The following is a 57,671-nucleotide window of genomic DNA, read 5'->3' as shown; positions in this document are numbered from 1 at the left end:
ACAACGAGTGTGGCCGATGCAACCGCACCTGGTGGCACTGGATATCGTTCACAACTAGGTAATATCCCAGAAATCACAGCTACAGGTATCGAAGTTGAAGGCGGCTACCTATACTCTGATCGATTGAGCTTTACCTTTGGTGGTGCATATAATCGTGCGAAATACAGTGATTGGGATACTGCCACTTGCCCGGCGGAGATCCCCACCAGCGTTTCCCCATTTTGCGACAATACGGGCAAGCAGATTGTTGGCGCTCCAAAACTCACCGGTATTATTGGTGCCCACTATATACAACCGATCTGGGGTGGGCTGAAAGCACAAGCTTTCTTCAGCACCGTAATCCGCTCCAAACAAAACGTAGAAAATCTACTTTCTGAGTTTGGTGAACAGTCTGGCTACTCTGTAACCGATGCTGGCTTCGGCATCATCGGCGGCAAGAAAGACAGCTGGGAATTTAACGTTGTTGGTAAAAACATCTTTGACAAGATCTACACTACCAGCGTTAACACATACTCAAGCACTGCCCCTGTAGGCTACGATGGTCTTGGTCAGCGTCGCTACGTAGGTGTTGTGCTGCGTACCAAGTTCTAAAAAAATATCGTTGTAAACGATTAAAAATGCCGGCTCATGCCGGCATTTTTAATGCTGCTATCTCATCACACGAATAGTAAAACATCGCCAACTGTACGAATACAAACAATCAACAACACACTATCTGTTTCATTCTAAACATCATCACTGTGTCCACAGCCCCTTCCTGCTTAGAACGTTATGTATAAACACCATAATTTTCAATACCTTATTCTTTTATTAAGCTTCAAAGTATATCTGTAAATGCTTGGCATGATAGATGCTCACTTGTAGCTCGACATTTGGAGTACGCGTTCGGCATATATCAATATCTCTGACCAAAGCTGTACTCCATTAATTATTTAGTTTCAAAGGAGTTTGCAGTGCAAATATTAAATGCGAAGTTGTTGGGGCCTTTAGCCCTGACACTGGTTGCTGCGGTTTTCGCTTCTGCGCCAGCCAATGCCCACCATGCTTTCTCAGCTGAGTTCGATAGCAACCAGCCTATCCAAATCAAAGGCAAGGTCACCAAGCTGGAGCTGGTTAATCCGCACAGCTGGATTTACGTGGATGTACAAGGCTCTGCTGGCGATGTTACCAACTGGGGCTTTGAATTTGGCACGCCTTTCAGCCTCAAGCAGAAAGGCCTGGCCAAGTCCACCCTGCCTATAGGGACTGAAGTCACGATCAAGGGTTATCGCGCAAAAAGCGGCAAATCTTTCGGCTATGCCGTCATCACCACTTTAGCTGATGGCCGCTCGTTCGAAACCGGTGGCGCCCAAGATGCACCCACCGCAAAAGACGTTTCTCAATAACACGCTGCCTCATCATCGAATAGCAACAGGAGAAATTTCTTGAGCGTTTTTTCAGCACCCCACCTTTATCCCATAGGTAATTTCAGGCAACTGGTTTCCCTCGCAACCTTTCTATCTCTGGTAATGATTGCTGGTACCTCATCAGCCAAGGATGACATTCCCCGTATTAAGGGTAAACCGGATTTTTCCGGCATCTGGCAAACTACAAGTTCCGCCGATTATGGCTTGGAACCACATTCCAACCGTGCCGATGCCCCTCCTGGCCCAGGCATCGTAGAAGGCCATGTCATCCCATACCTTCCAAAAGCGCTAGAACAAAAGAAAAAGAATTTCGAAAAACGGGCTAGTGCCGACCCTGCCAAAAAAGGCTGGACGCTGGGTACGCCCCGAGGCATCTATTATCCGGAGCCATTCCAGATATTTCAGCGGCCCCAGGATGTCACCATTCTTTTCCAGTTTGGTCACTCAGTACGCACCATATATACCAATGGTACCGAACACCCTGACGACCCGAATGACTGGTGGCTGGGTGATTCACGAGGCCGCTGGGAGGGAGATACGCTCGTGGTGGACGTCAAACACTTTAATGATAAAACCTGGCTGGATGCAGCAGGCAACTTTCACAGCGACGCGCTGCATGTAGTAGAGCGGTGGAAATTCCTCGACAAGAACACCATTGAGTACAAAGCCACACTAGAAGATCCACAGGTATTCAGTCGTCCTTTTGATATCAGTGTCATCCTGCATCGTCACCGCGAAAAGAACTTCCAGCTGATTGAGGATTATCGTTTCACCCTGGATTATGACCAATACTATCCACCCAAGCCGGATAGCCAATAAACCAGGACAGCCAGCACTATAACGGACAACAGGTATCACACAATGACTCAACGAAAACCCAGCCTTAAACCTGCTGCGTATATTCTTCTCGGCAGCTTGTCACTGCTTGCGCTGAACAGCATTGCAGAAGAAAAGAAAGCAGCGACCCCACCACCACAGACCAATGGTGGCATAGATCAGGAATCCAGCTTTCCCAAGATTGCCTCTGGTAAATGGAGCGGGCCTGTCCTGCCTGACGGACAGCCTGATGTACAGGGTTTCTGGTCCAACACAATTGCCAACCACAACAATTTTACTGATCCCCAGGGCGGCATTCCTGGTTCCGGCAGACCGCCAAAAACTACCCGCGACCAGCGTGCGCCTAGTCGCGTGAGTGACCCGGCCAGCGGTGAAGTACCATTCCAGCCTTGGGCGCTGGCAAAGGTCAAGGAATTCCAGGCCCATTTCCATGATCCGGTAGAGCAGCAATGGGTAGAGCCTCTTGCCAGATGCGCCCCAGGCGGCATCCCGAAATCATTCTATTGGCATGGTTATGAAATCCGCCAATACCCCAACTATGTGTTGTTTTACTTCAACTCAGGTACACGCCTGATCCATCTGGATAAGAAGCCACACTTGCCTGACAACATCAAGTTATGGAACGGTGATTCACGCGGACACTGGGAAGGCAATACGTTAGTAGTCGACGTGGGCAACCATAATGGCAAGGCCTTGTTTGGTCGCACCGGTGAGTTCATCAGTGAAAACGGCCACATCCAGGAACGCTTCATTTTCAGTCCTGATGGCAAGCGCTACAACTATGAGGCTGTCCTCACTGACCCTACGGTATACACGCGTCCTTTTACCGTCACTATTCCGGCACGCAGATGGACAGAAAAAGACCAGCCCAATGGATGGCATTTTGAAGTGGGCCTGGCCAAACATGCAGGCAAACAAGCAATCCTGGAAAGCGAAGAACGTATTTGTGCAGAAAACAATGCCGCATTTGGCATGGGCGCCGCAACAGAATAGTCAATTGCGCTACGCACACCCATGAAGTGCTTGTTCAACCGCGGTGCCCATCTGTAAGGATGGCGCCGCAAGTTAAGTATCAAAGGCAATAATGTCAGTCTTAACATTTGCAGAACTGCTCTACGATTCCGAAATCGGGACTGCCCTGCGTGAATCGCTTTTTGCCTTTCCTATTGTGGAGGGCACACATCTCATTGGCCTTGCACTGTCGGTAGGACTGCTTTTTTTCATAGACCTGCGTCTGGTCGGGATCTTGTTTCGGAATGTGCCTATTCCGCAAATACTCCAGCAACTGCGACCATGGCTACTTGGCGGCTTTGCCGTCACCATGACCACTGGTGCCCTGCTGTTCGCAGCAGCAGCACCAAAATTGATTGTGCTGCCGGTCTTCCTGTGGAAACTGGCATTCATTGTCCTGGCCGGGCTTAATGCTGCCTGGTTTGAATTCAAATGGGGCAGGGATGTACAACATTGGAGCCATGCATCCGCTGTCCCTGCGGGCGTCAAGTTCGGTGCCTGGTCATCACTTATCCTGTGGAGCCTGGTAGTCATTACTGGTCGCCTGATTCCTTATCTCAGCTACAACTGACCTCATCCAACGACAACCATCATGACCAGTCTAGAACTTTTCAGCGCCATCCAGAACAGCGGCCTGGGTGTTTTCATCGGCAAGCAGGACCGCATGCTATGGGCCGTTGCCCAGATCATCCATATCATTGGCATTATTCTCGTGTTGGCGCCCATCGTCCTCATCAGCTTACGCCTGTTCGGTGCTGGCCTTTATCAGCAAGAACTTCCAAGACTGGCGTATGAAAGCTCAAGGTTGATATGGCTGGGGTTCGCCCTGCTGGCATTTTCCGGCTTGCTGATCTTTATTCCCGCGGCGCTGCACTATCATGACAACCCGGTTTTCTGGATCAAGCTTTACCTGATTGCAGCGGCCTTATTCATTCAGCTCACCCTTTATCGTGTAATTACAAAGCTGGAAAAACCTAATCCATGGCTGGCAAGATTGACTGCGGTTTTTACGCTTAGCTTATGGTTTGGCGTGGCATTTGCTGGCCGTTTCATAGGGTTTGTCTGAAGAATGAAGAGGCCGCATGGCATTATCCTGCTAAGCATCCTGGTGTTCTCAATGCTGACCACATTATCTGGCTGCAAGCAGCAGGACGAAGAAAAAGACCCGCCATTCAAGCCTGCAGCTTCGGTGCAGGAAATCATGCTTTCCATCATAGATCCCAATGCTGACTATGTTTGGAACGCTGTTTCCACTGTGATCACAAGTGCCGGGGTGGAAGAACATAGTCCGCAGACAGATGAAGAATGGGCTACTGTTCGCCAACACGCACTTACCCTGGCAGAAGCCAGTAATCTGCTACTGATCACTGGCCGCAAAGTAGCGCATGATGGAGCTGAAACCTCATCTCATCCTGTGGAATTAGGTGCTGAGCATATAGAAAAAGCTATTGCCAGGGATCGCCGGGCTTTTATCGCGAGTGCAAATTTGCTGCATGACACGGCATATGAAGCCATCACCGCAATAGACCAGAAAAATCCGGAAGAACTCATGCGTGCAGGAGAGCGTATACAGCAAGCCTGTGAAGCTTGCCATGCAAAATTCTGGTATCCGGATGAAAAAACACCTACTTTTCCACATTTATCTGGGAGCTGATATTGATTTAAACACCAATAAAAATTACCATTTTTTATCTTACGGTTTTCCCCGGTTTTCAACCGGGGAAATAATAGGGAATCCGGTGAAGACATAAAGATCCTAATCCGGGACTGCCCCCGCAACTGTAATCGGCGAGTCTGTTGGCATTCATTAGCCACTGAATTTTTAATTCGGGAAGGCGCAAACAAGATGATGACCCGAAAGTCAGGAGACCTGCCGTAAGTTGCTGTGTTGTTCGAACAAGGACGGGGTGTCCTGAAATCGGCGAGTTCTCATCGCTTTCTTCACTATTCATTGCAGACATTGGGCAAGAAGTCATTTTCTGCCCAGAACAAATTGCACGATGCAATTTCAGCATGAATCTCCCTCCCTGCCTTCCAACATCATAGCGTCATCCACATGACATCCAGTCATTGTGAATTGAACGACTATTTGGGAGCACTCTAATGAAAATAAATTATGTACTAGCGACTTCCATGCTGGCCATTTTCTCCAGCGGGGCGCTGGCGGAAGATGCCACATTGGAAGAGGTTCAGGTTCAAGCCGCTCAGGAAAAACCGGGATTAAACCTTAAAAAGAAAAACTCCACTGCGAGCCGCTTGGGGTTAACAGCTCAGGAAACGCCAGCTAGTGTTGAGATATTGGATGCACAAACGATCAGACAGCGTGGGGATATTTCGATTCGCGAAGCTGCGACGCGTACCACTGGCATTACTGATATCAGCAATCCTGGCAGTGGTCAGGCATTTTCATCTCGTGGCTTTACCGGCAATAATGCAGTAGCGCAGGCAGAAGATGGCATCAGGTTAGCCACTGGGGCTAGCACACAAACTTATCCGTCAGATGCCTGGGGCTATGAGCGCATAGAGGTATTGCGTGGCCCTGCCTCCGTATTATTCGGTGATGGCGCTGCAGGCGGCATTATTAATAGCATTCGCAAGCAAGCGAATAGAGAATCATCTTTTGAAGCTTTACTAGGTGCTGGAACACGCGGAGCATACCGTGCCGGCGTCGGTGGAACAGGTGCAATCGGTGAGATCGGTGCATTCCGTATTGATGCGTCAGCACTCGGTGGCAATGGATTTATAGACAGAGGAGATTACGATAGTCAGAAAATCATGACCTCACTGCTCTTTACACCAACGGATCATCTCCGCATAGGGTTTACCTTAGACCATGCCAACGAATCACCGACAGCCAATTACGGATCCCCTTTGGTAGATGGAAAGATTCGCCATTATCTACGCAAAGCCAATTACAACATTGATAACAACAAAATGGAATTCACCGATACCCGTGCTCGGGCAAAGGTGGAATGGGATATCTCTCCCACGGCCCAAATCCGAAATGAATTTTATTTTTTCAAATCTTATCGTGAGTGGCGCAATCTAGAGGTCTATGACTATAACGAAACGACTCGGCTAGTAGATCGTACGGATTATCTCAATCTCAGACATGACATGAAGCAATATGGCAACCGTGTAGATTTCATTCTTTCTGAAGATATCTTTGGCCACCAAAATCGCTTCTTGATTGGCTGGGATTCAACCCATACGGATTTCCGTCATAGTGGAAGTCGCAATTTTAGTGCGGTTGACTCCAGCCTGCCTTTAGCCAACTTTGATCCTGGTACAGGTTTTGATCCGTTGCAACGCAACTACGACGCTCAAATCACCCAAAACGCGTTTTACCTAGAAAATGCATGGAATGCCACCCAGGATTTAAAACTCATCATCGGTCTACGCAAGGACTATATTGATACGGAGAATAAAAGCTTAAGAGCCGACCGTCCAAGTTCAGTACAAGAGTTCACCCCGCTGACATGGAGAGTGGGAGCCGTATTTAATCTGACTCCGGACACTGTTCTTTACGGGCAATCTAGTCGCGGTACAGATCCAATTGCCAACCTTCTTGGCCTGAGCCTGGTTAACAGTACATATGACCTCACCCGTTCACGCCAAGCAGAAATTGGCATTAAGCAATCCCTAGGAAACCACAAGGGGGAATGGACATTGGCTGCTTATCATATCGCCAAGGATGACATCATTACACGCGACCCATCGAGGCCACTCAACTCTATCCAAGGTGGCTCACAATCGTCACGTGGGATCGAGTTTGCCACGACGTTATACCCTGTAGATCATTGGCGATTAGATTTTAATGCCACGCTCCTTAATGCCCGTTTTGATGAGCTAAGTGAAGGAAACTCTGGCATCTCACGCGCTGGCAACACACCAGAAAACGTACCAGAAAAAGTAGCCAATGCTTGGGTTTATTATCAGCAAACTCAGTGGGAAGCAGGGATAGGTGCACGTTATATTGGTAAGCGGTATGGCAATAATGCTAATGAGGTCAGCATGGCTGGATATACCGTCTACGATGCCAGCGTAGCATGGCATATCAGTAAACAACTCTCTCTACGTGCCAATGTCCGCAACCTGACCGACAAGTTCTATTCTGCTTATGCCTATAGTGATACCCAACAAACCATAGGTACTCCACGCCAGCTTGAGCTCACTGCCGAGTTCCGCTACTAAGCCATGACTATTTATCTTGGGAAGAGCACATCTTCCCAAGACTTTGTATTGCCTGAAAGAAACACATGAAATTAAATTATCTGATCCAGATTGCAGCAATAAGTACCATCTCAACAGCTGTGTATGCGGCAGACACAAACACACTAGAAGAAATTACTGTCTCTAGCCAAGCAGAAAAACCTGGAATAAAGCTTAATAAAGTCAACGCCACCAGTAGCCGGCTTGGACTCACTGCCAAGGAAACACCGGCCAGCGTTGAAACATTGGATATTGAAACAAGTAACAAGAGGGGCGATATCTATGTTCGGGATGCTGTTACAAGAACGACTGGGATGACCAGTATCAGTAGCCCTGGCAATGGGCAAGCCTTTTCGTCACGTGGCTTTACAGGCAACAACTCAGTAGCTCAGGCAGAAGATGGCGTGCGGTTATTAACAACAGGTACGCTGAATTATCCTTCAGACACATGGGGCTACGAGCGCATTGAGGTATTACGCGGCCCGGCTTCTGTATTGTTCGGTGATGGTTCTGCGGGAGGCATCATTAATAGTGTGCGTAAACAAGCGAGTCGTGAAACTTCTTTTGAGGCAATCATCGGTGCGGGATCATATGGGGCATATCGTGCAGGAGTAGGCGCTACCGGTGCAATTGGTCATATTGGTGCATTCCGTATCGATGCCTCTGCGCTTGGAGGCAATGGCTATATCAGCCGCGGAGACTACGACAGCCAAAAATTGATGACCTCATTGCTGTTTGAGCCGACTGACAATCTTCGCATTGGGTTTTCGCTAGATCATGCAGTTGACTCTCCCATGGTCAATTACGGCATTCCTTTGATTGATGGAAAAATCCAGCACTCTTTACGTAAATCAAACTACAACATTGACAATAATAAATTGCAGTTTACGGATACACGTGCTCGCGCCCGGGTTGAATGGGCGATATCACCCACAGTGCAATTAAAAAATGAAACTTACTTTTTTAAATCATCGCGCGAATGGCGAAATCTTGAAAAATTCACCTATAACGCATCTACAACCTTAGTAGATCGCTCAAGCTTTTTCAATTTTAAATATGACACCAAGCAATACGGCAATCGTATTGAGCTTGTTGTGACAGAAAATATTGCAGAGCACCAGAATCGTTTTCTGATTGGCTGGGATTCCATGCATCTTGATTTCACAAATAACGGGAATGCAAATTCCAATGCTGCCAATTCAAGTGTTAGCTTGACTGGTTTTGATCCAGGCTATGGATATGATCCATTAAGGAGAAATTTCGAATCCCAGATCACGCAAAACTCATTCTTCATGGAAGATGCTCTGAATATCACCAATGCGCTTAAAGTACTGGTGGGCTTGCGCAAGGATTATATTGATACCGAGAAAACTGGAGAAATTCGTCCAGGACAAACCAATTCTGCTAAAGAATTTACACCTCTCACCTGGAGGGCTGGTGTGGTGTTTGATGTCACTCCCGCTACCTCCCTATACGGGCAACTGAGTCGTGGCACAGACCCTGTCAACAACTTGATTGGGCTGAATCTGGTAAATGCTACTTACGACCTGACAAAAGTGCGCCAGGAAGAAGTGGGTATCAAACACTTGCTACCCAGTCACAAAGGGGAAATGACATTAGCGATATTCCATATCACCAAAGAAAACATTCTGACTCAAAACCCTAACAATGCCTCACTATCAATGCAGGGCGGCAGACAGTCTTCACGTGGGATCGAGCTCTCAACTACCCTGCTTCCAGTAGATCATTGGCGTGTTGACCTCAATGCTACATTGTTAAATGCTTGCTTTGATGAGTTAGTTCAATCAGGAGTATCCCGAGCTGGTAATACCCCGCTCAACGTCCCCGAGAAAGTCGCCAATGCCTGGCTATACTATGAAACACCGGTCTGGGAGGCGGGTATTGGAGCTCGTTATGTGGGAAAACGCTATAGCGACAATGCCAACACGGGCACGCTAAATAGCTATACCGTATATGATGCCAGCGCTGCCTGGAACATCAACAAGCAAGTATCTTTGCGAGCCAATATACGTAATATGACAGATAAATTCTATGCAACCACAGCTTATAACACGCAACAAATTATAGGGAGTCCCCGGCTGTTTGAGCTCACTGCGGAATTCCGCTATTAATTGAAAAAGTGCCATGAAACTCTTCTCTATACGCAACCTTCATCTATGGCATCGCTGGCTGGGGATAGGGTTGGGGTTCATGGTGCTGTTATGGTTTATTTCTGGGGTGGTCATGCTGTTCGTGACTTATCCCAGGCTGACGCAGGAAGAACGTATTCCTCATTTGCAGTCGGTGAATCCTGGGCTAGTCAAGGTAAATCCGGCCGAGGCATTGGCTACATTTGGTGGAAAACCTGACAAAATCAGGCTCAATATGCTGTCAGCACGACCCGTATATCACCTAATGATGCCAGACGGCTGGCATTCCATTTGGGCGGATAGCGGCCAGGTATTATCTGTAAACCTGGAATTGATTCGACACTCAGCCCACGCCTTTTTACCCGGACAATCCATTAGCACCATTCACTTACTGGATCGCGATTTGTGGTCTATTTCATCCAGCCTCAATCCTCACCGCCCCCTCTACCAAGTGTCATTCGACAATGGAGACATATTGTATCTCTCCAGTCATACCAGCGAAGTCGTGCTTGATACTACACGTAGCGAGCGTGCCTGGAACTGGTTGGGGTCTGTGATCCACTGGGTTTACATCACCCCGCTGCGGTTTGATCACCCTGAAGCCTGGCGCCAGGTCATTATGTGGTTGTCTTTGCCTGCCACCGTCATGGGGCTGATCGGCATCTGGCTGGGAATTGACCGCATACGTATTCGCCGCCGCTACAAAGGCGGCAGGATAACTCCATACCGCGGCTGGGCAAAATGGCATCATGTATCCGGCCTGTTTGCTGGCGTACTCTGCTTCACCTGGCTATTCAGCGGATGGTTGTCAGTCAAGCCTTTCGACTTGTTTTCCGGAAGGAGGCTGAGTCCTGCCGAATCACAGGTATGGGCTGCCAAGCCAAGCGGCGCCATCCCACCGGCATTACCCATTCATATTGAAAACACTGAGAAAATCGGCGAGGTTGAATGGCTATATTTTGCTGGAAAGCCTTATCTTCTGGGCCTGGCAAAGCAGCGCACCGTGTTATTTGATGCCGATAGTGGAAAACCGCTCCCGGGCTTCAGTAGCGCAAGCCTAAGCGCTCAAGCGGCGCAATTGCTGCCTGGGAGCAAGGTAAAGCAGGCCGCGCTGCTGCAACATGGGGACCGCTATTATTACGGCAAACATCTGGAAACACTTTCACCGGTAATACGCATTGATCTGGATGATGCGGTGGAGACCACCTATTACATTGACCCCGCCACCAGCCGCATTGTGGCATCCCACGACAGCGACAGCCGCATCTATCGCTGGCTGTTCGCTGCGCTGCACCGGTTGGACTTTGCCCCCTTCGACAACGCCGAGGTTCCTCGCTGGGTGATCGTAATCGTGTTTTCACTCGGCGGCACCATCCTCAGCGTCGCCGGACTCGTGATGGGTTGGCGTCGACTTACTCGCGCCTAGCGGCAGTGTTGTTGCAACTACCCACGATCATCGGCGCATTCCCTGACCCTGGCGTCACGATGGCGCCACTTCCTACCCCATTGGAAGCCACGCAAGCCTGAAAACCCACGCGCATACTACGCGGTTTTGCCGTATTCACCAGCACCTCCCGCTGCTCCTCGGATAAACCCAGCGGGCCGCGCTCAGACAGCAGTTGACCATAAGAAGGATAAGTCCCGTGCTCCTGATGGTACATTTCGATCTTGGCCTGCAGCTCTTCGGCAATACGGTCAGTATCAACATTGCCGGCTGCGCGCTCGGCTTTTTCTTGTAGCTGCGTTAACGTCTCAAGGACATCCTCCTGCTTGCGCTGCTCCAGGGCAGTCTTGGACACATAGATGATGCCGCTCAGGAACAGTAGCAGCAAAATCGTATAAATCAGGTTGATGACGATTGCAAGAATTGCAAACAGGTTGCTGTGTCCGGCGGTACGTGACTTGAAAAAGGCATACAGGCCAACGATAGTGCCAATCAAGGGCACACCGAATACCGAGAGCAACAAGGCAATGATGCCTGGCTTCTTGCCTGGGTCCTGGGCTTCCGGTGGGGTGTTGATGTGACTTGCCATATGCTCTCCTGCCTTGGAATGTACCCCGAGAAGTAAGTATCAAGATTGATCCTGTCTGCGCAGGATGCTGTTGCCTGCCAGCATTATAGTCTTCCCTGCCTGACGCGGCTGAAGTACATAAACAAACAGCATTTCGCCCAGAAACGCTGTTAATGATCAGGGTAGTCTGCCTGCGCCTAGCGACATCACGGTCCAAAAAATGCACCGCGAAACAGCCTAGCCTTCCCTATGGTATGTCCCCCAGATAATGCGTTATTTTTTTATGAATAGGAGCTGATGGCAGATAAAGAGACAATCTGTCCCAGTCCATATGCCGCTCCACTTCATCAGCCAAACGTTCCAGGCTGGCTTCGCGCAACGCGACATAGTCATAACGTGCCATTTCTGCTTCCGCAGCTGCCACTTGGCGATAACCTGCCCATGCCAGCCAGGCCTCTGTAGCTTCAGCGTGATCAAACAATCCATGCAGGTAAGTGCCCGCTATCTGGTTATCTCCTGACAAGGCCCCTTCTGCCTGTGTGCCGATATAGAGCAGAGGGTGTTTCAAGGCAGGGCCGCTGCTCACGCCCATATGGATCTCATAGCCAGTCACGGTGGCATCGGCAAAGGTCAGCTTGCCTTCAACTTCTTTCAGGTGCTTTTTCCTGGTCAAAGTAGTTTCCATCTCCAGCCAGCCAAAACCATCGCTGGAGCCGGCATCCCCTTCTATGCCATGGGGGTCATGGACCTTCTGCCCCAGCATCTGGAAACCGCCGCAGATCCCAAGCACCTTGCCGCCATAGCGCAAATGACGCGCGATCTTTTCCTGCCAGCCATGTGAGCGCAATGTGGCAAGATCGCCACGTACATTCTTGCTTCCTGGCAGGATAATCAGGTCAGCAGGCGGCAGGGGCTCGTTGAGCTCTATGAATTGGAAATCCACATGCGGATGCAGGCGCAGGGCATCCATATCGGTGTGGTTGCTGACGTGCGGCAATACTGGGGCAACCACGCGCAGCCAAGTTTGCGGTTTTTCCAGTATTTCACGCGCAACGGCATCCTCGGCCTCTATATGCAGGTTGTGCAGATACGGCAGCACTCCCAGTACCGGCTTGCCGGTTTCCTTTTCCAGCCAATCCAGCCCGGGCTGCAACAAGGCAACGTCACCACGGAAACGATTGATGACAAAACCAATAATGCGTGCTCTTTCTGACTCAGAAAGCAAGGCCAGAGTGCCTACAAGGTGGGCAAACACGCCGCCGCGATTAATGTCGGCAATCAGGATCACCGGGCAATCCGCCGCTTCGGCAAATCCCATGTTGGCAATATCGTTCTCGCGCAGGTTAATTTCCGCCGGGCTGCCAGCGCCCTCCACCACCACGCATTGGTATTGCTCACTCAATCGCTGCCAGGAAGCCAGCACCGCTTTCATGGCGGTGGGCTTATAGGCATGGTAGGCGTTGGCCTCCAGGTTACAGGCCACCTTGCCGTGTATGATCACCTGACAACCGGTATCGCTATTGGGCTTCAGCAGCACCGGGTTCATATCGGTGTGTGGTGCCAGGCCACATGCTTGCGCCTGCACGGCTTGTGCCCGTCCGATCTCGCCGCCATCCGTGGTGACGGCTGAATTTAGCGCCATGTTCTGCGGCTTGAATGGCACCACATGCACCCCCCTGCGGTACAATACCCGGCATATCGCAGCCACCAGTGTGCTCTTGCCCGCATCAGAGGTGGTCCCCTGAACCATCAATGTTTTGGCGTATGTCATTGACCCATTATCCCACTACTTTCCTTGCAACCCCAGCCCTGTTGATCGCGGCATTATTGCTGGACTGCCTGCTGGGTGAACCAAGAAAATGGCATCCGCTGGCAGGTTTTGGCAATCTGGCTCATTGGCTGGAAAAATACATGAACCGGCAGCAAACTTCCTTGCTTTCCCGGGCCAGCGGGCTGGTGGCTTGGCTTGCGCTGTTATTGCCGCCAATGGCTATGGCCTACTGGTTTACGCATTTAGTTTACGGATGGATACTCGATATCCTGCTGCTTTACTTTGCCATAGGGGCGCGCAGCCTCAAGGAACACGCCATGCGGATTTACCAGGCGCTGCAAGAAGGCAATATCCCTCAAGCCCGCCAGGCGGTCAGCATGATCGTGAGCCGCGATACGCAGGACCTGAACCAGGCCGAGATAGCCACCGCCACCGTGGAATCCGTACTGGAAAACGGCAATGATGCCATCTTTGGCGCGATTTTCTGGTTTGTATTATTCGGTGGCACCGGCGCCCTCATGTTCCGGCTGGCCAACACGCTGGATGCGATGTGGGGCTACCGCACGCCCAGGTTCCTCTATTTTGGCTGGGCCGCTGCCCGTCTGGACGACATTTTCAACCTCATCCCCGCTCGCCTCACTGCCTTGAGCTACGCAATATGCGGCCATACCCGCACTGCGCTGCAAAGCTGGAAGAAACAGGCGCCAAGCTGGTATAGCCCCAACGCTGGACCGGTGATGGCATCAGGGGCTGGCGCATTGCAGGTCACACTTGGCGGCGTAGCTCCCTACCACGGACAAATGAAATTCAGACCCAACCTGGGAACCGGGCCCAGTGCCAATACGCCACATATACAAGCAGCCGTGGCACTGGTTCAGCGCAGTATAGGCTTGTGGGTGGGTGTGCTTATTCTGTTCAGTATCATGGCTGGATTCATGCATGCTTGAACACGGCGGCAACCTGCGTACCGCAGCCAGGCATTATGGCATTGCATTGGAGGACTGGATTGACCTCTCCACCGGCATCAATCCACAAGGGTATCCCGTACCGGATATCCCTGCGGTTACATGGCAACGCCTACCGGAAATCGACCTGGCACTTGAGCAGGCAGCACGCGCTTATTACAACACCCCGAATTTATTGCCGACTTCTGGCTCCCAGGCCGCGATACAGGCACTGCCACGCTTGCGCCCGGAAAGCCGTGTCACCGTGCTGGGGCCCATGTATACAGAGCATGCATGGGCCTGGCAACGACAGGGACATCATGTCAGGCAACTTGAGGCCCTGCCCGGCCCTTCCATATTAGATAACACGGATGTATTGCTTGTTTGTAACCCCAACAACCCCAGCGGCAGGGTCATTCCGGCAGATACACTGCTTGCCTGGCATCAGCAATTGGCTAAACATGATGGCTGGCTGATCGTAGATGAGGCGTTCATGGACTGTACCCCACGCTTTAGTATCGCCAAAGAAGTCGGCAAACCCGGGTTGATTGTCCTGCGCTCACTGGGCAAGTTTTTTGGCCTGGCCGGTGCGCGCGTAGGCTTTATGCTGGCTGAACCCGCCCTGCTGGCAGCATGCGAGGAAATATTGGGACCATGGTCGGTCAGTGGCCCGGCACGCTTTGTCGCAGAAGCAGCATTGAGCGACACACCATGGCAAGAAGAAACCCGCACGCGCCTGCTTGATGACAGTGACCGGCTGGGCAAGTTATTGACTCACTATGACATGCCCCCATCCGGATCCACTCCCTTGTTCCACTGGGTGCCAACAGAAAACGCCTGTTGCATCCACCAGCAACTGGCAAAGCTGGGGATATGGACCCGGCTGTTCAGCGATCAATCAGCCCTGCGTTTCGGGCTGCCAGCCGGTCAGGACTGGCAAAGGGTAGAAACAGCGTTTCAACACCTTTAAGCACGGCAACTAGGTTTTCAACAGGTAGTTGAGAGCTGTCCCAAGCTCCGCCATGACACTTTGCCAATCCCCCGGCACTGGTTGGCGGAACAAGCGGCCAGTTGGATACCATGGCGTGTCTGTCCTATCGAGCAACCAGCGATAATCCGGCACAAACGGTAACAATATCCAGACCTGCTTACCCAATGCTCCTGCCAGATGGGCCACAGAAGTGTCGACACTGATCACCAGATCCATGGCGTCCACTAGAGCGGCTGTATCCTTGAAGTCCTTCAGCTGTGCAGTATGGTTTGCTATCGATGGCAATTCTGCCAGCAAGGCTTGATCCCGCGGTTGGATTTCTTTCTGCAAACAATGAAAGCTGACAGGCAATTTAAGCATATCAGCCAGTGTGGCCAGCGGAATACTGCGCCGGTGGTCATTCTTGTGAGTGGTGGAACCGCTCCAGACCAGGCCTACACGCGGTTTGTCCGTGACTGGCAGGGAAAATGCCGCCTGCCGGCCCTTATCGGCAAATAGATAAGGCACCTCGGCCGGCACCGTTTCTACCGTGGTACCAAATACCATGGGCAGACTCATGATGGGGCAATGATAGTCAAAGTCGGTATAGCCACTTCCTTGCGCCACCACAATGAACTGGTCGCTCATGCTTTTCAGCAGCTCCACCAGCGGCGGCTGTACCTCAAGAATGACGTGTGCGCCAAGCGCAGCTACCTTGTGCGCATAACGGCAAAATTGCATGGTGTCACCATAGCCTTGCTCTGCATACAGCAACACGCGCTTGCCCTTGACGTCAAACTGTCCCTGCCACTGGGGTTGTGGGCAGCGCTTGCGTTCGCCACGCGCAAATCCCGCAGTATCAAAACCCGCCTCGTATAACTTCCACCCCTCCTGATATTGTCCCAGGAGTATCAGCATCAGCGCCTGGTTCCAGCGGAACTTGTTCTGGCCTGGGTCCAGCTTGGCAGCCTTGGCATAATCCACCAGGGCTTCTTCTATCATCCGGTTATCCAGGAACAGGTTGCCGCGGTTGTTATAGGCAATCGCATAGTTTGGTGACATTTCTATCACACCGTTATAGAACTCCAGTGCCTCCTGGGCACGGTCAAGCTCGGACAGTGTATTGGCAAGGTTAAGAAAGGTGGCGATTTCGCCGGGATTCAGCTCCAGTGCTTTCTGGTGGTCGAGCAGGGCCTCATCGAAATGTTTGGCACCGTGGTAGGCCAGGGCACGGTAGTGATAACAGATGGCTGCATCCGGCTTGATAGTAAGGGCAAAGTTGAAATGTGCCAGGGCAAAATCGTACTGGCGCAATGCAGTGAGCGCACGGCCACACCCCACCAGCGCATCAAAATTGGAGGCATCCTGTGCCAGCACCTGATTATAGGTTTCAAGTGCCTCGTTGTGCTTTTCCTGCGCGAGCAAAGCATCCGCCTTAGCCAATAACGGCTTAACCGACACGCTGCCTCCTTGCTAACGATGGATGTGAATGCATGGCTTATCTATTGACGTAAGCTACTCGCGTCACCTTATCTTCAATCACGATTTTCGTCACACTAGCATAGTCAATTTGCAGCTTAAACGTATGTATAAGCGGTAAATCCAGTGCATATCCGGTAATTGCCCGTATCACTCCGGCATGGGTAAACACCAATGCCGGACGATCCCGATGGTCAAGCTCCCGCACAAATTCGCCTGCACGCAGCGACAATTGGTGAAAAGACTCGCCATTGGGAGGCACCTGCTGCACATGATCCTCCGCCCAGACATCCACCAACCCACGCGGAATATCGCCCCAGGACTGCATCTCCCAATCACCGAAATTCAGTTCCTTGAGCCTGGCATCCTGGTTCACTTCTTGATGCGGACTGAATGTGGCTGCCATGGATTGCGCCAACTTGAGGCAACGCTGCAGAGGACTTGTGTAAATGATTGGTTCGCGCACATGGCGGAGTTTGGGATGCAAGGCATCAAACTCCGCAAGAAAAGTCTCCGTCACATCCACATCACTTTGGCCGTAACAAGTTCCCGTCAGCACATCAGGCGTGGTATGCCTGATTAAATAAATTTCCACTTAACATTAACTCCAGATCAACACGCCCAGATAAAAGGCTATTTCAGTCAGTTGCTGCATGGCACCGAGACAATCTCCCGTATATCCGCCCAGGCGTTTTTTCAACTTGAGGCTGAACCATATCCAGACAACGGCTACCGGCAGCATGGCAGCCCATAGCTGCAAAGAGAGGAAAAGCATGGGCAACAGGCCAAACAATGCCGCCAGCAACAAACTTGTTTTGGATAAGTGATGCGCCAGGGGCTTCGCCTTGCCCTCGTCACGCACATAGTCCTGTGTCGCAATCACCAAGACAGCAGCAAGGCGACTCAGGGCATGCCCGGCAAACAGCACTAATGGCAACAAAGTCACGGAAATATGCAGCAGGCTTTCAAACTTAAGCAACAATGTAAATACCAGGGCCATCGCGCCATAACTGCCTAGACGCGAATCCTTCATGATAGTAAGCGCCTGCTCTTTCTCCCACCCTCCCCCCAGCCCATCTACACTATCCGCCAGGCCATCTTCATGAAAGCCGCCAGTCAAATAGGCTGTCGCCATCATGCTCAGGATAATCGCTACCTCAAGCGGCACAATATCACCCAGCAGCCCCACTGCCACGGCAGCCACAATTCCGACCAGCCAACCGACCAGTGGAAAATAACGCGCAGCTTCATTCAGGTCACTTTGCCGAAAATCCTTGATTTCCGGCAAGGGCAACCGGGTAAAAAATCCCAGCGCCAGCAGCAGCAAACGCCATTGCTGCTTCATGAGCCTTCCTGACGGCTGATCTGGGCAGACTCGAAAGAAGCCATCTGGTTGAGGAAATTCACGGCTGCCTGCAGCAAGGGATAAGCCAATGCCGCGCCTGTACCTTCGCCCAGGCGCAAGCCTAGGTTTAATAATGGCTTGGCATCAAGCTTTTCCAGCAACAAGACATGGCCGGACTCGTCCGAGCAATGGGCAAAGACGCAATACTCCAGAATCTCTGGAGCGATGCGACTTGCCACCAACAATGCAGCTGTCGCGATAAATCCGTCAATGAGCAGGATCACCTTGCGCTCTGCTGCTCCCAGCATGGCTCCTGCCATCATGGCTATCTCAAAACCACCGTAAATTGCCAATACCTGCATGGGATCTTCAGCAGATACCTGATGATGCCCAATCGCTTCCCGAATCACCGCAGCCTTCCTTGCCACACCAGCAGCATCAAGCCCGGTACCACGCCCTACACACTGCTCGACCGGCAGGCTACACAATACGGAAACCAGAGTTGAGGCTGAGGTTGTATTGCCTATTCCCATTTCACCAAAGCCCATGACATTGCTGCCAGAAGCTGCTTCCGCGTGTGCCAATGCACGTCCACTGCGCAATGCTTGTGCACATTGCCCGGCAGTCATCGCCGGCCCATGAAGAAAATTATTGGTCCCCATGCCCACTTTTGCGCGGATAAGGTCAGGATGGGCAGGAAATTCATGGTTCACGCCCGCATCAACCACCCGCATCCGCATATTGTGCTGCCTGGCAAAAATGTTGATGCCAGCGCCCCCTGCAAGAAAATTGAGCACCATCTGTTGAGTGACCGCCTGCGGATAAGGGCTGACCCCTGCCTCCACCACGCCATGGTCTGCTGCAAACACCAACATGACCGGACGCTCCAAGGTTGGCGTCAATGTATTCTGGATCAACCCAACCTGTAACGCCAACCCTTCAATGGTGCCCAAGGCACCCAGAGGTTTGGTCTTGTTATCTATATTGCACTGCAACTGGACTTGCAGACTTTTATCCAGAGGTTCTACATTAAAAACAAGGAGGGGTGAAATCATGAAATCTTCTTTTCAAATCAAGCAGCGAGCATACCCGAGCATAAGTGATTTTTGAATGGCAGAAATAAAAATCGAATATTTTTGATCAAACCTAGACGAAATCCTGAAGTTTGCTATAATGCTGGCCTTGCGTGAGCTCAAGAGCCAGCGTAATCAGCAAGCAGTATGGCCAGGTAGCTCAGTTGGTAGAGCAGCGGATTGAAAATCCGCGTGTCGACGGTTCGATTCCGCCCCTGGCCACCAAGAATATCAAAAGGTTAGCTTCGGTTTTGAGCTAGCCTTTTTTATTTTCTGGAGGATTCCTGCAATCCCCCGGACAATACCATTGCACAGCAAACGCAACTCACACACGCTCGACATTAATATTTGATTGGTGCGACACACAAATCCACACTCCAATGACCGAGCTTCCCTACCTCAATGGATATCCTGCCCCATTACTCACGCAAATCTGCACGTTGCTGGAAAAAGGTCAGCTTGGCACCTGGTTGGAACGCAAGTATCCAACGCGCCATGATATCCAGACTGACAAAATGCTGTACCAGTACGTGACAGAAATTAAACAGCATTACCTGAAAAATGCACCGATTGTGGCGAAAATACAATTCGACAACCAGCAGCATCCTGTGAAGGGAACGCTTGGCACCAACACTTTCGTGAGACGCATACAGGGAAACAAGCTCAAGAACAAAAACGAAATCCGCATCGCTACACTTTTCCGCGATGCTCCCGAAGGGTTTTTACGCATGATCGTAGTGCACGAGCTTTCACATCTAAAGGAAAAAGACCATAACAAGGCTTTTTACCAACTGTGCCTGCACATGGAGCCGGACTATCACCAACTGGAGTTTGATATGCGCGTATGGCTAACCTGGCGCGAGTACAGGCACCTTATCCCAACAGGGAAACTGTCAAGCTAAGAGAATGCATCTCTCTTTTCATTCCTCCATCATATCAAGCATCATCATTCAATACTGCACAGCCAGTAATTGACCCTAGCGCTAGGGCAATCGTACTAGATGTCCAAAACAGCATTGTGCCCAGTCTCGCCAGAAATTCCATATACACCCTGGCTAGGCTCTATATCACCATACTCACTGGCAATCGGCGTATCATCCAAGGAAAAAATAGCCGATATGGCTGTGATATCATGGCGACCTTGCAACCTGTGGTTTAAAAATCTTCATGGCCAACCATACCGATATCGATGCGAACGAGCTGCAGGCGCTCTTGTCATCGCAAAAGGTCATCCTCGTGGATGTGCGTAACGACGATGAAGTCGCGCGCGGCATCATTGAGGGTGCGATGCATATCCCCATGTCCGTGATCCCCGGCATGGGCGGCTTATTGTCCGAGCATCCTGATACTGCATTGGTATTCTACTGTCATAGCGGCATCCGCTCAGCCCAGGCCGCCGGCTTTCTTGCCGGCCAGGGACGTAACAATGTGTACAATCTGCGCGGCGGCATACTGGCGTGGGGCAATGCAGGCTATAGCTTTACCACCAAGACTGAATAATCATGGAATTCCAGACAGAACTAGATGCACGCGGGCTTAAATGTCCGTTGCCTATTTTGCGCTGCAAGAAGGCACTGGCAGAAGTGGACGCGGGCAATGTATTGAAAGTGATTGCCACTGACCCAGGCTCAGTGAAGGATTTTCAGGCATTCTGCAAACAGACTGGTCACGAGATGCTGGCCATGGCAGAAAATACGGATGCTCCGCAAAAAGAATTCATTTTCCATATCAGGAAACGCACCAACTGACTCCCTTTTAGCCTGCCTGCAGCATCCTAGAGCAGCACGCCATCATCCGGTTGCAGCACTGAGGGCACTGGTTCACCGATCACTTCCAGCACGGCAATCTCGATATTGCGGCTCATGGCATCCAGCGGCAAATCATTGGGTTGGGTGTCAAACGGATCCGCAATCTGATCCCCCAGCGCATCCAGGCCAAAAAAAGTATATGCCAATATGCAGACTGCCACGGGAGTGAACCAGCCGATACTATCAACTAGGCAGAATGGCAACAGAAAGCAATACACATGCACGATACGGTGCAACATCAGGATATAGGGATAAGGAATCGGCGTGCTCTTGATGCGCTCACAACCACCCAGCACTTCCGATAGATGATTCAGTTGGTTATCCATCTGGGAGAGCAGGATAGGATCAAGATTGGACTCTCTCGCCCGCTCTGCAATGCGTCTGCCCAAAATGCTGATTAACAACGCCGGCGACTGCATATGCGGTTTTATTTCTTCATCTTCACTGCGCTTTATATTTTCATATATAACGCCGCGCAAAAAATTCCGCAGTGCATAAGGATAAGCCAATAAAGGTCGCAAGAGAAATAATCGCGCTTCACGATTCAGCGCGGGAAAGTATTGTTGCGTTTGCCTTGCAAGGTTGCGCGCACTAATCATGAGCTCTCCCCACAAGGTACGGGCTTCCCAGAAGCGCTGATAGGCAGCACTGTTACGAAAGCCCAGGAAGATTGCCAGGGTCAGCCCCCACAGCGTGAACGGTGTCGCAGTCAGTATCACCTTATAGTGGTACAAAGTACCATGAGTCGCCACCACCAGCGAACTGAGCAAAACGGTAAACAATACCTTGCGCCAGATCACCGGGATGATGGAACCCTTGAGTGAAAACAACAATACCCGGGCGCTAGGGTTTTGTGGATGCGTAATCATGGTTGATTAATCCTGTTCCCCAGTATTCCCGGGTAAATGCTTATTTCAGTTTGGCGAGTTGTGCCTGCAATTTGGAAAGCGTATCGCTGAAAACGGCGAGGCGCGCCTTTTCTTGCTCAACCACTATCGCTGGGGCGCGGGCCACAAAACTCTCATTGCCCAGCTTGGCCTGCGCTTTGCCAATCTCAGTCTCAATACGGCTGATTTCCTTGCCCAGACGCTCCTTCTCGGCAGCTACATCGATCTCAATCTTGAACATGAGCTTGAAATCACCTGCTAGTGCCACTGGTGCATCAGCTTCTGGCAGTTCGGCCACGATCTCGACTTCCGCCAGCTTGGCCAGCGCCTTGAGATGCGGCGCATAGGCAGCCAGCTTCTCCGCATCGCCAGCCGCAATCAAAGGCACGCGGGTTGCGGGCGACACGCCCATTTCACCGCGCAGGCTGCGGCAGGCGTCCACTGCCTGTTTGAGTAGCGCCACCCAGGATTCGGCATCAGTATCGATCTTGGCAGGCTGCGCCTTAGGGTAGGCTTCCAGCATGATGCTGGGGCCGGTGCGGCCGGACAGCGGCCCTACCGTCTGCCAGATTTCCTCGGTAATGAATGGCATCAATGGATGCGCCAGGCGCAATATGGTTTCCAGCACACGCAGCAAGGTGCGGCGTGTCGCGCGTTGCTCGGCCTCATCACCGGTTTGCAATTGCACCTTGGCCAGTTCGAGGTACCAGTCGCAGTACTCGTCCCAGACAAACTTGTAGATAGCCTGCGCCACATTGTCAAAACGGTAATCGGCAAAGCCGCGCTCGATTTCCGCCTCAGTGTGCTGTAACAGGCTGACGATCCAGCGGTCTGCCTGCGAGAACTTGAGGTAGCCTTCAGGCTGGGTCTTGCAGTCTTCCAGGCCGTTGTTCTGGCCTTCGGTGTTCATCAGCACAAAGCGCGTGGCGTTCCACAACTTGTTGCAGAAATTACGGTAGCCCTCACATCGCTGCAGGTCGAACTTGATGTCGCGGCCTGGAGAGGCCAGCGAGGCGAAGGTGAAGCGCAAGGCATCGGTGCCGAACGCGGGAATGCCCTCGGGGAATTCCTTGCGCGTGCGCTTTTCGATCTTTTCCGCATCCCGGGGGTTCATCAGGCCTGTCGTGCGCTTCTTAACCAGATCGTCCAACCCGATACCGTCGATCAGGTCGATCGGGTCCAGCACATTGCCCTTGGACTTGGACATTTTCTGCCCTTCCGCATCGCGGATCAGGCCATGCACGTAGACATGCTTGAACGGAATCTTGCCGGTGATGTGCTTGGTCATCATCACCATGCGCGCCACCCAGAAGAAGATAATGTCGAAACCGGTCACCAGCACAGAGGAAGGCAGGTATTGCTGCAGGGCGACATTCGCCTTGTCCTTTTCCTCGTCGCCAGTCCAATCCAGGGTAGAGAACGGCCAGAGCGCGGAGGAGTACCAAGTGTCGAGCACATCGTCATCGCGCTTCAGGTTGCCGCGGTAACCATCGTTGGCCGCGAGCTGGATTGCCTCGGATTCGTTGTGCGCGACATAGACCTTACTCTCGTCGCTATACCAGGCAGGAATCTGGTGACCCCACCAGAGCTGGCGCGAGATACACCAGTCCTGGATATTGTTCAGCCATTGGTTGTAAGTGTTCACCCAGTTTTCCGGCACGAATTTGATCTCGCCCGAGGCCACCACATCCAGCGCCTTTTGCGTGATGCTCTTGCCATCGGCAGACGGCTTGCTCATGGCGACAAACCATTGATCGGTCAGCATGGGCTCAATCACGACATTGGTCCGGTCGCCGCGCGGCACCTTGAGCTTGTGTTTATCAATTTTCGCCAAATAGCCCTGGGCTTCGAGGTCGGCCACAATCTGCTTACGCGCAGCAAAACGCTCCAGGCCGCGATATTGCTGCGGCGCATTGTCATTGACGAAGCCTTGCAGGTTCAGGATGCCGATCAGCGGCAAACCGTGGCGTTGGCCCACGGCGTAATCGTTAAAGTCATGCGCAGGCGTCACCTTCACCACACCAGTACCAAACTCGCGGTCTACATAATCATCGGCAATAATCGGGATTTCGCGGTCGCACAGCGGCAGCTTGACGGTCTTACCAACCAAGTGCGCGTAACGCTCATCTTCCGGATACACCATCACGGCCACATCGCCGAGCATGGTTTCCGGACGCGTAGTGGCTACGGTTAAATGACCGGTGCCGTCGGCCAGAGGATAATTGATATGCCAGAGCGAGCCGTCCTCCTCTTCCTGCACCACTTCCAGGTCTGATACTGCCGTGCCCAGCTTCACATCCCAATTGACCAAACGCTTGCCGCGATAAATCAGGCCTTCGTTATAAAGGCGGACAAAGGTCTCGGTCACGGTCTTGGACAAGCCTTCATCCATGGTGAAACGCTCGCGGCTCCAGTCAGGTGAAGTGCCAAGGCGACGCATTTGTTTGGTGATGGTGCCGCCGGAATATTCTTTCCATTCCCAGACTTTTTCCAGGAATTTCTCGCGGCCAAGGTCATGACGGCTGACACCTTGTGCATCAAGCTGGCGCTCCACCACGATCTGGGTGGCAATCCCCGCGTGGTCAGTACCAGGCTGCCACAAGGTGTTGTCGCCGCACATGCGATGGTAACGGGTCAATGCATCCATGATGGTCTGGTTGAAACCATGCCCCATGTGCAGGGTGCCTGTCACATTCGGTGGTGGCAGCAGGATGCAGAAATTATCTTGTTTGGAGGTATCCAGCCCGGCAGCATAGTAGCCGCGCTCTTCCCAGAATTGGTACCAGCGGCTTTCTATGTTCTTGGGCTCAAAGGATTTATCGAGGGTTTGGATTGGGGAGTTATCTGTGCTCATAGGGGTGGGATTTTAGCATAGCGGCCCGCCGCCATAATGCCTGCCCCTGCAAAAACTGCGGATTCATGATCCTGCTACCAGGCATGCTGTCCCACCCAGAAAAAGGCGGCAAGGGCTCCGGCTAATATCACCGCATGTACCCAGCCCCAGCACAGATACTGCTGACGCAGACGATGAGGAGACAGGCTGGAAAGCAGAAACATGCGCCCATCGGCAGGCGCCCTGATGACATGGACACCGGCTGCCGTTCTCAGCTCGCGGTGCTGCCTCTCCACTTCGCGGATTGCAGCGCGGCGTGCCAGCTCCCACTCCTTGAGGTCAATCTCGCCATTGCCATCCAGGTCAAAGCGCTGCAATAAATTGGCTTTGTCTTGCTTCCACTCCCCGAGCAAAGCCGATACATCCTCGCTTTTATTGAGCGGGGTATTAGCCCCACCCACTGTGGTCAATTCTCCCAACACATAAATCGCCCCGGCAAAGAGAATCTCCTCCACCCGCTTATAGTCTGCCTGGTAACTCACCCGCCGCTCCGGGCCTACCACTTCCGCATGGTCAGGATCAACAAAACACTGCCCGCTACCATCAGTGATCAAAAAAGTTTCATCACTCACGCCTTGATGTTCCAAGCGCCAATCATTGTGACCACGCTTGCGATATACCTTGTAGCGATACCAGACACAGCGCCGGGCTGAAAACGGGCTGACGATCAAATGCTCAGGATCTGGCACTGCTCGACCATAAAGCTCAACATAGCCTTGGGCGGCAGAGCTGATACGCGAGGTGGGGAGGTCCGCAATGGCACGCACACGCCGGTAATTGGAGGCCCAGGCAAAGCCGCTGATCAGGGCTACCAAACCCAGGCACCACTGCCACACATCAGGCCGCCTGAACTGTATCGCGATCACCAGCAATACAAGATGACTGACGGAAGTCAGCAGATCGACGTAATGACGGCGCCAGCCCTTGAATAACATAAGAAGTTAAAGCGGGGGTTACTGACTGAAGCGCTTGGCGATATCCACATCCTGCAATTCGCTCTTGGCAAAACGCAGTAAAGCCTGGCGGCTGAAACCCAGTGTACGGGCAACCACCAGATCAGGGAATTGGGCAATACGGACATTATGGATATTGACGCTGTCGTTATAGAACTCGCGGCGATCCGCAATAGCATTTTCCAGCCCACTGATGCGTGCCTGCAAATGCAGAAACTGCTCATTGGCCTTCAGTTCAGGGTAGGATTCCGCCACTGCAAACAAATTGCCCAGGCCAGCCCGCAAGGCGCCTTCTGCCGCACCCAGGGCCGCCACATCATGCAGCTCGCGTGCCTCGGAAACACGTGACCGCGCCTGTATCACCTTTTGCAGGGTATCCTGCTCATGCTGCATATATTGCTTGCAGGTATCCACCAGCTTGGGCAACTCGTCATGCCGTTGCTTGAGTAACACATCGATATTGGCCCAGGCTTTTTCCACATTGTTCTTGAGACTGACCAGGCCGTTGTAGACCATGATGAAATAAATCACGGCCACAAACAGTGCCACCAGCATAAAAATCGGCATATCCATCCCCTTTTGAATTGATTGCCAGTGTAATGCGCCATTCAGAGCCAGGCAACGGTCAGTCATTGCAGTGGCGCTTTCAAAAGAAAAAGGCCGGTTGCCCGGCCCTTTCTCTAACTACCAACTACTACGCGTGCTTAAACCATTTTTCTGCGTCTTGCTACACCGCCTAACAGGCCAATCCCCGCCAGCAACATGCCATAAGTGGCTGGCTCAGGCACAGCGGCCAGATTAGCGCTAAAAGCAAGATCACCTCCCAGGGTGGTGACCCATGGCGCACCTGTCAGCTGACTGCGATCGTTGCCATTATTCAGGTACACAAACGTGCCGCCCTCATATGCCGTATCCGGAGCAAAGCCCCATTCATTGGTACTTTCCACGCCTTCCTGGATACCGGAAGTAGTGAAATACAGCACATACTGGTTATTCGCCTGCAGCGTCACAGAGGGATAAGCCGTAATCTCCGTGTATTCGCTGCTAGCGGAAAATCTGAATGGATCCGATTGATAGAGAATTTCGTCCACCCTGGAACCTGTCCAGCTACCCACTTCGATCGTAAATGCAGCGTTCAGGTCCGACAGAATGAAGGAAAAGGACTGTAGCACTTGATCCTGGTCGCCAATGGTAATGGTTTGACCGTAGGTGGCCGTATCCGGCGTACCGAATGGTGAAACTTCTCCATCCCATTGATCTATGGTGCTGATGGTAGTGGCGGCATGGACTGCCGGTGTAAATGCCAATGTCAAAACAAAACCCAATGCGGGAAATTTCATCACGACCTCCTTGATGTTGAATGAGCTTAAGCGCCAATGACAACTCGTGCTTAAAAATTCCCCCCTGTTGGGTGACCATATTGCAAGGGTAAAGTTCTGGTACGATGACAGGCTAAACACTCAATGGGACATAATGAAGATGCTGGAACCGCTCTGGATATGGGGCATACTCGGATTAGCCCTGATCGCGCTGGAAATGCTCACAGGCACGCTGTATATACTCTGGTTCGGCATCGCGGCCTTGTGCCTGGCACTGCTGACTTACCTGATCCCGGCATTGGGCACCGCCTGGCAGTTATTGATCTTTGCTGCGCTTTCACTGGGTTCGCTCGCGATCTGGAAGCAGTTCTACCGCCGCGAACAAGACGATTCCAACATTGGACAGTCGCGCGGTGACGAGATCGGCCGCACCGGCATCATCATCGAAGCTGTCAGCCCAAGGCAGAACGGCCAGATCGAGTTTGCGCAAGGCGTATTGGGCAGCCGCCAATGGGTCGCCATTGCCAATGAGGAAATCGAGGCAGGTGCCGAAGCCGTTATTGTGTCAGTGGAAGGCAACCGCCTGCGCGTCAGCAAGAAAACCACCGGATAATATCCATAAGGAGAAACCATGTTTGAATTCGCATTTGTATTGATCGCCGCTGTTGCCGTCCTGGCCTGGAAAGGCATCCGCATCGTGCCGCAGGGCGAGGAGTGGGTAGTGGAAAGACTGGGGAAATTCAATGCTGTGATTACCCCTGGCCTGCACATCATCAACCCGATTTTCAGCAAGGTCACTTACAAGGTCACCACCAAGGACATCATCCTTGATGTGCCAGAGCAGGATGTCATCACCAAGGATAACGCCGTCATCCTGGCCAATGCACTGGCATTCATCAAGGTCACCAACATAGAACGTGCCGTCTATGGTATCGAAGATTTTCGCGAAGCCATGCGCAATATGGTGCAAACCAACCTGCGCTCCATCATTGGCGGCATGGACCTGAACGAAGCGCTCACCTCGCGCGAGCGCATCAAGACAGAACTGAAGACTGCCATTGCAGACGAGGCTTCCGACTGGGGCTTAACCGTCAAGTCAGTGGAAATCCAGGACATCAAACCCTCAGCCAATATGCAGCATGCCATGGAACAACAAGCTTCTGCCGAGCGGGAACGGGTCGCAGTCGTCACCCGCGCCGAAGGTGACAAACAGTCCCTGATCCTCAATGCCGAGGCGCGGTTGGAAGCCGCAAGAAAAGATGCAGAAGCGCAAAAGGTGGCAGCAGAAGCATCCGCCGAATCCATCCGCATGATTGCAGATGCCGTGAAGGAAAACGACACCTCAGCCACTTTCCTGCTGGGTGACCGCTACATCCAGACTCTGCAGAAAATGTCCAACTCCAGCAACAGCAAGATTGTAGTGATGCCAGGAGACCTGGTCAGTGCTGTCAAAGCCTTGATCGGCGGCGGCAAGTAACAATTGAAACATAAAAAAGGGAGCATCTGCTCCCTTTTTTATTAGTGGTTACATATTGGACAAGCAACGTCCTTGCTTAGCTTGAGCGTACGCCAATCCATGGTTTGCACATCCAGCAGCAGAAGACGCCCTTGCAGACTTTTGCCTAATCCCAGCAGCAACTTCATTGCCTCGGCAGCCTGCGTGGTGCCTATCATGCCAACCAACGGCGCAAACACGCCATTCTCGGCGCAACGCAGGCCTTCATCACCGCCCAGGTTGGGAAACAGACAGTGATAACAAGGGCTATCACCATGCCGCATGTCAAACACCGTCACCTGCCCCTCGAACCCAATGGCAGCCCCTGACACCAGCGGTTTGCGCAAATCGACGCATACCTGGTTGACCGCATAACGGATAGTGAAATTATCGGTACAGTCGATCACCACATCCGCCGCCTCCGCCAGCGACCGCAAGGAAGCTTCAGTCATCCTCTCCTGTATCGGCTGCACAGCAACTTCCGGATTGATTGCCTGAATCGTCTGCTGCGCTGAAACTGCCTTGTTCATGCCCATGGATTGCGTGCCATGAATAATCTGGCGTTGCAAATTGGTCAGGTCCACCTCATCAAAATCACAGATGGTCAATGTGCCGACACCACCCGCAGCCAGATAAAGCGCAACAGGCGAACCCAGGCCGCCCGCACCTATAATCAATGCATGGCTGTTAACCAGTTGCTCCTGGCCTTCATAGCCGATTTGCGGCAACAGGATATGACGGCTGTAACGTAGAAGTTGATTGTCGTTCATTAAGTAGATTCTACTGCGATCACTGAAAACTGGCGGTGGATTTGCCAATTGAGAAAAATATTATGGCAATTGCCCGGCCTGGATCATGGCATTGTAGAGGACGTAAGGCGAAATCCAAGTCAGGACATGGTCAAACCGCCCATTCGGATCGTTTGCACGAATATCGTGGCTGACAAAGATATTATCGCCATCAAGATTGGCATTTTCATCTGCACCGCCAGATGCATCTCCTGTTAGTACCTGGGCACCTGTTTTTCCCAATGAATAAATCACAGCGACAGCATTGTTGACCAAATAATTCGTATCATTGCAGTTTGAGCTGGTAGCGCAAATACGAATCTCTGGCCTGAGTACCTCTATGCCTATCAAGGAAATTTCATTAGTGGTCGTAAAATCAGGCAGCGCACTCCCGCCTCTGTTGGTCTGGTCAGCTTTATAGAAAATTGGATTACTCCAGCCGTCCAGTGCCTGACCTTTGTCATTTACAGGCTTGATCCCCAAAGTTGCTGCTGGCAGCATATATGCACTTGGATCACACTGCCCGCCACCTTGCACTCCGAGCAGTAAAACAGCCTCCAAGCCATTGCTTGCCGCCGTTGCAGGACACGGCAATCGTCCATGGGTTTGGGCAAATCCGATTAAAGCCTTGGTTGCAAGCTCAAGCTGTTTTTCTGTCTGCTGCTGGTAAGCGACGTCTCTTTGAGCACTCACCGGCAAGATCAATGCGGAAATGACAAAGCCCAGAATGACCAACACTACGGCCATTTCTACTAGAGAGAAACCCTGCTGCTTGAAACCTACCATCCCACCATCCCTGTGCTATTCACCGCAGGTTTTACAAAATCCAGATTACTATCGATATCAGCCGCAGCATTCAGCATATAGGTGTCCGGCGGACGCCTAGTAAAAATCAGTGCTGGTAAATTATCAATTTTATTTACCACCCCGTTTTTCGTGTAATGCAGGTGCAAACAGGTATCCACAGCACATATGCCATCCCCTCCCGGCCTGAATGCTGGAGCAATCACTGCATACATGAACTCATACCATCTATTGGTGAAATACCATTCTGGCAGGACAGGATAAAGACTCAACTTGGAAACATTAACGGATGTCATTGACTGAGTACGCAAGGTCATGGAGGAGGTCTGGCTATTCTGCACATCCTGCAGCTTCACTACGGTCTGTGCAGGCACTGTAAAAGTTTTTCTAAACTCATATAAACCTGAGCTTCCAAGAGAATCATATACGCCGGCATTGATATTGGCATTCAATATCAGGTTAACTATTCTTTTTTCCACTGTTTCTGGCAAGTTCTGTGTAATGACCCCTGTACAGTCTAATAAAGGTGCGCCTGCACTCTGCACAATACACTCAGCATCGGCAAAGCTGTATTCTTTGAATGAATCCACAATGGCAAGCGTCAATGTCCCACTGGAACCGCCAGACAGGGAGGTCATATGCCAAGCAACTTCACTGCGATAAGTATTGCAGGCACTATTGCTAACACATCTGAAAGGAATATATCCCTGCCCAACCCTACCAGCTTCATAAGAAAAGTCTGCTGGCCATGCAGGGCTCGATTTCTCCGGAACCATCCAAGGAAAACTCCTCACCTCATGAGGCGAGGATTGGTAAAGCACAGGAAAATTGATCGCTTTCTTGGCCTCGGCTACCACCCTTGTTTCAAGCGCTATCATCAGCTCGTCAATCGTGATGTAAATCAACCTGTCATTGATTTCAGAATCTCCTAGCCCTCCCATCACGAAATCTTCGTCAGGCTTTGTATAGTCATAATTGGCGATGGTTTTATCACTAAACACCACACGCTCAAGAAACATATCGGCTTGAACCAGCCCACCGCTACGATCTTGATTCTTCAATGGAGGTCCTGGTGCAATAATCACTACCGCTACACGATCAGATACAAGCTGACCCTGACGGTCGAAGACTTTCATCCATGGATATGCACTTGTCGAATGAGTACCATCATAAGGATATGGTAATGCAGTATTCACTGTTAATACGCCCGGATTTATAACGGGGGTTGGTGATGAGTTACTGGTACGAATCAAATTCCTAGATACTGCATACCATAATCTTTCAGTAGCAGAATCTGTTACTGAAAGATTCGTATGATAAGTAGTATTGGCGCACCCTGAATCGCTATAGATAGGTAGCTTACCAATTAAATGTGGATAGTTAAGATTTGATGGAACACAGTCACTTTTACCATCGTAATTAGCCATTGTTGTTTCCAGCCTGTCAGGAAAAGGCATCGTACCTGGCCAGTCCGGATGTGCCACAGTCCATGCAATCAATGCCTCCTTGGCCTCAGCCAAAGCTTTCATGGTTTTTTCTTCCTGCCGTGCCTTCATTGCGGCAGCATCGTATGACTTCACCACATAAGCCGTCACCGCCAAACCAATGATAAAAATGACCAATAGCAACGCAGCACCGCGTTGATTTGGAGCGCTCACAGGTTGACGGGGAACAGACATTGCAGCCCCGGCTAGCGTATGACACCCTCTTCCGCACCATTCACCCGTGCAGAAGATTCGCCCTGGGGTTGGGCATGGACGTTGTTTTCAACAATCTCATCGCTTGCAGGGTCATATGACTGGCCTGCTTTCAGCAAAATGCTGCGCCCCTGCTCCGGCAGGGTAATGGGGACTGTGTTTTGTCCCTTGGGCAGCCTGCCGATATGTAGGTTGCCGTTCTCGGAGTTTTCCCGGATTGGCTGGTTGTTGATCCAGACCGTACTTTTGCTACCGTCGCTGCGTTGTACAAATCCTTGTACCGAAATAGGCTGTACAGCGGATACCGGCGGGCTGAGGTCAGGTATTTCCGGACTTGGTACCTGCTCCACCAACTGGCCGCGGGTATTCTGCCTCAGCCTGTCCAGGGTTTCCCGTTCTGCAGGACTGGTAAACAGGCGCCCCAAGCCTCCTGCCGCCATGGCGCCATGGCGCCATGGGCTACCAACAGCAAAATCCATAGATATTGTTTCATGGCGCGGCTCCCAATGCAGATTCATGCAATGTCAGCCAGTCAAGTTCGCATTCAGCCGTCGCTACAGGAACCAGGTTAACGGCATTGAAAATGCCTGTACGGTTGATAGTACAGTCTCGCACTATAAAAGGCGTTGCCTGCCGATGTTTGAGCGAGTCCAGCAAGGCCAGCAGGTCTCCTTCGTGTAGCAATGGGAGTTCCAATTTCATGATAGAACGATACAGGCTGAAAGGTCCAAGGTTATTGATAAATTCCGGCTTAAAAAGCTCTTGGGCTCCTATGCTGTATTTGATGCCAAACAGGCGCTCCTGTTGATGAATATTACGCAAGGCATCCACCCACTCGATGCGCCGCTCTTCACCGATAAAACCCTGGTTGATCAGTCGCTGGTAAACCGGCAGATAGCGAATAATGTTTTCACGTTCCTGCCCTGATGACTGCAAACGGGCCCGCGCCTGCATCAGTTGGCTTTGTTGCTGCTGCAGCTTCTGACTGATCTCATCCCGATACGACTGTGCGTAACTGATGATCACTACTGCAAACACCACTGCCAGCAACAAGGCAGACAGTGGCACGCCCAACCTTTGCCAGTCTTGTTGCGTCAGTTTCATGCTGGCACCTCTCGCTTGAGTATCAGCATGATCTTGAATACTGCGGCCTGGCGCTGGGCAGTGCGCTCATCAGTGGTGCTGCCCTGCAAGCTGCTGAAGGAGCTCACATTCACGGGCTGCTGCAGAACCATCACATCAGCCACCTGGTTGGTATTGGCCTTGAGGGATTCTGCAAGCTTGTGCACGGTTTCCAGCGCATTACGGTAATTGCCGGTGAAGCCCCGGATCTCACCCGTGATAAAGCCCACCTGGTAAAGCACATTCGGCTCTGGCGCAAAAGCTGTTGAGTTAGGTACCGAGGTCGTCTGGGCCGTGGTACCAGCCGCCTCTTCATCCTTGATGGCAAGATCACTGCTCAATACCCAGCGCAGCCTGTTCAGTTGGATATTCGGCATATTCTCCAGTGTCGCGCTCAATACCTGCATCATGCGCTGCGGCGATGCCTCCTGCCGCTGGATAGACTGATGTATTTCGGCTGCCGCCTGCAGGTCTGCGCCAGAAATAGGTGTCATCGGGAAATCAATCGCCACATCGTTATAACGCTGCTCCTGCTCCCTGGTGTCTGCCATGGCCTGCTGAATCTCCTGCGCCTCGCTAATAGACTGTTGTAGGTAGTATATAGTCAGCAACAAGGCCAGCATGGCAACGGAAAGCGCCAGCACCATCATGTTCTTGCGCAAGAACTCAAGTTTGTAGGTCTTGATAAGCAGTGCCGGTGCAAGGTTGTCAGGCCTGTTACCACGTGCCAGCAAATGCATGTGCAACAACTCTGGCGCATGCTCAATCAAATGGGCCGGCAATCCATATCGACCAGCCACATTGCCCAGTTTGACGGCACGGCATTGCAACCCTTGCTCCTGCTCGATATTGCGGCAAATCTCCTCAGTATTGTCATCTGTTGTCAGCAGCACCACTTGCAGTGGAGTGTCCCGCGCAATCAATCGCTGGCTGAGCAGGTAAAGGCGGGCCTTATCAGTCTCAACCAGATGAAAGTAGCCCAGCTGATTGTGGGCTTCAGCTGGTATATGCACCAATCGGCTTATGCGTAACTTGCCTTCATGTAAAAAGCTTTGCCGCAAGCCGGATGCCAGATGTTCGCTCAACAGGATATTGGGTGCAGTGATATTCACCTTGCGCAAAAATACCTGGCTGACCATGGGCAGGCTGTAAATACCGGCCAAAGGGGCCTGCTGCAAGCCAATGATTTCGAGCCAGGGCTGCAGGAAATCGCCATTGGTCAGCGCGACGAACAGGAACCGGTCATCCTTGCGCTTGCCACGCTCCCGGCTAACAAACTGTGCGGTACGGAAATCTGCGCCTCGATACACCTGGTTAAGCTTGCGTTGAAGCATTTCACGACGGGTTCTCCCCGTCGTATGCGGCAGGGTTTCCAGGTGGAAATCCTCTTCTTGCGCATCTGCCAGCAAATAAATGGGGGCATAGGCATAACGTTGCAAGAAGCTGGCAAACGCTCGCTGGCCTTGCACATCATTATTGAACAACTCATAGTTGCGCAAGCGGCCAAAACGCCAGCGCCCGGCGGTCAGGCGGTCATGGCTGGCACAAAGTATGATTCTCTCGAACATGAATAATGAGCAGTTCTACAGTTTGAGTTGGCTAAACGAATCGTACACCGGACCGAGTACGGAAAACATGATCAAGGCCAGTATGCCGCCCAGAAATACAGTCAATGCAGGCTCTATGATCTTCAACATTTTCTCGACCGACTCATTGACATCGCGGTCATAGAAATAGCTGATGTTCAGCAAGGATTTATCCAGTGCGCCGGTACTCTCCCCTACCCGGATCATGCGGACCACCAGCGGCGGAAACAATCCTGCATTGCGGAAACTCTCGCTCATGCTGTCGCCTGCATTGATTTGTTGCCATGCACGGTTCAATGCATCGGCCACTACGCGGTTATCAACAATCTCCTCGCAGTTGCGCATGCCATCCAGTACCGGAATTCCAGTCTGGTACATGAGTGCAAAATAACGGGAAAACCGGGCCAGGATGATTTTGTTCAGGATATCCCCGGTAATGGGCAGCTTGAGCTTGAGCAGATCAAAGCGATAACGCATTTCCGGGCTTTTGTTGATCGCAATCGCCAGCACGACGAATAATGCCACGGGCAGGGAAATCATCAGCCACCAGTAATTGACAACGGCATTTGACACCGCGATCAGTATCCGCGTTTGCAACGGCAGCTCCTGCCCCATATTGGTGAGGAACGACACCATCTGTGGCACAAGGTAAGTCATGAGGAACACCACGGCGGATAATACTACCACCAGCACAAAGACAGGATAGGCAAGCAACTTGCGTGTTTGGGCAATCAATTCATCCTGCCATTTCAAGGTGCTGGCAAGGTGCTGGAAAATATCTGGCAGGCGTCCTGTCTGCTCGCCTGCCCTAATCAGGCTGATGAATACCCGGTTGAACACCTGCGGATGTTCGGCCAAGGCCTGTGACAGCATTTTCCCGCCCTCAACTGAGGACACCAATGAGCCAATCACCTTCTGGAAATGGAGATTGGCTGTGCTGTCGCGCAAATCAACCAGCCCTTCCAGCAAGGGCACGCCTGCGCTACTCAATTGTTCCAGCTGGAAACAGAAAATCACCAGATCCTGCAGGCTGACCTTCTTGCGGGTAAAAATCGAGGGGGGTTTTGGCGCAGGCCGGAACGTGATCAGGTCCAACCCGATACGCTTGAGGCGTAATTCCAGATCAATTTCATTGAGGGCATCAATCTGCCCTTGTGCAGATTTGCCGACCTGATCCACCGCCTTGTAATTGAATGTCGGCACGCTGCCTTACCTGACACGACTCGTTAGATCAATCACGCGCATTACCTCGGCCAGGCTGGTATAGCCTTCCACAATGCGCCGGATGCCGTCTTCCGCCAGAGTGGTAAAGCCTTTCTCCAATGCCATGGTGCGCATTTCATCAAAATGCGCCCGCCGTGCAATCAGGGAATCCATATCACTATCGATACGCAGTAACTCCATGATGGCCATACGTCCCCGATACCCCGTATAGGTACATTGCTTGCATCCCACCGGCCTGTAGATCCTGATATCCGGCCTGGCTTTATTTGCCAGCAGCTTACGCTCATCCTCATTAGGTGAGTAGGCCTCCTTGCAGTGCGGGCAAAGCACACGCACCAGGCGTTGCGCCACTACCCCGATGATATTGCCTGCCATGATGTCCGGTGATATGCCAATGTCCAGCAAGCGAGGAAATGTTCCCAGAGCGGAATTGGTATGCAGGGTGGTGAACACTTGATGGCCCGTCATGGCGGCACGGAACGCCATGGTGGCCGTATCCGTGTCGCGGACTTCGCCAACCAGGATAATGTCAGGGTCCTGCCGCATGATGGAGCGTATGCCGTTGGCAAAATCCACCTTGTTTACTTCGGCCACCGAGGTCTGGCGCATCATGGTGACGGGATATTCCACCGGATCTTCCAGCGTCATGATATTGACTGCCTCGGTGTTCTGGAAGGATAGCAGTGAATAAAGCGTGGTTGTTTTACCGCTGCCGGTCGGCCCGGTGACCACCAGAATGCCTTCGGGACGCGTCATCATGAGTTTGAGTTCATCCAGCGTATGGTCACGCAACCCCATGCGCTCCAGCGGGATGATGGATTTTTCACGGTCCAGTACCCGCAATACGATATTTTCGCCGTGGATGGTGGGATGGCTGGCCACACGAAAGTCGATAGGCCGGCCAGATAAATTCATATTCAGGCGGCCATCCTGTGGCGAACGCGTCTCTGCAATATCCATTCCACTGATCACCTTGAGCCTGACAGCTATCCCGGGCCAGTAAGTCTTGTGCAGGCTGCGTATCTGCTGCAACACACCATCGATACGGTAACGTATGCGTAAAAAGGCATATTCCGGCTCAAAGTGAATATCCGAAGCCCCGCGCTTGACCGCATCCATCAGCAATGCCCCCACGAGCCGCACTACGGGCTGGGTGTATTCATCGCCGCCAGTCTGCAGGCTCTGGTAATCTATCTCGCCAGTCTCGATTTCACGCAGAATGCCATCAACCGATAGTTCATAGCCATAGAACTGGTCGATATATTCTTCAAGCTGCGCCTCTGCTGCCAATACCGGCTTGACCTGTATCTGGCCGCCGATCATGGCACGCAGTTGATCCAGCGCCACCACGTTGAACATATCGGACATGGCCACTGTCAGTTGGTTGCTGGTAACATCGTAGGCCACCGGCAACAAATGATAACGCCGGGCAAAACCTTCCTGCACCATTTGCAAGGCATCGCCATCGGCAATTACCGTCGCCAGGTCAATACTCTCCTGGCCTATGGTATGCGCCACCAGGTCTCGGACCATGGCTTCTGTAACAAAACCCAGGCGTACCAGCTGACGGCCCAGGGGAATATTGCTTTGATCCTGCTCCATAAGGGCGATACGCAACTGGTCCTGACTGATCAGGCCCTGCTGTACCATCAATTCGCCCAACCGAAGCTTGCGACGCTGTTCTACCATGAATTGCGGGTCTTTATCTTGGTTATTGCTCAAGCGTACTTGAGCATATTGTCTACCTAGCCATCCTATACGCGGATGAATAGTTATTGGAGCTGCTGTATTCTCGTTTCGAGTTGTGCTTTATCCACCGCAGCAGAGTTCCGCACCGCCAGCAAAGCTTGTGTCTGGCGATAATATTGCAGCGCAAGTGCCGACTTGCCCATTTGATCCAGGCTGATCGCCAAGTTAAATGCATATTCCGGATTGGCTGCATCCAGATGATGCGCCTGGAAATACGCTTGCTGGGCCAAGGGCCATTGGGCCTGCTCTGCATATAGATTACCCAAAGCCGCGTGTAAATAGGCTGCTTCAGGCTGTTGGGCAATCAGGCTTTTCAGCTGTGACTCACTCGCCAGCGGATCTGCCTGGCTGACCAACTCAAGCCTTGCGGCCTGTGCAATGCTGTTCCGGGGCTCGATCTCCTGCACCTTGGCATACCAACCTAATGCATCATTATTACGTCCCTGGCGTGCAGCAATTGCCGCCATGCCCAACAAGGCGTCGATATTGCGCGCATCTCCCTGTAAAACCTGGCGATACGCCTGTTGTGCCACAGCATCATCACCACGATTAAACGCCTGATATGCCAGCATGACCGTGCTATTAATCCCAGTAGATGGGCGATTCCGGCTGATTTGCACACCATTGTTGACATGATCGGCTACAGGCTCGCCAAATGCCATAGGCTGTTTTGCAGCAGCCTTCACGGGAGGGCTAGATAACGGCGCCCGGGCGTCAATACTTTCCATCTTTTGTGGCTGCCCTGCAGATGCTGCCACCTCATCATCAGCAATATCTGTTTGTATTGCTGTTGGCTCATCCTCAAGCCGGGAAGGCGTTGCTATTGGTACATCCGCGGGTTTCAGCGCAACCGGACGCGGTACAATCACTTCAGGCTGTGCCAAGAAAGAATTCGCATACCATAAAAATCCCCCCCCAATCGCCAGCATCAATCCAAGCAACAAAAATCCCAATACCAGTGGTGAAATGCGGGAATCCACCCGTACTGGCCCCCGGGCTTTTGCTGCCAGCAGTTTTGCGGCGGCTTGCTGGTTATCCGAAGTGGTTTTGTCCAACTGGCTTTGCGCAGTAGGCTTTTGGCCTGCATCTTTATTGTCGGGAGGAACATACTCTGGCTCACCAACGGGTGCCAACTCCAGCAAGAAATCTTCTATATCAGCCTTCTCCAGTTGCTGATCATTCTTGCCATGCTCGGCCTTTTGCAGCGCTTTAATTAACAGACTCATTGATCAGCTTCTGCAATTGTTGCGCAGGAAGATACTCCTTGTAACTACTCAGTTCATCACTCTCGAGACTGGCATTCTGAATCACCACCGGGCGCAGAAAAATCACCAGCTCAGTCTTGACATTGAAGTTACTTCGCGCAGTAAACAATTTTCCTAAAAGAGGCACTTTTGAAATGCCAGGGACATTATCAGTGGCCTGCTGGATATTATCCTGCATCAGACCACCTAAAACTGCCGTATCCCCACTACTCACTCGCAATACTGATTCCAGCTCACGTACCTGAATTTGGGGAATTCTGCTTACAATCGGAGGTGTCACCGCCGCCAGCTGGGGATTCGGATCATCCACATAACTCAATACCCGCGAAATCGTTGGCCTGACATTAATATTAACAAGGCCTGTCTCATTGATCTGGGGCGTTACACTCATGACAACACCGACTGGCACAGTATTGGGGGTTGTAGTAATGGACTGGAGATTATTCGCACCCAAGGCAGAACCTTGGGATATTTGTGATTGAATAGTGAAATAAACTAGATTATCGACCACCTTAAGCACTGCAGTCTGGTTATTCAGCACCATTAATTTGGGACTGGATAACACTTTGGTATTTCCAAACTGCTGCAACAAACGCAAACTTAAATTGATATCACTGGAAGAATAGCCGATGCTGAATGGCGCCCTGGTTCCCGCAGTACCGGCAATCCCGGCCGGAGCAAGCACGCTGGCCAAGCCCAAGGATTCATTCATGTTAAAACCGTTACCAATACGAGACCAGTCGATACCGGCCTGGTAAGTGTCATTAAGGGTCACTTCTACAATGGAGGCCTCTATCAATACCTGCCGCCGGGCACTAGTCATGACTTTATCAAGAAATTCCTGCACTTTCTCATGTTGTCGATTAGTGGCCCTTACACTCACAATGCCCGTTTCTGGGCTGGCAATGACAGTTGCGGCAAACAGAGTTTTGTATTCCGTCCGCGCCTGCTCGCGCTCCTCCACACCAGATCTGACCGAGGTCGGCGTCTCGGCGCCCTCAGCTCCGACCATTTGTGCCACATCAGGCGACTGAGCCGTATTACCGGCTCGCGTGATAATCACCTCTTTGTCAGTTTCAGCCAGAATATCTTTTAAATTCTGGATCAGCGTTTCCCAAAGATGATTTTTAGATTCGCTATTCACAGCCGTTCTTGAGCTGTTGGCCGCCCCTGTACCTGACGACGAAGAACCACTACTGGTCGAACCACCGCTTGCACCACCACCAGTTGTCGATGCACTGCGCCCTGTACTGGCAATCTCTGCCGCCGCACCGATAAAGCCCGTGGTATCCCGCGACATATTCACGTAGTCAACTTTGTAGCTGCGTAACACCGGCATATCAGGCGTAATGCTCAGTACACTGCCGTCCACCCTGTAGGTAAGGTCCACTTGCTTGGCAAGCCGCTCCAGAATGGCTTGCAGCGTTTGATCAACTGCATTCAAAGTCACTCGCCCCTGTATGGCAGGATGAATATCAATATTCAGTTTGCTTTCCCTTGCAAGGGCAAACAATATTTCCTTCACTGGAACATCATTGACTACCACGCTATAGGTCTGCTCCTTTGATCTGGCAATAGGGGGTGGCAGATAGCTAGCGCTCTTGACCGGTTTGGGGATGCTGGCTGGGCCAACTGCGGGAGGTGGCGATTCCGAGATATGCCCAGTGGAAGGAGACACGGTAGATTGATGAGCGCAACTTGCCAGACCAAGAAATGGCAGAATCAATATACTGGCAATTTTTTGCAGCTGACCGGGCAAAATACCCTCCCTTAATTCTCGTTATGATGATTTCAAGAGATTTATCCCACAATCTACATGCGATTGCAACAATAAGCTATTGATGTTGTTTTACTTCTTCTCTAATTCCAGCAATTGTCCGCAATTGGGGCGCAGTGGCCGCAGCTGCAGGTAGTGATTGCAGCGCCATGGCGGCATCCTGACGATTCGAATATGTGCCATATAAAATGGTAACGAAAGCTTTCTCGCCAACTTTAGTACGAATTGCATGAATATTATCCAGCTCCAGCGTGCTTGTCAGCTGACCCAATTGCTGATTGACGGTGTCTTCATCATCGCTCCGGACCAACTGGATGGTCACATTGCCTTCAGCCTGCTGTTCCAGCCAGCCGGTACTATCCTCCAACCGGTTTTGGAGCAAGGTATTGCCCTGTTCATCAGGCGTGGGGGTTCGTGATTCGTCTACCAACCCTGGTTCGGCCAGAGGGACAATTGACGGATTGCCGGTTGCCACCTGTAGATCATCACCCTGTTGCTGAAATAACCATAAGCCGGCAAAACCACCTGTCAGCAGCAGGACAATGGACATGCCGATAAATAATCTTCGCAGCCCGCGCTCACTCGCAGGTAACTCTGCTGCAAACTCGCTATCCCTGATAGCTGCTTGCACATGTTTATGATCAACCTGGTACACATTTCCTGCAAATGCTGATAACAACGCCTTGTCTGCCAGAATATTGACTCGACGCACCAATCCTTGAGCGGTGCGGGCAAGCAAGCGTATAGCGGACTTGGTGAACAATGGCGGGCCAAAATAACCGGCAGCCCTCAAGCGGAAAATCAAATATTCTGCAATTTCGTTTTCCCGCAGCGGACCAAGATAAAAACTGTGAGTGATGCGCTCCTTGAGTTGGCGGATCTGTCGCTGGTCAAGGTTCTCATCCAGCTCCGGCTGACCGAACAACACAATCTGCAGCAATTTATCGTGACGCGTTTCCAGATTGGTCAGCAAGCGAATTTCCTCAAGCGTTGCCAGAGGCATGCCCTGCGCCTCTTCTACAAACACCACCACATGCTGGCCAGCCTCATGTTTTTCCAGCAAATAGCGCTGCAACTGCTGCATGACCTGAAGGCGCTCCGCATTTGCAGGAAGCTCCAGCTGCAATTCCAGCGCTATTGCGTACACCACGTCTTCAGGGGCCATGCTGGGATTGGCCAGATAAACGCTTTCCACCTGGGCCGGCAACATTGTTTGCAACATGCGGCACAACATAGTCTTGCCGCTGCCCACTTCGCCCACCACCTTGACGATGCCCTCGCCGCTGGTGATGGCATACAGCAGCGCTTCAAGCACAGCACCACGGTTTCCTCCTGAAAAGAAGAAGTCCGTGTTCGGTGTGATCTTGAATGGCGGCTCTTTCAAGCCAAAATGGGCGTAATACACTATTCGCCTTTGAAATCCTGCTGCAATTGGATGCGGCTATACAAGGTGGTGCGGTTGATCCCCAGCAACTTGGCAGCTTGGCTCAGGTTGCCGTGTGTAATCTTCATAGCAGCATCTACATAGGCACGCTCCCAAGCCTTCAATACCTGGTCCAGGTTGACGTTGGCCTGCATCTGCAAATGTTTGTATGCCTGATTGGCCATGGAAGCATCATCCGTTGCCGGCGATGCCTCTACTATATTGTTCGTAATGCCAGCATGCATGAGATCGAGTTCAGCAGCCAGCTGCACATCCGTTACCAAGCGGCCGGAGTATTTGGCAATCAGGCGAATGATGATATTGCGCAACTCGCGGACATTGCCCGGAAAGTGGTAACCCAACCAGCGTTGCTTCGCCTTATCGTCGAACGCAAACGGTTTTTGTGCCGTTTCACGTGAATAGAAATTGTTGAAATGCTCAAGCAGGAGATAACGATCCTCTTCAAGGTCCCGTAATGGCGGTACACGCACTGAAAAGACGCTGAGCCGATGATAAAGATCAATGCGGAAATGCCCGGCCCGTACTTCCTCGCGCAAATCACGATTGGTTGCTGCGACAATTCGTGCACGGCTGCGTCTAGTCTGTGTTTCCCCGATGCGCTGGTATTCACCATTTTCCAGCACACGCAATAGTTTTGCCTGCAGCTCCAACGGCAATTCGCCAATCTCATCCAGGAATAATGTGCCTTCACCAGCATCTTCAAAATAGCCGGTATGCGCATTGGCAGCCCCGGTAAATGAACCTTTACCGTGACCGAAAAGTATTGACTCTGCCAATGTGGGGGAAATTGCAGCACAGTTAACTGACAAATAAGGCTGCTGGGAACGCCGGCTTAAACGGTGCAGGCAATTCGCCACCAACTCCTTGCCACTGCCGGACTCGCCCTCGATCAGCACGGGAAAGGGCGCATCGGCAAATTGCATGATCTGCGTCCGCAATGTTTGCATGGGCAAACTATCACCGAGCAGACCGCAACCATCCTGGGCATTGAGCTCCTCGCCCAATTCTGCATCCTGCAATTTCAATGCATTCTGCAGCAGCTCCCGCAAGCGCTCGACATTGCAAGGCTTGGGAATGAAGTCCACAGCTCCCAATGCCAATGCATGCTTGACATTGACCTCTTCGTTTTGACCAGAAAGCACCAGAATCTTCATGGTAGGTGCATGTGCCAGCAACTCGCCAATGACCTTGAAACCTTCATCTGGCTTATGTGGCACAGGAGGCAAGCCAAGATCGACCAACGCCAATGACGGTGGCTCTTCCAACTGGCGCAACAAACTCTTGGCCTGGGCACGGGATTCAGCGACATAAACTTCGAAATCCTTGCCAAGCAGAAAATGCAAGGTATCAGTGATCAGCGGATCATCATCAATAATGATTAATGCAGGGCGGTGTTCAGCCATCAAGGCGGCCTTCATGAAAAGTTCTGGACGGTGGAAGTATTGATTTCATGGCGCTACTATAAGCACATCACCCCAATCATACAAGGCAAGGGCCCTGAGATGAAAGGCATATGAAAAATTAAGAAGCCCAATGCCGTTTAGTGGATAATTATCCCCATCATTATCCCGGAGTTAGCCATGTCTCTAGACGAAAATTCCATTAACGCAATCAACGACTATTTTCCATCCATTGCCCAGATAGCACTGGACCATACCTATGAAACGGTAACCGAAGACACAACATTTGCCGAGTTTATGGAGTCGCTTATTGATAGGATCAACCAATATTCGGCAGAACATGTTGCCACCGAAGTACTGTCTTTTTCATCCAGAAAGATCGAATCCATCAACGATGGTACAGGCATCACCGTGGATGATGTACAAGGCTTTATTGATAATGATGGAGATGATGAAGAGGGCGATGAATATTAAAGCTTAAATATAGTCTCTAGCCTGAGGCTTTTTGCATATACACAATAGGCTGGATAACAGTGACACGCATCACGGCCAACCAATGCAGTTAGCGTTTGTAAACTTCTGGGTAAGATACTACAGAGAATTAATGGTTGTGATTGCTGATCTAAGCATTTCTCGATAGCCTCGACAGGTGGTGCACCAAGCCAAACATATCAGCAAATTCAATTGCGGGCAAAGGTCGGGAGAATAAATATCCCTGGCCTTCGGAGCAGCCAATTTCAAGCAATGCCATTTGCTGCTCAGCAGTTTCAATCCCTTCTGCAATTGTTTCCAGCGAATATGCGTTTGCCATATCAATCACTGCGTTGATAACAGTTTTGTCCTGTTGAGATTCAAGCATGCCCTGGACAAAGGAACGATCAATCTTGATACGGCTTAGAGGATATTGCTTGAGCAGGCTCAGGGATGCGTATCCTGTGCCAAAATCATCAAAAGCCACTCCGACACCAGCCTCCCGCAAACGTCGTAGGGATTCGAGTGCCACCTCATCATGTTCAAGCACAATATTTTCTGTGATTTCCAATTCCAGTGCAGATGGCGGCAATCCATGCCGCTCAAGCACAGAGATGACTTTCGCAGCCAGGTCATCCACCCGGAACTGTGCCCCGAACAGGTTGACCCCCATCCTAAAATCTCTCAGCCCGTACCTTCTCCATTGCGCAACCTGGGCACAAGCCTGATCCAGCACCCAGTCCCCCACTGTTGCAGCCAAGGGGCCATTTTCCAATGCTGGCAGGAAAGCAGCTGGTGATAGCAGCCCGCGTTCCGGATGCCGCCAACGGATGAGTGCCTCGGCACCTGCCAGTGAACCATCGGACAATCGGATTTGTGGCTGGTAGAAAAGCACAAGCTCGCCTTCATGTACTGCACGATGCAACTCCAAACCATAGAGATGGCGCGCCACTGCTTCCATGCGGAGCGCTGGTACAAATACAAAGGATTGTGCTCCGCCCAGTCGCTTGGCATGGAACAAGGCCAGGTCTGCATTCCCGATCAATTCCAGGGCTTCTTGTGCATGTTGAGGTGATATCGCCACACCGCAACTAGCTGTGATACGAATCTCGTGGTGGTCAATCACGATGGACTTGGCAAGACTATTAATCAAGGTTTGTGCAATGGACTGTGCTTGGACAAGATCATCCATGGGATGGACTAACAATGCGAACTCATCGCCTCCAATCCTTGCTGCCAATCCCGATTTGCCAATCCCCTCCTCCAGTCTATGCGCTACTTCACGCAGAATACTGTCTCCTACCGCATGTCCTAGCGTGTCATTAACATCCTTGAATCCATCAAGATCCAGCATCAACACAGCGATAGGCCTGGCAGCTACTAAGGCATGTTCCACTTCGCGATAAAAGCATCCCCGATTTGCCAGGCCGGTGAGTAAGTCTGTAGTAGCTAACCGATGAAGCTCTTCTTCTTCGCGTTTTTTTGCTGTGATGTCATGCAAATGTGCATTGAAAATGAGTTGTCCATGTTCTTGCCAACAGAAGAGTGAAAGTCCCAGCTCAAACTCAGTCCCATCCTTGCGGAGGCCATAAGCGGTTTCGGGCATGGATATGCCATCAAATGTGCCTGTGGTAACCGCCTGCGATACCAATTGATGGAACATGTGATGCTCGCGCTCTGGGATCAGTTGATCAATAAATAAACCTTCACCTTCATCAAGACGGTAACCATGTAATGTTGCCGCCGCCTGATTCCAAGCTATGATTTTGAGATGGGCATCAAACCAGACAACCGCAGTGGGTGAATTGCGTGCAAACTCCTCGAACGGGCGGCGGGATTGTTCGGTTGAAATTTCCAGGCGACGCAATTCCAAGCGATCTACCGCCATTTTGGCAAGTTCGCGTAAACGCTCGCAATCTTCGTCGGAAAACTCTCTGGGTTGCCCGTCAATGACACACAAGGCCCCTAGGGCATACCCATCGGGCGAAGTTAATGGGACACCTGCATAAAACCGTAAGTTGGCAGGCCCAATCACCAATGGGTTATCGTGAAACCGTTCATCCAGATGGGAATCGGGCACCACCATCACATCGGTTTGGTTAATGGCATGGGCACAGAAGGAAACATCCCGTCCCATATCCACAGTGCCCACGCCGACACTGGCAGCAAAGAACACATGATCACTGCCAATCATGTTGATCGCCGCTACTGGCATATCGAACATGCGAGCCGCAATTTGCACCACTGGCTCAAGCGCAGGAAGTGGCCTGTCTTGTCCTAATCCATACGCAGCCAATGCTTGTAAACGTTCATTTTCATCCGGCGGGATCATGGGACATTTCATTAGAAATTTCCTATAAGCAGCATGAGGGAGACGAAGTCATTAACTAAATATAATTTTAGGTCACCATCATAAGATGGAAATTTATACCAGACAATGGTAGCTGCCATCGTCCATGCGCTTCACTACCCTCCCTATATACGGTATAAGAACCAAGCGCTCCACGCCTCTTAAGGTGATATCTCAGGTTGATATTTAATCAGCAGCTCTAAGAGCCATACTTTGCTTTAATTGGGAATGTACGACTTAATGGAGGTTGATTAACCCCGTTGGACACAGGCTTGTAGCTTACCCGCTATCTTGCAAAATGTTGCCATAATTCTCCCAAAGGACAGAATCAGGACAAATGCAATGATTTAAATATTCAGTCACAAAAAACGACTCAATAAAATCTATATATAAATAAAGGGAAGTAAGATGGGGTGGCTGATGGGGCTCGAACCCACGACAACTGGAATCACAATCCAGGGCTCTACCAACTGAGCTACAGCCACCATTGAAACTGGGAAACCAGTAAAATGGCCTGCCCGACAGGAATCGAACCTGTAACCCCCAGCTTAGAAGGCTGGTGCTCTATCCGATTGAGCTACGGGCAGATTGTCGGGCAATCTAGACATTTAAAAAACTGGTCGGGGTGGAGAGATTCGAACTCCCGACATCCTGCTCCCAAAGCAGGCGCGCTACCAGGCTACGCTACACCCCGAGGGCGAGAAATATAGCGCATCCTAGGGGGAAGGTCAAACTGATTCTGCTAAAATGGCGCATTATTTTCAAAAAAATTGCTATGACTGCCCAAATCATCAATGGAAAAGCTGTCGCTGAAATAACGCTAAGCGAGACAAAATCATTAATAGACAATCGCTTGGCCTCTGGCTTGCGCGCGCCAACGCTGGCAGTCATTCTGGTCGGTGCCGATCCGGCCTCTGCCATCTATGTCCGCAACAAAAAACTGGCATGTGAAAAAACTGGTGTGCGATCCATTTCTTACGACCTGCCTGCCACTATCACTGAAGCCGATCTTTTGAGCCTGATCTCGCAACTCAACGATGACGATGAAGTGGATGGCATTCTTGTGCAGTCACCGTTGCCTGCTCATATAGAAGAAAAGAAGGTCATAGAAACCATCAGTGCCGCCAAGGATGTTGATGGCTTCCATCCATACAATATTGGCCGACTGGCCGTCCGGCAGCCCACTTTGCGCTCGTGCACCCCTTTTGGTGTAATTAAGCTACTGCAGTCCACCGGTATCAAGGTTCTTGGCATGGATGCGGTGGTTATTGGTGTATCCAACCATGTAGGCCGGCCCATGGCGCTGGAATTGCTGCTCGCAGGCTGTACCGTCACCAGCTGTCATCGGCACACAAAGGATCTGCGGGCCAATGTTGAGCGTGCTGACATCGTCGTGGCTGCTGCTGGCAAGGCAGGCCTGATCAAGGGTGAATGGATCAAGCCTGGCGCCATCGTGATAGACATCGGTATTACCCGGTTGGATGACGGCACAATCTGCGGTGATGTGGAGTTTGCTGTCGCCAAAGAACGGGCTGGCTGGATCACTCCTGTGCCTGGCGGCGTAGGCCCCATGACGGTAGCAACCCTGATGCAAAACACCCTGAAAGCACTAGAACTGCGGGAAACAGCTTCGCGCTAGATAATAAAACAAGCGGCTGCTACCAATGTGCCGCGATTTATTCTGGCTCTGGGCAACCAAGGCTTTTGCATCACTGAATTATTCAGTGTACACTTGCGCCTGCTTTATTTTTCTGTTAATCAAAAAAATTAACTTCAAGGCGCACATGGCTGAAGCAATTACACGACAATTTGTTCCTTACCAGCCCAAGGCTGGTGAGGAATACATGAATGAAAAGCAACTCAATCATTTCCGGAAGATTTTGAACGACTGGAAAGCAGAGCTTAGTCATGATATTGACCGCACGGTTCACACCATGCAGGACGAAGTGACCATGTTTGCTGACCCGAATGACCGGGCCAGCCAGGAATCCGACATGGCGCTTGAACTGCGCAACCGTGACCGCGAACGCAAGCTGATCAAGAAGATTGACGAAACCCTGTCCAAGATTGATGCAGGCGACTACGGATATTGCAATGGTTGTGGCATAGAAATTGGCCTTAAACGACTAGAAGCCCGTCCAACAGCAACGCTATGCATAGATTGCAAAACTCTGGATGAAATCCGCGAGAAGCAAGTCGCCAAGTAAGCTTCTCAACTCCTTGAACCAATCCTCCTTTAGGCATTGGTCGTCTCTAGCTTAGCCAAAAATTTGATTACAGCTAGCACCTGTTCATAGGTTTGGATTGGATGAAATAAAAAAAGGCCGGATATACTATCCGGCCTTTTTGTTTATAGCTTTATAAGCTTAATCATGCATCCTGCTGTTCTGAAGCTGCTGGCTCTTCAGATTTTTCTTCCGCGGAAGGCTGTTCAAGCAGCGCCTTGGCGCTCAAGCGAACACGACCCTTGTCGTCCACTTCCAGCACCTTAACCTTGACTACTTGACCTTCCTTGAGGAAATCACTCACAGCATTGACACGCTGATGAGCAATTTGAGAGATATGCAGCAAACCATCCTTGCCTGGCAACAATGTGACAATCGCGCCAAAATCGAGCAACTTGATAACAGTACCTTCGTATACCTGGCCCACTTCAACTTCAACAGTGATCGCCTCAATACGCTTCTTGGCCTCTTCACCGGCTTCAGCGCTGGTGCAACCAATCTTGATAGTGCCATCTTCTTCGATATCGATGGTCGTACCGGTTTCTTCTGTCAAGGCACGAATCACTGCGCCGCCCTTGCCGATTACGTCACGAATCTTCTCGGGATTGATCTTCATGGTGATGATACGTGGAGCAAATGCGGACAGCTCCTGGCGAGTCTCGCCCATGGCTTCCTTCATCAGGCCCAGGATATGCAAACGCCCTTCCTTGGCTTGTGACAAGGCTACTTGCATGATTTCTGCAGTAATACCGGTAATCTTGATATCCATTTGCAGGGCAGTAATACCACTCTCAGTACCCGCTACCTTGAAGTCCATGTCGCCTAGGTGATCTTCGTCGCCCAAGATATCAGTCAAAACAGCAACGCGGTTGCCTTCCTTGATCAGGCCCATGGCAATACCCGCCACATGTGCCTTGACTGGCACGCCTGCATCCATCAGGGACAAACAGCCGCCACAGACAGAAGCCATGGAGCTGGAGCCGTTGGATTCGGTAATTTCCGACACGACACGGATGGTATAACCGAACTCTTCCTGGCTAGGCAATACAGCCAGTAAAGCACGCTTGGCCAAACGGCCATGACCGATTTCACGGCGCTTTGGCGTACCGACACGGCCAGTCTCACCAGTTGCATAGGGAGGCATGTTGTAATGCAGCATGAAGCGGTCAGTATATTCACCTTGCAGCGCATCAATGATCTGCTCATCACGGCCGGTGCCCAGAGTCGCCACTACCAGCGCTTGCGTTTCACCGCGGGTAAACAATGCAGAACCGTGAGTACGTGGCAGCACGCCGGTACGGATGCTGATAGGACGCACAGTACGGGTATCACGGCCATCGATACGAGGCTCGCCATTCAGGATCTGGGTGCGTACAACCTTGGCTTCCAGGTTGTGGAGAATATTCTTGATTTCACCGGCTTCAGCACTGGAAGTTTCCTCAGTGACCAATTCAGCCAGCACACGGCTCTTCACCTCATCCAGCTTGGCAGAACGCGCGCCCTTGGACTTGATCTGGTAGGCCGCATTGATATCATCACCAGCAGCAGCTGTTACCTTTTCGATCAAGGCAGTATTTTCTTCAGGCGGGGTCCAATCCCATGGTTCATTACCCACTTCTGCAGCCAACTCATTGATGGCATTAATAACAGCCTGCATTTGCTCATGACCATAGACTACAGAACCCAGCATGACATCTTCTGGCAGCTCCTTGGCTTCAGATTCCACCATGAGCACAGCACTGCTGGTAGCAGCCACCACCAGATCCAGCTCGGTTTCTTTCAGCTGGCTAGCGGTAGGGTTGAGTACATACTCACCGCCGATATAGCCTACACGTGCAGCGCCGATCGGGCCATAGAATGGAATACCGGAAACAGCCAACGCGGCAGAAGCACCAATAATCGCTGGGATATCGGAATCGATTTCGCTATCTGATGACATTACAGTAGCAACGATCTGCACTTCATTCAGGAAAGCTTCTGGGAACAGGGGGCGCAACGGACGGTCGATCAGGCGGGAAGTCAGCGTTTCCTTTTCGGAAGGGCGACCTTCACGCTTGAAGAAACCGCCTGGAATCTTGCCAGCCGCATAAGTACGCTCTTGATAATCCACGGTCAGTGGGAAAAAGTCTTGACCAGCCTTGACTTCACGCTTGCCAACCACAGTCACCAGCACTACGGTATCACCGTAGCTAACCATTACAGCACCATCAGCCTGGCGGGCAATCTCACCAGTCTCAAGGGTCAGCTCATGCTGACCGTAGGCAATCGTTTTTTTAATTGCTTTCACGATAATTGTCCTTTAGATAAAAAAATAAGCCGATAAGCATTGCGTTCCCGCTTTGCTTTCGGCTTATCCTATGAATTCACAAGTGCGCGATGATTACTTACGCAGACCCAAGCGTTCGATCAATGTACGATAGCGATCGGCATTCTTGCGCTTAAGGTAGTCCAGCAGCTTGCGGCGCTGACTTACCAGCTTCAACAGACCACGACGGGAATGGTGATCTTTGGCATTGCTTTTGAAATGCTCGGTTAAATAGGTAATGCGAGCACTAAGAAGTGCAACTTGAACTTCTGGGCTACCTGTATCGTTTGGAGCTTGTTGGAAATCAGCAACAATCTTTGCTGTTTCTTGAACTGTAATTGCCATAACTTAAATCCTGTGTTGTGAGATGTGTTTTGCGTCAATGCAAATGCAGGTTACATCAAGCCCGCTAGAGCATTCATTTACAATTAACTTTTAATTATAACCCCATTTAAGTATAAGTTCAATAAACCAGTATTGACATACTCTGTAGCTGCTGAAAAGCCAATGGTGAATAGCCAGGAATCACTCAAGCAAATTTTTCAATTGATATTACTGACCCGCCTGACGAAGCAAACGCTTGGGAGCAATAGAGCCGCGGGGAGTTTGTTCGCCAATGCCCAGGAAAACGCCCTGTGCAGAGTAAAGCCTGAACAATCCTTCGATCCTTAACCCGGGCTTCCACACTTCCTGGCCGCGCAATAAATAAAAAGTGCTATCGGCATCAATGGTGACTTGGGGTAAATCCTCGATTGCAGCATCCGCCCCCAGCAGGGTTACGTCGCGCTGCTCCAGCGACATCTGATCGAGTTGCTCGATCGTCACCGCATCCTGCAGATTGAAGTGGGCCGTCGTCAGGCGCCGCAAACCACCAAGATGGGCGCCACAACCCAGCAATTTGCCAATGTCTTCTGCCAGCGTCCGTATGTAAGTGCCTTTGCTGCATGACACCACCATCTCAAACTGCTTGCCGTCAAACCGCTCGAGCGTAATGTCATGTATGGTAACCGGCCTAGGCTCCCGGACAATTTCCACGCCTTCCCGGGCATATTCATAAAGCGCTTTGCCGCCATGCTTCAAGGCAGAATACATGGGTGGAACCTGCAAGATATCGCCTAACATCTTTTTCAGTGCTGCTTCCAACTCGGCTGGCGTCGTAGTGACCGGCAATCGCTCCAGCACCTCGCCCTCGGCATCGCCTGTCGTTGTCGTGCTGCCCAAGGTCACCAATGCCCGGTAGCTTTTGTCAGCATCCAATAAAAAATGGGAAAATTTGGTGGCTTCGCCCAGGCAGATGGGCAACAGGCCGCTTGCCAACGGGTCAAGGCTGCCGGTATGGCCGGCCTTGGCCGCCTGGTAAAGCCGCTTGACTATCTGCAATGCCTGGTTGGAGGAAATGCCGAGCGGCTTGTCCAGCAGCAGCACGCCGTCTATATTGCGCTTGACCCGTCTGAATTGCACAGCGTAACCGTTTTGCTCAGGCAGACTCGTCGTCTTGATCAGGTGCGGAGGGCGGCAGTACCTCGTCGATCAGCTTGGCAATGTGCATGCCGCGATCAATCGAGGCATCATAGACAAAATGCAATTGCGGCACTGTGCGCAGCAACAAGCGCTTTGCCAGCTGGCTACGCAGGAAACCTGCTGTCTTCTCCAGCCCTTTCTGCAACTCTACGCTTCCAGCCGCAGCCGTGTAATAGACCTTCGCATGTGCCATGTCACCACTGACCTCGACTTCCGTCACTGTTACCATGCCAACGCGCGGATCTTTCACTTCAAATTGGAGCAGATCAGCGAGCTCACGCTGAATCTGCTCTGCCACCCGATCGCTTCTGGAGAATTCCTTGGCCATACGCTTAGAGTGTTCTCGCTACTTCAACCACTTCGAATACCTCGAGGATATCGCCGACTTCGATTTCATTGTAGTTCTTCAGGGACAAGCCGCATTCAAAGTTGGACTTAACCTCCTTGACGTCATCCTTGAAGCGCTTGAGCGAATCCAGATCACCGGTATGGATGACCACATTGTCACGAAGCAGGCGGACCTTGGAGTTACGGCGGATGACACCATCCTGCACATAGCAACCGGCCACTGCACCAACGCGGGAAATACGGAAGACTTCGCGGATTTCCACGGTGCCAATCACGTTTTCCTTCTGTTCTGGTGACAACATGCCGCCCAATGCCGCCTTCACTTCATCCACAGCCTCATAGATGATGGTGTAGTAGCGCACATCAACGCCGGAGCTTTCAATCAGCTTGCGCGCACCTGCATCGGCACGCACGTTGAAACCAATGATCACGGTCTTGGATGCTGCAGCCAAGTTGACGTCAGATTCGGTAATCGCTCCCACACCGGTGTGGATGATGTTGACCTTGACTTCATCGGTGGACAATTTCTGCAAAGAAGTCGCCAAAGCTTCGTAAGAACCTTGCACGTCGGACTTGATGATCAACGGCAGTACCTTGACTTCGCCCTCGCCCATCTGCTCGAACATGTTCTCAAGCTTAGCAGCTTGCTGTCTCGCCAGCTTCACATCCCGGAACTTGCCCTGACGGAACAAGGCAATTTCGCGCGCCTTGCGCTCATCATTCAGCACAATGACTTCTTCACCAGAGTTAGGCACATCGGACAGTCCCAGGATTTCTACCGGGATGGATGGGCCAGCCTCTTTCACGTCGTTGCCACTTTCATCCAGCATGGCACGTACACGTCCATAAGCGCTGCCAGCCAGTATCATGTCACCACGCTTGAGCGTACCGGATTGCACCAGAATGGTTGATACCGGGCCACGGCCCTTGTCCAGACGGCCTTCAATCACCAAGCCCTTGGCTGGGGTATTCTTGGGCGCCTTCAGTTCAAGTACTTCCGCTTGCAGCAACACAGCTTCCAGCAAGTTGTCGATACCGAGTCCTGTTTTGGCCGAGACTTCGACAAACATGGTGTCGCCACCCCAATCTTCAGGCACGACTTCATGCGTCACCAGTTCCTGTTTGACACGCTCGGGGCTGGCTTCAGGTTTATCAATCTTGTTAACAGCCACCACCAGTGGCACACCTGCCGCCTTGGCGTGATGCACGGCTTCAATGGTTTGCGGCATGACACCGTCATCAGCTGCTACTACCAGAATCACTACATCAGTCGCTTTGGCACCGCGGGCGCGCATTGCAGTAAATGCCTCGTGACCCGGTGTATCCAGAAAAGTCACCATGCCACGCGGTGTTTCCACATGGTAAGCACCAATGTGCTGTGTAATGCCGCCTGCTTCACCAGAGGCCACACGACTACGACGAATGTAATCCAGCAAGGATGTTTTACCGTGATCAACGTGACCCATCACCGTAACAACTGGTGGGCGTGCTTCCTGTATGGCTTCCGCATACTCTTCATCATCCAGGAAAGTTTCCGGATCATTGGAGGCAGCTGCCTTCGCATTGTGTCCCATTTCCTCCACGATGATGATCGCAGTTTCCTGGTCCAATACTTGGTTGATCGTCACCATCATTCCCATTTTCATGAGTGCCTTGATCACCTCACTGGCCTTGACTGCCATCTTGTGGGCAAGATCACCAACGGAAATGGTTTCAGGAACCAGCACCTCATGCACTATAGGCTCAGTCGGCGCATTGAATGCATGCTGCTGATCACTACTGCTATTCTTTTGGGATTTGGACGACTTGCTCTTGTGCGCGCGCCATCCCTGGGCTCCGCCCGCATCACCGCGAGCCTTGACGCCACCACGTTTCTTGTTGTCGCTATCTGCCCATTCCTTGCCGCTCTTAACACCCTTCTTGGCACCCTTGTCGTCAGTCTTTGGCGCTTCCTTTGCCACAGGTTTATGTAAAGTTCCCTCAGACAGCTTGGTGCTTGCTGCCGCTGCGGCCGCACGTTTCGCCTCTTCTTCCTGTCTGCGCTTTGCAAGCTCCTGTTTTTTCCGCAGGTCTTCAGCCTGGATTGCAATCAACGCAGCGTGGCGCTTGGCTTCTTTTTCACGCAGCGCAAGCTCATCTGCACCAAAAATCTCTTTAGCGGTTAGCTTGGTACGAACCACGGGTTCTGCTGGCTTTTCAGAGACAGGCTCAGGAGCCACAACTGGCTCTTCCACCTTCACTTCAGGCACTTTTTCTTCTTCAATGGTGACTGGCTCAGCCTCAACAACCAACTCTACAGCTTCCGGCTCGACCTCAGGCTCTGCGACAACATCAACTACGGATCCCGTTGCTTGCTCAGCAGCGAGCGCAATTGAATCATCATGCTCATCAACCAGCACCTCAGCCAACGGCTCTTCTTCATTGATAGAGTCAACTGGAGAATCACGACGGACAAGGACACGCTTTTTACGCACCTCAACCTGGATGGTGCGCGCCTTGCCACTGCTATCTGACTTCTTAATTTCGGTTACCTGCTTGCGGGTAAGCGTAATTTTATTCTTGGGCGCCTGTCCACCATGCTCTTTACGCAAATATTCCAGCAAGGAAGTCTTATCCTGTTCCGTCAGGATGTCTTCGTATGCCAATTTATTCACGCCAGCACTTTTCAGTTGCTCCAGAAGCAGTTCAGCCGGCAGCCCTAATTCATTGGCAAACTGTGCTACGCTCGATTGTCCCATTCTGTTACTCCAGTCTCTTCTATTTGCACTATTTCACAGTGCATTTCTTCTTAGCTATGCTAAATTCACTTTGCATCAATCCACAGCTTAAGCAAACCATGGAGCACGCGCTGTCATAATCAACTGCTTGGCGCGCTCAACATCCATACCAGTCAGCTCGACAAGGTCATCTACTGCAAGATCCGCCAAATCATCCATGGTTGAAACACCTTTGGAAGCCAGATTACGAGCAGTAGCCTCATCCATGCCATCCATTGTCAACAGATCCTCTGAAGCTTCCTCAACCTTTTCTTCCTTGGCAATAGCTTCAGTGAGCAAGGCGGCACGTGCGCGCTTGCGCAGCTCATTGATGGTATCTTCATCAAACGCTTCGATTTCGCTCATTTCTGCCAATGGCACATAAGCAATCTCTTCAAGTGTGCTGAAACCCTCTTGGACCAATATTTCTGCAACCTCTTCATCCACATCCAGCTTGTCTACAAACAATTGCAGGATGCCGGTATGCTCTTCTTCATTTTTCTTCGCTGCTTCTTCTTCGGTCAGGATATTCAATGTCCAGCCGGTCAGCTCGGAAGCCAGACGTACATTCTGGCCACTGCGGCCAATCGCCTGAGCTAGCTGCTCTTCATCCACAATCACATCCATACTGTGCGCATCTTCGTCGACGACAATTCCTGACACTTCAGCAGGCGCCATAGCATTAATGACAAACTGCGCAGGCTCCATAGACCACAATACGATATCAACACGTTCACCGGCTAACTCGCCAGTCACAGCCTGTACACGTGATCCACGCATACCAACACAAGTACCAACTGGATCAAGGCGCTGGTCATTGGACTTCACTGCAATCTTCGACCGCAAGCCAGGATCGCGTGCGGCCGACCGAATCTCAAGCAAGCCCTCCTCGATTTCAGGCACTTCAAGTTCAAACAACTTGATCAGGAACTCTGGGGCTATACGCGAAAGAATCAATTGAGGGCCCCTTCCGCCACGCTCAATACGTGACAGATAGGCACGTACACGGTCACCTACCCGAAGGTTTTCCTTAGGAATCATCTGTTCACGCGGAAGGATAGACTCTATACGGCCAACTTCAATAATCGCATTACCTTTTTCCATACGCTTGATGACACCAGTCACCAAATGCTCTTTACGAGCGAGGAAATCGTCCAGAATTTGCTCACGCTCGGCTTCACGTACTTTTTGAAGTATCACCTGCTTGGCAGCTTGAGCACCAATACGACCAAATTCGACAGATTCCAAAGGCTCTTCGACATATTCACCTTCAGCCAAATCCTTGGCGCGTTCGTCGCCCAAGGCAATCTGCGCACCAGGATTTTCCAAGGCCTCTTCAGCTACAATCTGCCAACGACGGAAAGAATTATATTCACCATTTTCACGGTCTATCTCTACACGAACATCAGCATCTTCAGTGAAGCGCTTCTTGGTTGCAGAAGCTAATGCCAACTCCAGCGCCGTGAAAATGACGGATTTGGCCACATTTTTCTCGTGGGCCAATGCATCAACCAATAGTAATATTTCGCGACTCATTTCAATCTCCGCCAAAAAATTTGGTGCTTAGTACTCAGGGGATAACCGTGCTTTATCAATATTGGACAGTGCAATCCGCTGCTCCACACCATCGCACTCGATCACAAGGTTACCTTGGTCCAAGCCACGCAATATGCCTAAAAAATTCTTTCTGCCCTCAACAGGGATACGCACTTTCACTTGGGCACGTTCGCCCGCAAAACGTACATAATCAGTTTCTTTTTTCAAGATGCGATCAAGGCCTGGGGAAGACACCTCAAGTCGATCGTAATCAATATCATGTTCAACAGCCAACAGGTCACTCAGGTGATTGCTCACCAGTACGCAATCGTCAATATTGATGCCCTCAGGCTTGTCGATGAACAAGCGTATCAACTTTCCGCGATTAGACATCTCCATATCAACCAGTTCATAGCCCAGTTGAGCAAGAGATTTATCCAATAATGTGTATAAATCCTGCATATCAAACCCTAAACTACGGTTTTTACAAATAAAAAATGGGCTTAACGCCCATCCCAAAGAATCACATTATATCAATCCAAACGATGAATTGATAACACAAAAACAAAAGCCCTCGTATAGAGGGCCTTTGCATACGCTCAGAAGAGAATCTGAGCGTTAAATAAAAGCCTGGCGGTGACCTACTTTCGCATACGAGAAGTATACTATCATTGGCGCAGAATCGTTTCACGGCCCTGTTCGAGATGGGAAGGGGTGGTTCCAATTCGCTATGGCCGC

51 protein-coding genes, 4 tRNA genes, 1 rRNA gene and 1 riboswitch (1 of these 57 running past the window's edge) are annotated in these 57,671 nt (G+C 51.3%); of the genes, 21 read left to right on the top strand and 35 right to left on the bottom strand.

The genetic code is table 11. The features are described from left to right. From LG200_RS09540 to LG200_RS09495, 10 genes are all read left to right on the top strand, one after another. A protein-coding gene (locus LG200_RS09540; protein WP_226757396.1) for a TonB-dependent receptor crosses the window boundary here: on the top strand, positions 1 to 591 show its end. Its footprint begins 2,043 nt before the window's first position; 591 of the gene's 2,634 nt are visible here — the last part of the coding sequence; the start codon falls outside the window, past its left edge; its stop codon occupies positions 589 to 591. A gap of 362 nt (positions 592 to 953) precedes the next feature. Further along, positions 954 to 1,385: a DUF6152 family protein gene (locus LG200_RS09535; protein WP_226757395.1), complete on the top strand. Its 432-nt coding sequence runs from the start codon at positions 954 to 956 to the stop codon at positions 1,383 to 1,385. 39 nt (positions 1,386 to 1,424) lie between these two features. Continuing rightward, on the top strand, positions 1,425 to 2,225 hold the full coding sequence (locus tag LG200_RS09530) for a hypothetical protein (RefSeq protein ID WP_226757394.1): 801 nt from the start codon (positions 1,425 to 1,427) through the stop codon (positions 2,223 to 2,225). A gap of 42 nt (positions 2,226 to 2,267) precedes the next feature. Then, positions 2,268 to 3,236 (top strand): hypothetical protein, encoded by a 969-nt coding sequence (locus LG200_RS09525; protein WP_226757393.1) that lies wholly within the window; start codon positions 2,268 to 2,270, stop codon positions 3,234 to 3,236. A 91-nt stretch (positions 3,237 to 3,327) separates the two neighbouring features. Beyond that, the gene (locus LG200_RS09520; protein ID WP_226757392.1) at positions 3,328 to 3,825 is read left to right on the top strand and encodes a DUF6644 family protein; all 498 of its coding nucleotides are present in this window, start codon (positions 3,328 to 3,330) and stop codon (positions 3,823 to 3,825) included. 21 nt (positions 3,826 to 3,846) lie between these two features. Further along, positions 3,847 to 4,320 carry a DUF6644 family protein gene (locus tag LG200_RS09515; RefSeq protein WP_226757391.1) on the top strand — a complete coding sequence of 158 codons (474 nt, stop codon included), beginning with the start codon at positions 3,847 to 3,849 and terminating at the stop codon, positions 4,318 to 4,320. 3 nt (positions 4,321 to 4,323) lie between these two features. Continuing rightward, entirely contained in the window at positions 4,324 to 4,908 is a 585-nt protein-coding gene (locus LG200_RS09510) for a hypothetical protein (RefSeq protein WP_226757390.1), read from the top strand. A gap of 25 nt (positions 4,909 to 4,933) precedes the next feature. Beyond that, a riboswitch (cobalamin riboswitch) is annotated at positions 4,934 to 5,146 on the top strand. Positions 5,147 to 5,357: 211 nt separating this feature from the next. Next, positions 5,358 to 7,448 (top strand): TonB-dependent receptor, encoded by a 2,091-nt coding sequence (locus LG200_RS09505; RefSeq protein WP_226757389.1) that lies wholly within the window; start codon positions 5,358 to 5,360, stop codon positions 7,446 to 7,448. A gap of 65 nt (positions 7,449 to 7,513) precedes the next feature. Further along, complete coding sequence (locus LG200_RS09500) at positions 7,514 to 9,598, top strand: TonB-dependent receptor (protein ID WP_226757388.1); 2,085 nt, start codon at positions 7,514 to 7,516, stop codon at positions 9,596 to 9,598. A 13-nt stretch (positions 9,599 to 9,611) separates the two neighbouring features. After that, positions 9,612 to 11,042 (top strand): PepSY domain-containing protein, encoded by a 1,431-nt coding sequence (locus tag LG200_RS09495; protein WP_226757387.1) that lies wholly within the window; start codon positions 9,612 to 9,614, stop codon positions 11,040 to 11,042. On the opposite strand, the gene LG200_RS09490 is transcribed toward LG200_RS09495, so the two are convergent. Together LG200_RS09490 and LG200_RS09485 are read right to left on the bottom strand one after the other, a co-directional pair. Beyond that, positions 11,029 to 11,649: a hypothetical protein gene (locus LG200_RS09490; RefSeq protein WP_226757386.1), complete on the bottom strand. Its 621-nt coding sequence runs from the start codon at positions 11,647 to 11,649 to the stop codon at positions 11,029 to 11,031. The two genes, LG200_RS09495 and LG200_RS09490, sit on opposite strands and share 14 nt — an antisense overlap. Positions 11,650 to 11,875: 226 nt before the next feature. Then, positions 11,876 to 13,378 carry a cobyric acid synthase gene (locus tag LG200_RS09485; RefSeq protein WP_226757561.1) on the bottom strand — a complete coding sequence of 501 codons (1,503 nt, stop codon included), beginning with the start codon at positions 13,376 to 13,378 and terminating at the stop codon, positions 11,876 to 11,878. Between the two features lie 14 nt (positions 13,379 to 13,392). On the opposite strand from LG200_RS09485, the gene cbiB reads away from it, so the two are divergent. Together cbiB and cobD are read left to right on the top strand one after the other, a co-directional pair. After that, positions 13,393 to 14,346, top strand: a complete 954-nt coding sequence (cbiB, locus tag LG200_RS09480) for an adenosylcobinamide-phosphate synthase CbiB (RefSeq protein ID WP_226757385.1) — start codon at positions 13,393 to 13,395, stop codon at positions 14,344 to 14,346. Then, positions 14,339 to 15,313 (top strand): threonine-phosphate decarboxylase CobD, encoded by a 975-nt coding sequence (gene cobD / locus LG200_RS09475; RefSeq protein WP_226757384.1) that lies wholly within the window; start codon positions 14,339 to 14,341, stop codon positions 15,311 to 15,313. The genes cbiB and cobD overlap by 8 nt, the downstream gene beginning before the upstream one ends. Positions 15,314 to 15,322: 9 nt before the next feature. On the opposite strand, the gene LG200_RS09470 is transcribed toward cobD, so the two are convergent. Genes LG200_RS09470 through cobT form a run of 4 tightly spaced genes read right to left on the bottom strand, consistent with a single transcriptional unit; the run spans position 15,323 to position 19,192 of the window. Continuing rightward, complete coding sequence (locus LG200_RS09470; protein ID WP_226757383.1) at positions 15,323 to 16,774, bottom strand: tetratricopeptide repeat protein; 1,452 nt, start codon at positions 16,772 to 16,774, stop codon at positions 15,323 to 15,325. A 37-nt stretch (positions 16,775 to 16,811) separates the two neighbouring features. Further along, complete coding sequence (cobC, locus tag LG200_RS09465; protein ID WP_226757382.1) at positions 16,812 to 17,387, bottom strand: alpha-ribazole phosphatase; 576 nt, start codon at positions 17,385 to 17,387, stop codon at positions 16,812 to 16,814. 6 nt (positions 17,388 to 17,393) lie between these two features. After that, the gene (locus LG200_RS09460; protein ID WP_226757381.1) at positions 17,394 to 18,137 is read right to left on the bottom strand and encodes an adenosylcobinamide-GDP ribazoletransferase; all 744 of its coding nucleotides are present in this window, start codon (positions 18,135 to 18,137) and stop codon (positions 17,394 to 17,396) included. Beyond that, positions 18,134 to 19,192: a nicotinate-nucleotide--dimethylbenzimidazole phosphoribosyltransferase gene (gene cobT, locus LG200_RS09455; RefSeq protein WP_226757380.1), complete on the bottom strand. Its 1,059-nt coding sequence runs from the start codon at positions 19,190 to 19,192 to the stop codon at positions 18,134 to 18,136. Before cobT ends, LG200_RS09460 begins: the two co-directional genes overlap by 4 nt. Positions 19,193 to 19,359: 167 nt before the next feature. On the opposite strand from cobT, the gene LG200_RS09450 reads away from it, so the two are divergent. The 4 genes from LG200_RS09450 (at position 19,360) to LG200_RS09435 (ending at position 20,958) form a co-directional block, all read left to right on the top strand. Next, positions 19,360 to 19,435, top strand: a tRNA-Phe gene (locus tag LG200_RS09450). A 155-nt stretch (positions 19,436 to 19,590) separates the two neighbouring features. After that, positions 19,591 to 20,112 (top strand): M48 metallopeptidase family protein, encoded by a 522-nt coding sequence (locus LG200_RS09445; RefSeq protein ID WP_226757379.1) that lies wholly within the window; start codon positions 19,591 to 19,593, stop codon positions 20,110 to 20,112. Positions 20,113 to 20,377: 265 nt separating this feature from the next. Beyond that, positions 20,378 to 20,710, top strand: a complete 333-nt coding sequence (locus LG200_RS09440) for a rhodanese-like domain-containing protein (protein WP_226757378.1) — start codon at positions 20,378 to 20,380, stop codon at positions 20,708 to 20,710. A 2-nt stretch (positions 20,711 to 20,712) separates the two neighbouring features. Continuing rightward, on the top strand, positions 20,713 to 20,958 hold the full coding sequence (locus tag LG200_RS09435) for a sulfurtransferase TusA family protein (protein ID WP_226757377.1): 246 nt from the start codon (positions 20,713 to 20,715) through the stop codon (positions 20,956 to 20,958). A 26-nt stretch (positions 20,959 to 20,984) separates the two neighbouring features. Here LG200_RS09435 and LG200_RS09430 read toward each other — a convergent pair whose 3' ends face one another. The 5 genes from LG200_RS09430 to LG200_RS09410 all read right to left on the bottom strand — a co-directional run bounded on the left by LG200_RS09430 (position 20,985) and on the right by LG200_RS09410 (position 27,091). Beyond that, positions 20,985 to 21,887: a bestrophin family protein gene (locus tag LG200_RS09430; protein ID WP_226757376.1), complete on the bottom strand. Its 903-nt coding sequence runs from the start codon at positions 21,885 to 21,887 to the stop codon at positions 20,985 to 20,987. Between the two features lie 40 nt (positions 21,888 to 21,927). Then, the gene (locus LG200_RS09425) at positions 21,928 to 24,759 is read right to left on the bottom strand and encodes a valine--tRNA ligase (protein ID WP_226757375.1); all 2,832 of its coding nucleotides are present in this window, start codon (positions 24,757 to 24,759) and stop codon (positions 21,928 to 21,930) included. A 74-nt stretch (positions 24,760 to 24,833) separates the two neighbouring features. Further along, complete coding sequence (locus LG200_RS09420; RefSeq protein WP_226757374.1) at positions 24,834 to 25,733, bottom strand: hypothetical protein; 900 nt, start codon at positions 25,731 to 25,733, stop codon at positions 24,834 to 24,836. An 18-nt stretch (positions 25,734 to 25,751) separates the two neighbouring features. After that, entirely contained in the window at positions 25,752 to 26,318 is a 567-nt protein-coding gene (locus tag LG200_RS09415) for a LemA family protein (protein ID WP_226757373.1), read from the bottom strand. Between the two features lie 137 nt (positions 26,319 to 26,455). Further along, entirely contained in the window at positions 26,456 to 27,091 is a 636-nt protein-coding gene (locus LG200_RS09410; protein ID WP_226757372.1) for an FxDxF family PEP-CTERM protein, read from the bottom strand. 133 nt (positions 27,092 to 27,224) lie between these two features. Here LG200_RS09410 and LG200_RS09405 point away from each other — a divergent pair, with 133 nt between their 5' ends. Together LG200_RS09405 and LG200_RS09400 are read left to right on the top strand one after the other, a co-directional pair. Then, entirely contained in the window at positions 27,225 to 27,683 is a 459-nt protein-coding gene (locus LG200_RS09405; RefSeq protein WP_319004554.1) for an NfeD family protein, read from the top strand. Between the two features lie 18 nt (positions 27,684 to 27,701). Further along, a complete protein-coding gene (locus tag LG200_RS09400) occupies positions 27,702 to 28,547 on the top strand; it encodes an SPFH domain-containing protein (protein ID WP_226757371.1) in 846 nt (281 codons plus the stop codon). Between the two features lie 41 nt (positions 28,548 to 28,588). Here the strand turns inward: LG200_RS09400 and LG200_RS09395 are convergent, their stop codons facing one another. The 12 genes from LG200_RS09395 to LG200_RS09340 form a co-directional block, all read right to left on the bottom strand. Then, positions 28,589 to 29,335 (bottom strand): HesA/MoeB/ThiF family protein, encoded by a 747-nt coding sequence (locus LG200_RS09395; protein ID WP_226757370.1) that lies wholly within the window; start codon positions 29,333 to 29,335, stop codon positions 28,589 to 28,591. A 60-nt stretch (positions 29,336 to 29,395) separates the two neighbouring features. Continuing rightward, positions 29,396 to 30,139 (bottom strand): type II secretion system protein, encoded by a 744-nt coding sequence (locus tag LG200_RS09390; protein WP_226757369.1) that lies wholly within the window; start codon positions 30,137 to 30,139, stop codon positions 29,396 to 29,398. Further along, the gene (locus LG200_RS09385) at positions 30,133 to 31,836 is read right to left on the bottom strand and encodes a hypothetical protein (RefSeq protein ID WP_226757368.1); all 1,704 of its coding nucleotides are present in this window, start codon (positions 31,834 to 31,836) and stop codon (positions 30,133 to 30,135) included. The genes LG200_RS09390 and LG200_RS09385 overlap by 7 nt, the downstream gene beginning before the upstream one ends. Positions 31,837 to 31,847: 11 nt before the next feature. After that, a complete protein-coding gene (locus LG200_RS09380) occupies positions 31,848 to 32,333 on the bottom strand; it encodes a hypothetical protein (RefSeq protein WP_226757367.1) in 486 nt (161 codons plus the stop codon). A gap of 10 nt (positions 32,334 to 32,343) precedes the next feature. Then, on the bottom strand, positions 32,344 to 32,958 hold the full coding sequence (locus tag LG200_RS09375; RefSeq protein WP_226757366.1) for a hypothetical protein: 615 nt from the start codon (positions 32,956 to 32,958) through the stop codon (positions 32,344 to 32,346). After that, on the bottom strand, positions 32,955 to 34,544 hold the full coding sequence (locus tag LG200_RS09370) for a hypothetical protein (protein ID WP_226757365.1): 1,590 nt from the start codon (positions 34,542 to 34,544) through the stop codon (positions 32,955 to 32,957). Before LG200_RS09370 ends, LG200_RS09375 begins: the two co-directional genes overlap by 4 nt. 15 nt (positions 34,545 to 34,559) lie before the next feature. Further along, on the bottom strand, positions 34,560 to 35,765 hold the full coding sequence (locus tag LG200_RS09365) for a type II secretion system F family protein (RefSeq protein ID WP_226757364.1): 1,206 nt from the start codon (positions 35,763 to 35,765) through the stop codon (positions 34,560 to 34,562). 6 nt (positions 35,766 to 35,771) lie between these two features. Then, positions 35,772 to 37,475, bottom strand: coding sequence for a GspE/PulE family protein (locus LG200_RS09360; RefSeq protein WP_226757559.1), 1,704 nt, complete (start codon positions 37,473 to 37,475; stop codon positions 35,772 to 35,774). An 83-nt stretch (positions 37,476 to 37,558) separates the two neighbouring features. Next, positions 37,559 to 38,761: a tetratricopeptide repeat protein gene (locus LG200_RS09355; protein ID WP_226757363.1), complete on the bottom strand. Its 1,203-nt coding sequence runs from the start codon at positions 38,759 to 38,761 to the stop codon at positions 37,559 to 37,561. Beyond that, on the bottom strand, positions 38,745 to 40,559 hold the full coding sequence (gene mshL, locus LG200_RS09350) for a pilus (MSHA type) biogenesis protein MshL (protein ID WP_226757362.1): 1,815 nt from the start codon (positions 40,557 to 40,559) through the stop codon (positions 38,745 to 38,747). The genes LG200_RS09355 and mshL overlap by 17 nt, the downstream gene beginning before the upstream one ends. A 76-nt stretch (positions 40,560 to 40,635) precedes the next feature. Next, positions 40,636 to 41,982 carry an ExeA family protein gene (locus LG200_RS09345; RefSeq protein WP_226757361.1) on the bottom strand — a complete coding sequence of 449 codons (1,347 nt, stop codon included), beginning with the start codon at positions 41,980 to 41,982 and terminating at the stop codon, positions 40,636 to 40,638. Next, positions 41,982 to 43,424 carry a sigma-54-dependent transcriptional regulator gene (locus LG200_RS09340; protein ID WP_226757360.1) on the bottom strand — a complete coding sequence of 481 codons (1,443 nt, stop codon included), beginning with the start codon at positions 43,422 to 43,424 and terminating at the stop codon, positions 41,982 to 41,984. The genes LG200_RS09345 and LG200_RS09340 overlap by 1 nt, the downstream gene beginning before the upstream one ends. Positions 43,425 to 43,601: 177 nt before the next feature. On the opposite strand from LG200_RS09340, the gene LG200_RS09335 reads away from it, so the two are divergent. Further along, the gene (locus LG200_RS09335) at positions 43,602 to 43,895 is read left to right on the top strand and encodes a hypothetical protein (protein WP_226757359.1); all 294 of its coding nucleotides are present in this window, start codon (positions 43,602 to 43,604) and stop codon (positions 43,893 to 43,895) included. 148 nt (positions 43,896 to 44,043) lie between these two features. Here the strand turns inward: LG200_RS09335 and LG200_RS09330 are convergent, their stop codons facing one another. The 4 genes from LG200_RS09330 to LG200_RS09315 form a co-directional block, all read right to left on the bottom strand. Continuing rightward, positions 44,044 to 46,236, bottom strand: coding sequence for a putative bifunctional diguanylate cyclase/phosphodiesterase (locus LG200_RS09330; protein WP_226757358.1), 2,193 nt, complete (start codon positions 46,234 to 46,236; stop codon positions 44,044 to 44,046). A gap of 415 nt (positions 46,237 to 46,651) precedes the next feature. After that, positions 46,652 to 46,727 (bottom strand) — tRNA-His (locus LG200_RS09325). Positions 46,728 to 46,752: 25 nt separating this feature from the next. Next, positions 46,753 to 46,829 (bottom strand) — tRNA-Arg (locus tag LG200_RS09320). 30 nt (positions 46,830 to 46,859) lie between these two features. After that, positions 46,860 to 46,936 (bottom strand) — tRNA-Pro (locus LG200_RS09315). Positions 46,937 to 47,017: 81 nt separating this feature from the next. Here LG200_RS09315 and folD point away from each other — a divergent pair. Together folD and dksA are read left to right on the top strand one after the other, a co-directional pair. Beyond that, on the top strand, positions 47,018 to 47,881 hold the full coding sequence (gene folD / locus LG200_RS09310) for a bifunctional methylenetetrahydrofolate dehydrogenase/methenyltetrahydrofolate cyclohydrolase FolD (RefSeq protein WP_226757357.1): 864 nt from the start codon (positions 47,018 to 47,020) through the stop codon (positions 47,879 to 47,881). 145 nt (positions 47,882 to 48,026) lie between these two features. Continuing rightward, positions 48,027 to 48,449: an RNA polymerase-binding protein DksA gene (dksA, locus tag LG200_RS09305; RefSeq protein WP_226757356.1), complete on the top strand. Its 423-nt coding sequence runs from the start codon at positions 48,027 to 48,029 to the stop codon at positions 48,447 to 48,449. Between the two features lie 163 nt (positions 48,450 to 48,612). Here dksA and pnp read toward each other — a convergent pair whose 3' ends face one another. From pnp to rrf, 8 genes are all read right to left on the bottom strand, one after another. Beyond that, complete coding sequence (gene pnp / locus LG200_RS09300) at positions 48,613 to 50,754, bottom strand: polyribonucleotide nucleotidyltransferase (protein WP_404809801.1); 2,142 nt, start codon at positions 50,752 to 50,754, stop codon at positions 48,613 to 48,615. Positions 50,755 to 50,847: 93 nt separating this feature from the next. Continuing rightward, positions 50,848 to 51,117 (bottom strand): 30S ribosomal protein S15, encoded by a 270-nt coding sequence (gene rpsO / locus LG200_RS09295; RefSeq protein WP_015829110.1) that lies wholly within the window; start codon positions 51,115 to 51,117, stop codon positions 50,848 to 50,850. 207 nt (positions 51,118 to 51,324) lie between these two features. Further along, entirely contained in the window at positions 51,325 to 52,233 is a 909-nt protein-coding gene (gene truB, locus LG200_RS09290) for a tRNA pseudouridine(55) synthase TruB (RefSeq protein ID WP_226757355.1), read from the bottom strand. Positions 52,234 to 52,249: 16 nt separating this feature from the next. After that, entirely contained in the window at positions 52,250 to 52,621 is a 372-nt protein-coding gene (gene rbfA / locus LG200_RS09285) for a 30S ribosome-binding factor RbfA (protein WP_226757354.1), read from the bottom strand. Between the two features lie 4 nt (positions 52,622 to 52,625). Then, positions 52,626 to 55,379, bottom strand: a complete 2,754-nt coding sequence (infB, locus tag LG200_RS09280) for a translation initiation factor IF-2 (protein WP_226757353.1) — start codon at positions 55,377 to 55,379, stop codon at positions 52,626 to 52,628. Positions 55,380 to 55,466: 87 nt separating this feature from the next. Further along, positions 55,467 to 56,933 carry a transcription termination factor NusA gene (gene nusA, locus LG200_RS09275; protein ID WP_226757352.1) on the bottom strand — a complete coding sequence of 489 codons (1,467 nt, stop codon included), beginning with the start codon at positions 56,931 to 56,933 and terminating at the stop codon, positions 55,467 to 55,469. Between the two features lie 27 nt (positions 56,934 to 56,960). Next, entirely contained in the window at positions 56,961 to 57,395 is a 435-nt protein-coding gene (gene rimP / locus LG200_RS09270; protein ID WP_226757351.1) for a ribosome maturation factor RimP, read from the bottom strand. A 166-nt stretch (positions 57,396 to 57,561) separates the two neighbouring features. Next, positions 57,562 to 57,671: ribosomal RNA gene (rrf, locus tag LG200_RS09265) — 5S ribosomal RNA — on the bottom strand; the annotation flags it as partial.

The sequence above is a fragment of the Methylobacillus caricis genome, assembly GCF_020532705.1.
Taxonomy (GTDB): Bacteria; Pseudomonadota; Gammaproteobacteria; order Burkholderiales; family Methylophilaceae; genus Methylobacillus; species Methylobacillus caricis.
The sequence above is the reverse complement of the archived record's forward strand: the minus strand, read 5'-3'. Positions and strand labels throughout refer to the sequence as shown.

Bases quoted from the DNA above. Each gene is read 5' to 3' on its own strand.
- LG200_RS09360 (WP_226757559.1), bottom strand. From the start codon at position 37,475: ATGGTAGAACAGCGTCGCAAGCTTCGGTTGGGCGAATTGATGGTACAG.
- cobT (WP_226757380.1), bottom strand. From the start codon at position 19,192: ATGATTTCACCCCTCCTTGTTTTTAATGTAGAACCTCTGGATAAAAGT.
- LG200_RS09395 (WP_226757370.1), bottom strand. From the start codon at position 29,335: ATGAACGACAATCAACTTCTACGTTACAGCCGTCATATCCTGTTGCCG.
- cobD (WP_226757384.1), top strand. From the start codon at position 14,339: ATGCTTGAACACGGCGGCAACCTGCGTACCGCAGCCAGGCATTATGGC.
- LG200_RS09485 (WP_226757561.1), bottom strand. From the start codon at position 13,378: ATGGTTCAGGGGACCACCTCTGATGCGGGCAAGAGCACACTGGTGGCT.
- LG200_RS09430 (WP_226757376.1), bottom strand. From the start codon at position 21,887: ATGATTACGCATCCACAAAACCCTAGCGCCCGGGTATTGTTGTTTTCA.
- infB (WP_226757353.1), bottom strand. From the start codon at position 55,379: ATGGGACAATCGAGCGTAGCACAGTTTGCCAATGAATTAGGGCTGCCG.
- LG200_RS09505 (WP_226757389.1), top strand. From the start codon at position 5,358: ATGAAAATAAATTATGTACTAGCGACTTCCATGCTGGCCATTTTCTCC.
- LG200_RS09460 (WP_226757381.1), bottom strand. From the start codon at position 18,137: ATGAAGCAGCAATGGCGTTTGCTGCTGCTGGCGCTGGGATTTTTTACC.
- LG200_RS09340 (WP_226757360.1), bottom strand. From the start codon at position 43,424: ATGGCTGAACACCGCCCTGCATTAATCATTATTGATGATGATCCGCTG.
- rpsO (WP_015829110.1), bottom strand. From the start codon at position 51,117: ATGGCAATTACAGTTCAAGAAACAGCAAAGATTGTTGCTGATTTCCAA.
- LG200_RS09400 (WP_226757371.1), top strand. From the start codon at position 27,702: ATGTTTGAATTCGCATTTGTATTGATCGCCGCTGTTGCCGTCCTGGCC.
- LG200_RS09520 (WP_226757392.1), top strand. From the start codon at position 3,328: ATGTCAGTCTTAACATTTGCAGAACTGCTCTACGATTCCGAAATCGGG.
- LG200_RS09495 (WP_226757387.1), top strand. From the start codon at position 9,612: ATGAAACTCTTCTCTATACGCAACCTTCATCTATGGCATCGCTGGCTG.
- LG200_RS09415 (WP_226757373.1), bottom strand. From the start codon at position 26,318: ATGCCGATTTTTATGCTGGTGGCACTGTTTGTGGCCGTGATTTATTTC.
- LG200_RS09410 (WP_226757372.1), bottom strand. From the start codon at position 27,091: ATGAAATTTCCCGCATTGGGTTTTGTTTTGACATTGGCATTTACACCG.
- rbfA (WP_226757354.1), bottom strand. From the start codon at position 52,621: ATGGCCAAGGAATTCTCCAGAAGCGATCGGGTGGCAGAGCAGATTCAG.
- LG200_RS09330 (WP_226757358.1), bottom strand. From the start codon at position 46,236: ATGAAATGTCCCATGATCCCGCCGGATGAAAATGAACGTTTACAAGCA.
- LG200_RS09425 (WP_226757375.1), bottom strand. From the start codon at position 24,759: ATGAGCACAGATAACTCCCCAATCCAAACCCTCGATAAATCCTTTGAG.
- LG200_RS09375 (WP_226757366.1), bottom strand. From the start codon at position 32,958: ATGAAACTGACGCAACAAGACTGGCAAAGGTTGGGCGTGCCACTGTCT.
- LG200_RS09405 (WP_319004554.1), top strand. From the start codon at position 27,225: ATGAAGATGCTGGAACCGCTCTGGATATGGGGCATACTCGGATTAGCC.
- LG200_RS09435 (WP_226757377.1), top strand. From the start codon at position 20,713: ATGGAATTCCAGACAGAACTAGATGCACGCGGGCTTAAATGTCCGTTG.
- LG200_RS09440 (WP_226757378.1), top strand. From the start codon at position 20,378: ATGGCCAACCATACCGATATCGATGCGAACGAGCTGCAGGCGCTCTTG.
- folD (WP_226757357.1), top strand. From the start codon at position 47,018: ATGACTGCCCAAATCATCAATGGAAAAGCTGTCGCTGAAATAACGCTA.
- LG200_RS09510 (WP_226757390.1), top strand. From the start codon at position 4,324: ATGAAGAGGCCGCATGGCATTATCCTGCTAAGCATCCTGGTGTTCTCA.
- LG200_RS09335 (WP_226757359.1), top strand. From the start codon at position 43,602: ATGTCTCTAGACGAAAATTCCATTAACGCAATCAACGACTATTTTCCA.
- LG200_RS09370 (WP_226757365.1), bottom strand. From the start codon at position 34,544: ATGTTCGAGAGAATCATACTTTGTGCCAGCCATGACCGCCTGACCGCC.
- LG200_RS09500 (WP_226757388.1), top strand. From the start codon at position 7,514: ATGAAATTAAATTATCTGATCCAGATTGCAGCAATAAGTACCATCTCA.
- LG200_RS09385 (WP_226757368.1), bottom strand. From the start codon at position 31,836: ATGTCTGTTCCCCGTCAACCTGTGAGCGCTCCAAATCAACGCGGTGCT.
- LG200_RS09380 (WP_226757367.1), bottom strand. From the start codon at position 32,333: ATGGATTTTGCTGTTGGTAGCCCATGGCGCCATGGCGCCATGGCGGCA.
- LG200_RS09390 (WP_226757369.1), bottom strand. From the start codon at position 30,139: ATGGTAGGTTTCAAGCAGCAGGGTTTCTCTCTAGTAGAAATGGCCGTA.
- LG200_RS09445 (WP_226757379.1), top strand. From the start codon at position 19,591: ATGACCGAGCTTCCCTACCTCAATGGATATCCTGCCCCATTACTCACG.
- LG200_RS09525 (WP_226757393.1), top strand. From the start codon at position 2,268: ATGACTCAACGAAAACCCAGCCTTAAACCTGCTGCGTATATTCTTCTC.
- LG200_RS09515 (WP_226757391.1), top strand. From the start codon at position 3,847: ATGACCAGTCTAGAACTTTTCAGCGCCATCCAGAACAGCGGCCTGGGT.
- cbiB (WP_226757385.1), top strand. From the start codon at position 13,393: ATGTCATTGACCCATTATCCCACTACTTTCCTTGCAACCCCAGCCCTG.
- rimP (WP_226757351.1), bottom strand. From the start codon at position 57,395: ATGCAGGATTTATACACATTATTGGATAAATCTCTTGCTCAACTGGGC.
- LG200_RS09355 (WP_226757363.1), bottom strand. From the start codon at position 38,761: ATGAGTCTGTTAATTAAAGCGCTGCAAAAGGCCGAGCATGGCAAGAAT.
- nusA (WP_226757352.1), bottom strand. From the start codon at position 56,933: ATGAGTCGCGAAATATTACTATTGGTTGATGCATTGGCCCACGAGAAA.
- LG200_RS09420 (WP_226757374.1), bottom strand. From the start codon at position 25,733: ATGTTATTCAAGGGCTGGCGCCGTCATTACGTCGATCTGCTGACTTCC.
- dksA (WP_226757356.1), top strand. From the start codon at position 48,027: ATGGCTGAAGCAATTACACGACAATTTGTTCCTTACCAGCCCAAGGCT.
- LG200_RS09490 (WP_226757386.1), bottom strand. From the start codon at position 11,649: ATGGCAAGTCACATCAACACCCCACCGGAAGCCCAGGACCCAGGCAAG.